Here is a 57,671-nt window from a genome sequence, read left to right on the forward strand (position 1 = left end):
CCTGGGGGCAGAGATAGACGCGGGCGCCGTGTTGGTGCGCTGGCTTTTCCTGGACCCACGTGCGAGGGAACGAATCGTCAACTGGTCCGATTACGCGTCGGCCGCGGTAGGGGCGATGCGCTACGAGGGCGGTCGTCACGTCGCCGACGCCCGATTGACGGTTCTGATCGACGAATTACGTTCGGCAAGTGCAGACTTCGCCCGGTGGTGGGATGATCACGGTGTGGCGGATCGCACGTCCGTCGACAAGAAGATCGCTCACCCCGTGGTCGGCTGTCTCTCGTTCGGCATCGAATCGCTCGTGTCGCCGCACGATCCGGAGCAACGCTTGATCATCTACACCGTCGAGCCCGAGTCGTCTACTGCTCGGGCACTTCCGGTGCTCGCGTCGTGGGGGCCGGTGGACACCGAATTCGCCACGTCACCGCCCCCCGACTAGTCACCGCGGCATCGACCCGAGCCGAACACTCCCGACACCGGATCGGAGTGCATCCGGTAGCGCTCGGTGGCTACGTTCGACTGGCGGTGCACGAACTCCAGATCGGTTGTCTGGTGTTTGCTCGGACGATCCGGAAGGTCCGAGCGTCAACAGTCCTACTACCCACCTGACGGTTTCGCGGGTTCCACGGGGGCGCCTGGGAGTCCGCCCGTCACCGTTTCGCGGGGGATCGAGGAACAACAGCTGGGCCGGCGGCGCACCGAACGCTGCGGAAAGTGCGAGCAGGTCAGCGACGTCGAGTCATGTCCGCAACAGCCCTGGTGAACCCATGCGCTCGGCCTCCGAGCACGCCGACCGCGGTCGCTGACCTGACGACGTGAGATTGATTCCCTCTGCGCCGAGGCGTTGGTCGACGGTTTCTCCCTGTGACCACGTACAAAGGGCCGTTTCGATGCACGCAGAAGAATTGGGCAGTCAGCGTTGCAGCGGGGGTTACGTGCTTGACATCACAGGTACGCGATCGTACCGTCCATACATAAGAACTGCCGTTCGTAATAGCGAACAACGCTACATGACTCTTGACCCGTCCTAGACCCAGGAGCGTATGTGACCGAAACTCGGCAAACACGACCCGCGGATGCAACCGGTATGGCCGTTGATGACACGTCCGGTGTGAAGAGAGCGGCAAAGGCCGGCTTCTTCGGAACGCTACTTGAGTACTACGAGATGTACATCTTCGCTTCGGCATCAGCCCTGATTTTCGGTACAGTATTTTTCCCTAGTACAGATCCCGCACTTGCGACTCTGCTTTCACTGTCCACTTTCGCGGTAGCATTCGTTGTTAGACCGATCGCAGCAGTTGCGTTGGGGCACCTGGGTGATCGCCTCGGTCGCAAACGGATACTCCTGTTTACCTTGTTTCTGATGGGCGCCGCGACGTTCGTCATCGGGTGTATACCCAGCTTCGACCAAATCGGCTATTGGGGCCCCGGTCTTCTCGTGCTAATGCGGGTACTGCAGGGTATATCCGCTGCGGGAGAGCAAGCCGGGTCGAGTACCCTGACCCTTGAACATGCGCCTCCGGGACGACGCGCGTTTTATTCAAGCTGGACGCCATCCGGGTCGATGGCTGGGTTCTGTCTTGCAACATTGGTCTTCCTCTCAGTCGCGGGGCTTCCTGATCACGCGTTGTACTCGTGGGGATGGCGCATTCCATTCTGGGCAAGTGCCGTCGTTGTTGTCATTGCCTATTACTTTCGTCGGAGGCTGGAAGATCCAGAAGCGTATGAATCCGATCGAGACTCCGGGATGATTCCCGATTTTCCAGTCCTGACGCTGATCAAGACGCATCCCGCTGCCCTCGTCAGAGTCATCCTCTGCTCGATAACCTCCTTGGTATCGACAGTTTTCTCAGTGTTTGGTCTTGCCTTCGCGACCAGCGAAGAGGTTGGTGTACCGAGAACCACGATGTTGCTGACGTCTGTAGTCGCGATTTCTGTTGCAGTCGTCATGCCGCCGATCTGGGGAATCCTCGCAGATCGATACGGCCGCAAACCGACATACATCAGTGGGCTCCTTGGCTGCGCTGTCTCGATTTATCTCTACTTTTGGGCGATCAGCACGGCCAATATTGTGTGCATACTTCTCGGGTCCACCCTACTGATGGGTGTGTTCTATGCTTCTGCGAACGGGTTGTTCCCTTCGTTTTACTCGGAAATGTTCCACACCGGAGTCCGCTTTTCAGGAATGGCCGTCGGCACGCAGACCGGGTGGGCGATTGCAGGATTCGCGCCGATGGTTGGGTGGGCCATAATCGGCAACGATGGGACCAATTGGCTTCCGATCGCCTTGATGGTGTCTGTGGTGTGCTTGGTCGGTGCTGCTGTCGCTGCGACCGCCCCAGAAACATATCGAACACCACTGAACCGGCTGGGCAACAAGATCGACTAGGTATCTGTCGAGCGCGGCTGCTCTGCACCCGGCTCGAGGTCGCCCTGACGTTGGTCCATAGAGCGGCGTCGTCATCGCGGTCTATCGCCTCAACCACCCTTGCTGAGTATGTGCCGGCTCATCGCAAGCATGGTTGTCCGGAGCGGAGCTCAAGTCGAGTCACATCACTGCGCCGGGCGCGTCATAGCCGCCGTGCGCCTTCACAGCCGACTCGTCTGACTCGGCGATCGTAGCGTGGACGTGTTCTGAGCCGTGCTGGATTCAAATGGGTTGACCCGAAGAGATGTACGGGAACCCTGCGGGGTCTCTGAGATGTCCTGATGTGACGGTGAGCCGGAGCAACCGCGATTCATCAACGTCATGTTGCAAGAATGCAGGGTTCAGTTGCCGCGCATCCTACTGGCTAACGATGATGGCCATCTTCGTCCACGTCGGCGTCTGATCATGGTGGCAGAATCGAATGTGCGTTTTAGAGAGCCACCTGCAATTCCATCATTGCGAGCCCTTGCCAATGACCTTCACCGTCTCGTGCGGCTTGCAGCTCCCAGTTGGATCAGGGCATGGTGATGGGTCGACATCGACGGAGCCAGGTGTGATTTCGTTGTTTGCATCGCGGGCAGCGTTCGTATGGGCCCTGGGTGTCGAGCCTTCATTCCAGGGCCGCAGCATCAAAGCGTCTGCGGCCGATATTCCCATGGGGGTTCGCCCGCCTTTGATTTCCCACAGCACATCGATCCCAACCGAAGCTGCACTGACCCGTGCGAAGCAACCCAACTCGAACGCGCACCGTCCAGATGCTGTGACCCTTGACACGATCTCATGGGGAGCCGTAGCGTTTGTCCACATGAATAGGTATTCAGAATGACGAACGCGACTCGTGGTGAGCTTCGCTTGCGAGCGCGCGGATGTGCGGTCAAATTTGGGTGGCTGACAGCGGTTTTCCCCCTTGCGATAGCCGTTGGAGCATGCGGGAGCCCACCCGAGGTTGATCCTGCGCACCGCGAGGTGGCGTTTTCCATCCGCACACTCGATGACCGCTCGCAGAGCCTGCAGGCAATACTTCTCGACGAACAAGCTGAGCAGCAGGACGTGAACTTGCTGCCTGTGATAAATGCTAACGGAGACCCTGCCAAGCAGAACCAAGACATCGGGATTGCCCTGGGGCGAGGTGTCGGAGGCCTAATCGTGAACCCGCTCGATGGAGCGGCAATCGTTCCCGCGGTTGAGCAGGCGAACGTCGATGACGTACCAGTGGTCACCATCGACTCCTCCGCAGCCGGCGGCAACGTCGCTATGGCGGTGCAGGCCGACAACCTCGCACTCGGCGCGCAGGCATGCGACGCAATCGGACAAGCTCTCAATGGGCGCGGGTCGGTCCTCAACCTGCAGGGCGATCTGGCAGGCAATGTCGGAGTCGAGCGTAGCGAAGGCTTCACCGACTGCATCAAGAAGGAATTTCCTGGTATCAGTGTCGTTTCGAAACAGATGGAATGGTCTACCGAGAAATGCGCTGAGGTCGCACAAACAGTGCTGTCCACCACGCAGATCGACGCGATCTATTCGGCGTCTGAGATTATTTGTCTGAATCCGGTCGCAAAGGTGTTGCGGTCGCTGAACCGGTCGGCGCCGGTCGGGTCTCCCGGTCACGTGCCCTTCGTCGCCATCGACGGATCGAGCGAAGGACTGCAGGCTGTGCGCGAGGGAGTCCTCGACGGACTCATCTCTCAACCACGCGACAGGTATGCCGAGGCGGCCGTCTACTGGGTCGACCGGGCGATGCAGAAGTTGCCGATCGAGGCTGGCTCGACACCGCACGGTAGCTCCGTCGTCGTCAGTGAGGACGGGCAATACATCGACAATATTCCGGCACCCATGGTGACAAGGGACAACGTTGACGATTCATCGCTGTGGGGCAATAAATGATCCCGGCAGGCCGGGCCACGGATATGTCGATGAAGGGGACAACGACGGTACCGAAAGGTTCAGACCTATGACCACTCCAGCCGTACAGGTTACTGAGGTCTCCAAGTTCTTCGGCGCCACGCGCGCACTGTCGAATGTCTCGCTCGCCGTCGAGAGGGGAACGTCATTGGCCCTCCTCGGGCGCAACGGCGCAGGCAAGTCCACTCTCGTCTCGGTGATCGCAGGACTATCGTCCCCGGACTCGGGTTCCATCCGGTTCGGCGATGGCCGACACGGGTCCGAGCGCGGCGTCGGATGCGTTTATCAGAAGAGCACTCTCATTCCTGGACTGACCGCAGCTGAGAACATCTCGTTGCACAATTACCCCCGCACACGGGCGGGCTCGATCGACTGGCGGCAGGTGCGGCGCAACGGTACGTCACGGCTGAACGAATGGAATTGCGGTCACGTCAGCAACAAACTGGTCGAAGACCTTGAGCCGGTCGAACGAAAAATCGTCGAGATAAGTCGGGTTCTGTCACTCGAGCCTGACGTCCTGCTCCTGGACGAACCGACCGCCGGGCTGGACTACGCCGGTTCCCAGCGATTGTTCAAACATATTCACGAGGCACGGGACCGTGGCGTTTCCATCATCTACGTCTCGCATCACCTCGAAGAAATTTTCGATGTCTGCCAGACGACCACCGTCCTGCGCGACGGAGAGGTTGTCCTCGACTGTAGTCTTGATGGTCTCAATGTCACCCACCTAGTCGATGCCATGGTCGGCGACGATCGAAGCGCCCAGAGGGTGCAGCAGCCGCCGGCCGTCTCTGCGAAAGAGCCGTTGCTGAGGGTGACGGGGTTGACAGGATCGCGCTTCGACGAGGTAAGTTTCGACGTCCGGCCGGGCGAATGCGTGGGTATCACCGGGCTGGACGGATCTGGGCACGTACAGATCGCCGAGGCGCTGTGCGGATTGTCTCGACCCGAAAGCGGCACAGTGTCCCTGTCAGGGACCGTTCTCAAAGCCACAGATGTTCGTGGCTGCATCGCGGCCGGGATCGGGTTCGTTCCGGAGGACCGCAACACGGGCGGTTTTGTGCCGGCCCTTTCGATCGCAGAGAACGCCACGCTTCCAGTTATGCGCCAAATCACCAATGTCCTGCGCGTGATCGATCGGAAGAAACGCGAATCCATTTATCAAGGGTTGGCCGACGATTGGGCAATTAAAGCGTGGGGCCCTGCGCAACCCGTCGGTGAGCTCAGCGGCGGTAACCAACAGAAAGTGGTTTTGGCTCGTGCGGTGTCGTCGGATCCTGACGTGTTGATTTTGATGAACCCCACCGCCGGCGTCGACGTTGCAGCAAAGCAGTCGATCTACGAAAGCGTCCAACATTTGGCTGCGCGGGGCAAATCGATCGTCATCGTCTCATCCGACGACGAGGACTTCTCGATCTGCCATCGTGCCATCGTACTGTTCCAGGGCCGGGTTCATCGAGAACTGATTGCGCCCTTCTCCGACACCGAACTCTCCACATCCATCCAAGGAAACTAAAATGACTCAAGTGTCTACGACAGCCGTGCCCGGCGGATCGGAACCGATCTCGGACTCCGCCAGGACTAGTTTTTCCCTGTCCGGCAAGAATTTGCAAAATATTGCCCTCGTGCCCGTGATAGCCGTGGTCTGTGTTCTCGGTGCGATAGTCAGCCCGCACTTCATGACTTCTACTAACATCATCGACAACGTTCTGGCATTGTCAGCGCCCTTGGCGATCCTCGTCATCGCAGAAAGCATCATCTTGATTGGCGGATTCTTCGATCTGTCGCTGCAGTCGACGGTAAGTTTCTCAGTGATCGTTCTAGCGGTTCTGATCGCGGCGCCCGCCACGGGCACCCGCGGATACGACCTGCCGCTGCCGCTCGCCCTGTTCATCACGTTTGCTGTCGTCCTATTGATTGGGCTGCTCAACGGTTTCCTGGTCTCTGTTCTGAAACTGAACGCCTTCATCGTCACCTTGGCGATGCTCATCCTCATCCAGGGTGTGACGCTGGGCATTTCGAACGGTCAGACCTACACCGAGCTGCCCGACTTCGTGCTGTGGCTCGGAAGCGGCAGCGTTCTGGGTCTGCCCATCCAGGCGGCTATTTTCATCGGAGCTTTCGCGATCGCTGTTGCAGTGATGCGGCTCACCCCAACTGGTCGCGGCATATACGCGATGGGCGGCAGTATCGAAGCCGCTCGAGCTGCCGGTCTGAATATCCGTCGACTGACCGTCGGGCTCTTCGTAGCCGGCAGTCTGTTGGCCCTACTCGCAGGTCTCATGCTCGCCGCCCAAACGTCTGTGGCGACCGGAACACTCGGCGACAACATCATCTTCACCGTCTTTGCCGCCGCCGTCCTCGGTGGTATCGACCTCAACGGCGGCCGGGGCACCCTCATCGGTGCCGCACTCGGTGTACTGCTGTTGAGCATCATTCAGAACATTCTGACCTTGTCCAACGTGCCGTCGTTCTGGATCAATGCTGCTTACGGAGTGATCATCCTGGGCGCCCTGCTGATCGGCCGTGTGTCGTCGATGATTTCGAATCTCCGTCAGTTGTCCAACCGCCGCCGGAGTGAGCATTACTCGGGTTCATCGTAGCTGCGTCTCGGTCCTTGCCTTCGCGGCGGCGGCGCTTGCCGCACCTGGGTCGCCAACTGCTCGACGCGCGGCCGCGGCGTCATTGACGGCGCCTCGCAACGGACCACGCGGTCGTCGCGAGACATATGAGAGGGGATCCGGCCGCGGTCACCGCCGGCATCCGACCGCCTACGTGAGGGAGGGCCCGATCATGCCACCGGAGGGTCCGTCGAGAGGGCGCTAGCCATGAGCATGGCGTTTCCCTCGGCGGCCGCCGGGGATGCGCCGCCACACGCGGTTCCGCCCTGTCGGCTGATTTGCCTCATCGGTGACGAGCAGCGTCACCGCCTAGAGGCCGTCCACGGTGGCATCGCACCTATCCTAACGAAAGTCCCGACCACCCCAGATTGCTTCTTCTGATGAACACGCGGGCAGAACCGCTCCGCGAGCGGCAATCGCTGCTGCGGCGGACCGATCTCCGTCGTACGGGGCTGTCGTCAGGTGCAATGTCACGACAGGTCCAGAAACTGCTGAAGGTAGGGAACACTGGAAACCGGAGTGGCGACAGGACGAGTCCCGGGCTTGCTGCTTGAGATCGATGGTGCTAGCGAGAAGCAACGAGTTCGTCCAGGTCGCAGCGGTGGCGACGCCTTCGGCTTCGAGTAATCGTCTGCTTCCCGGAGCCACGGCTGGCAACATGCCGGCGGATGCGGCCAGGAGGACGCGCCACGTGACGAGACCGGCGATGATCCAGCCGTCGAACAAGCCGATGTCCAGTCCAACCACTGTTGTTGCGGTGGCTGCGGCAGCGCGCTCCGCAAAAGCTGGTCTTACGACGGTGGGAATCAGAACACCAAGGCGATAGCGGAGACAAGTTCGACGACGAAGGAGCTGACCGCGAACGAGGGCAAGGGCCGTGAATTCGATGCTGCCGCCAGCAGCGCAGAGTGCACAGATTGCGCGCTCGCTCACAGACGAGCGTGTGTCGATCGGCCGACGGCACGGGAATGAGATGCCGACCGCGTGGCCGACCAGGCGACCGAGGCTCAGTTCTGCCGGACTCTGCTGTGCGCGGGGATTCTGCGCGTACTTGATCTCGGCCCTTCGTGGGGTCTGCTGATATTAACGGCTGCCCGGATCGGGACAAACGGGGAATCCGGAACTCTGGTAGTTGGTGATACTGGGTTCGTGATTCACCAGAACGCGATCGGACAGCGTGCGGATTTTCTCCAGTGATGCCATTGCATCGAGAGGAGAGACAAAGTTCGCGACATGCATCGGAATGGCAAAGTTGTCCAGTAGGTTCGCCGCATCGCCCGTCACACACAGCACGCCCTCAGCGGTGTTGACCAGAACGGACTGGTGTCCGGGAGTATGTCCCGGTGTTTGAATGACTCGGAGACCGCGGAGGACATCGTAGTCGTCAGAATCGACGATAGTGCAGTTGAGAAAGGTCAAATCGGGACCAGTCCAGTCGAGGTCATAGGTCCAGCACTGGGCATTGCTGGGTGCTGCACCGAACTCCCACTCAGCACGCGAGATGTAGAATTGGGCGTCGGGGAATGCAAGGTTGTTTCCGCTGTGGTCGTAATGCAGATGGGTATTTATGATCAGATCGACGTCGGTGAGCTTCCATCCAATATGAGCAAGCGCACCATCGATCTGTTCCTCAGCAGGCTGTAGATGCTTGTTGGTGACCGACCATTTCTCCGGATTCGACAAGCCGGTGTCGACCAAGATCTTGTGCCCGTTCCCCTCGATGGCGGCGATATACACCGGCAGATCGAGCATGGTCCCCGGTTCCGATCCGTAGACGGATTCACATCGATCGGCGTGGATCATGCCCACCCGGACGGCGTGAACTGTGTAACACGGCAGCATTGAGTCGGCCCTTCATGTCGCGGTCTTCGGATCACGTCGGATTGAACTACTCGCGACTCTGCCACCGAACACGGCGTGTCGACGACGACAGGCGCGCTGACCTCAATCGTCATCAGCCTGATCGCTCGAGTCGCGGCTCTCAGACGGACAGGTCGGTCGTGGGCGGGGTGCGGTAGGACGCGATTACTTCTTTGAGGCCCTCCCTGGAGATCCGAGCCTTTACCGCCTTGACGCTGTCGGTGGTATGGGCGATCGCGTCGTACTCCGGTGGCGTGGACAACGACTGTCGCGCGCCCATCGCATCCATGGAAGTAGTGATCGACGCTTTCTTCAACGCCAAGATGTCCGGCGGAGTCAGTGCAATCCGCTCGGCGAGCGAACGCACCCGGTCAAGCAGTTGATCGGCCGGCACGGCGTGGTTTGCCCACCCCCACTCGACGGCGGTGCGACCGTCGATGCTGTTACCCGGGACGAAAGTGATCTCCTTCGCGCGTTTGGGTCCGACAAGAGTAGCCCAGACCGGGGATACATAGCCCGCACCGACGGGAATTGTCACGAGTCCGATCTTAGCGTCCTCGGTGACGATGGTAATGTCGGTCATCGCGGCGAGTTGGCTGCCACCGGCGATGCAGTAGCCGTGGACCGCACCGATGATCGGTTTGGGATGATCCCACATTGCGATGTACCGATTAAGATTTCGTCGCATTCGGGCTAGGTCGTCCACCACATCGACCGGGGCGTCCGGTGCAACTTGGCCGAGGTCGTATCCGGCGCTGAAGCCTTTGCCCTCACCGCGGATCGCAATGACAGGTTCACCATTGTGTTCGAGCCAGTCGAGCGCCGCGGAGAATTCTTCGAGCATTTCTCTCGATAGAGCATTGGCCTTGTGGGGCCGATCGAGGATGATCCAGGAAATCGGTTTCTCGTGTTCGACACGGATCGTCGTGAATGTCGATGGATCGGATGAAACTTTCATGATTGCTGTCCTAAGAGATGTAATGGCCCGATGTTTGCGGACTGCGTGACGAGTGCACGCACTGTGGATGAACGTCAGCCGTTAAGTCGAGCTCCCGGTTGACGAAGCGACGAGCAGGTCGGGCAGCGTCCGGCCGATCAGAGTTTCTGCCTCTGTGACAATCAGATCGACCACCTCAGCGCAGCTCAGGACCTTCGAGACCAGACCTTGCGACTGACCCGCCCACCACATCCCATCGTCCATGCGACCGTCGGCAAGTACCGACTGCCGGCCACGGGCACCAGAGGCCAGTGCGGCAATGTCGGCGAAGGTGCTGTCAGGGCGGTCTTCGATCTGCCGAATTTCCTCCGAGATCGCGTTGCGGGCTACCCGCGCCGTGTTGCGGAACTTCCGGAACACCAGTGTCGTGTCGCGTTCGGTGTTGGCGACGATCTGGTTCTTCACGTTCGGGTGGACCCCCGCTTCTGTAGTCGCGACGAACCGGGTCCCCATATTGATGGCGTCAGCGCCGAGCGCCAGAGCCGCGGCGAGTCCGGGGCCGGTTGCAAAACCACCCGAAGCAATGATCGGCAGGTCCACTCTTGCCGCCACAGCGGGGATAAGCACCAACCCGGGTACGTCGTCCTCCCCTGGATGCCCTGCGCACTCGAACCCATCCACCGAGATGGCGTCGACCCCGAGGCGCTGCGCCGATTGCGAATGACGTACGGCCACGGCTTTGTGCACTACTTTGACGCCGGCTTTCTTGAGCGCAGGCAGGTGGGCGGACGGGTTCGCTCCCGCGGTCTCGACGATTCGGATCCCATTGTCGATGATGACCTGGCGGTACTCGTCGTAAGGTACTGGCGTGATCGTGGGCAGGATCGTCAGGTTTACCCCGAACGGGCGATCGGTAAGTTTTTGCGTTCGGACGATTTCCTCGTCGAGCAGTGCCGGGGTGGGCTGCGTGAGCGCGGACAGAAATCCAAGTGCTCCCGCATTTGCCACTGCGGCAATCAAGTCGGCTTTGCCGACACCGACCATGCCTCCACAGACGATCGGGTGCTCGATGCCGAACTCACGGGTGAAACGCGTGGTGATCATGTAGGCCGTACCTCCTGTTGCGCCGGTGCGCGGGTCATGTGTTCACGGGGAACTTTCGTGTTCACGGACGCTCAGGCGCGGCGAACACCGCTTCGCGGTCTCGGCCGACAAATGACCACGGCAACCCGACGACGTCGTATTTCCCCATGGCCGAACTGCGAACCGACTGGATCAGACCTGTCGAACGCAGGAATGAATCGGTGGCGAGATCACGCGCGCTCAACACGAGCGCGGCCGGGACGCCGAGGGCACGCAGGCGATCGTCGAGATCGGCAACCGATCCGATGTCATCAGTGGGATCCAGGTCGATTAGCTGACCCCGTCGAGTGATGGCCGGAAGCTGTTCGCCGACGATTGCCTCCAATTGTTCGACATCGGCTCTGTCGCGCAGCGACACAGCGGCAAGATCGTGGCCACCGTCGATACGAACGAAGACGTCGCCCCCGACCGCCGGGGCCCGGTAAGCGTCCTCGACGCTGACACCGTCGAGTTCGATGAGTTGAGCGGCGATCAGTTCCGCCATGGAGATGTCGACAGCAGCACTGGCGTCATGGGTCGGGGCCAGCGCCCAGGCCAGCACCCACGCGTTCAGCGCGACACTGGTCAGTACGTCGGCGACCGGAACGCCCATGTCGGCCATGTCGTTCAGCGGGTTTCGCGTAGACGCGGTGACACCGGAAAACGCATGCACGTTGTGCCCGTAGGCGCGATAGTCGGCCCACGGACCGACGCGCCCGAAGCCACTCGATGTCAGAGAAAGTTTTGGCGTCGGCTCCGCAGTCACTGAGGCAGCGTCGATCCCCACACTACTGGCTCGTCGTTTCGTGACATTTTGAATCACCACGTCGAATTTCGTTAAGTCGAGCGAGCTGCCCTGTTCGTCCACGGTGATGTCCATGCCGGTCTTGCTGTAATTAATGTGGTTGAAATAGCCACTACGGTTCAGGTCGGGTTCACCGGGTGCGAACGGGCCACGACGCCGGTAGACATCGAGTCGTTGAGGATCCTCCATTTTCGTCACTCGGGCGCCCATCGCCCCGAGCCAAGCAGCTCCCAGGGGTACTGCGAGTACGTTGCCGGCATCGAGAACTCGGAGGTCCTTCAGGTCGATGACTGTCTGCATCCGCGGCTCGGAAACCTTCCCCGCCACGTCGGTGACCACCGCGGGTAGTGGAAGCGCCGTGCCGGCATGGAACCCGGAGCACCGGCCGCTGTCGAGGGTGCGATTGATGAATGTCGACACCGAGTTGACCGAGGTGCATGGCACACCCGCACTCTGCAGTATCTTTTCGGCTTCAGCGGCGAGTTTGTCGCGCACCCAGTTCGTCATGGCGGCGTTGACTTCGTCCGGCCGGTCGCGGCCTTCTTCTAGGGTGGGAATGGAGTCGAGTCGCGGCGCGAGGGCGTTGCATAGCCCCTCCCACTGGTGCTGCTCGAGCACGCACACGTACACGTGCCCGTCTTCGCACTGGAAGAAGCCGGTCGGCGCGCCGTACCGAATACTACCGCCGCCGCCGGGGCAGTCGGCCAACACATGCCCCATCTCGAGCGCAAGGCCTGTGGAAACAAGTACGGCTTGAGCTGAGACATCGACATGGAGGGGTTCACGGTCGCGGCGAAAAGTGTGCAGCCCATGTAGTGCTGCCACCGCAAAAGCAATGCCGACCATGCGCAATCCGAGATGGCCAGGAGTCACGGTCGGTGGCAACGCCGCATCGAACCGGGCATGCGCCAGGAAGCCGCCGGATGCCTCGACGGTCAACTCTGAACCGCGGGCATTGCCGCGATCGCCGTCGATCCCGAACGAACTGACGGTAACCCAGACAGAACGGTTCGTGCGCTGCACTCGGGCGAGGTAATCCTCGGCCTGATGCGTGTCGTGTGCGTCCGGCGGGAACAGCCCGGGGATCACTGGTGCAGTCTCGATCCGATCGACCAGGACGATGTCTACGTCCGGCCCCGTCGTCGGGTCCTCGCCTGCTCCCACCGTGGCGCCGAACTGCCGCAGGGTAGCTTCCGCGGCTCGCATTGCCGCCGAGGTTCCGTAGCACTGGACGGTTACTCCGTGGAGCCACGTGATGGTTTCCACCGAGTCGGTCGTTACGGTCGCGGTGCTTGTGCGGACATCCACGTCCCACTCTCCTGACGTTCGTAATTATGAACGGACTTACGTAATGCTAAACCAGGTATAGCCGAGTGTGCTTCACCTTTTCAAGGGGGGTGGAGACGTCGGCGAACTGTCTGGTTGCCGCCCGCGGGCTGTTTGGCCTGCACAGGGGGCGGGTTGACATAGACCGCGTCCGAAAATATTCTTAATTGAGAACAGAGATTCGTAATTATGAACGCATGCACGTGGTCCGCCTTGGGTTCGACTCGCGGCGGCTCGATGCCAGGAGGGCACATGACCAAGACCGACTCGGCAACAAACTTCGGGGGCTCGGGACCACTCTCTGCAGGCGAGATCGGCGTCGCGGTCCAGAGCGCGAACATCCCCCCGCTGGTGATGATCGTCTACCAGTTCACTGGCGACCGGGCGTGGCTCTCCGACCGATATCGGCCGGCACGCATCAGGGGGTTGAACCCCCGAACCGACGGTGGTCTATCACCGGAAGCTCAGGCCGAGGTGCGCGCCGCGGCGGTCCCGGTCATCGTTGCACTCTCGGCCGGCGAAGAACCGGCGATCACTACCGTCGACGGTGACGAGATGGCTGAGCTGATTTCGTTCTTTCTCGGCGAAGACGTCGATTCCAGGTACGGGCCCATGCTCGGAGCGGAGATCGAACGCCGATCGAAGACCCGAGGTGCCCCACTCGCGCCGCCCGTCGAGACACCGGCCGGTCTTCGCGCGGCCGTCATCGGTCTCGGTCTCGCCGGGCTCGCTGCAGTGAACATGCTGCAGACGATGGGTATTGAGGACTACACGGTTTTCGAACGTGGCGACGACGTCGGAGGCGTGTGGAGTGTCAACAAATACCCGGGTGCTGGTGTTGACACTCCGAGTCATCTTTATACGTTCTCGTTCGCGTACCAAGACTGGGCCCGTCATTTCGAGCTTCGTGACGAGCTGCATGCCTACTTTGTCGATGTGTTCGACCGACTGCAGGTGCGCGAACACGTCCGCTTCGGTACCGAGGTCATCCGGCTCGACTACGACGAGAACACCGCCATCTGGACGATCACGGCCAAGGAGCCCTCGGGCGCAACTGAGACCCACACGGCCAACATCGTGCTGAGCACCGTCGGTGCGCTGAACAAGCCGAAGCTGCCACAGCTGCCGGGATTGGACGCCTTCCGTGGTCAGCAATTTCACTCCACTCACTGGCCCGACGACATCGATCTGAGTGACAAGCACGTCGCGATCGTGGGCGCTGGCGCCAGTTCGCAGCAGATCGCGCCAGCCATCTCCTCCCGCGCCGCAAACGTCACCATCTACCAGCGGTCGCCGCAATGGGTCGCCCCCTTCCCTCTATTTCGTCAGGAGATCGGCGAAAGCCAACGACGACTGCTCGCCAGCACACCTCTCTTCCACGCTTGGGCGTGGCTCGAGCAGTTCTGGCAGTTCGGCGACACGGTCATTCACCACTTGCGTATCGATCCCACCTGGCAACACCTCGACCGCTCGGTCAACGAACGCAACGAGGGTCAACGTCGATTCTTCACGCGGTACATAGAGGAAAAACTCGAGAACCGGCCCGATCTCGTGGCGAAGGCCGTTCCCGACTACCCGCCCTTCGGCAAGCGAATTCTGTTGGACAACGGCTGGTACGACACACTCAAGAGGGACAATGTCGAGCTCGTGACCAATAGTGTGACCGAGGTCGATGCCACTGGCATCACCGACTCCCAGGGACAGCACCGCGATGTCGATGTGATCGTGTGGGCCACCGGTTTTCACGCTGACCGATTCCTCGACTCAATCGATGTCTACGGCCGCGGTGGTCGCAGACTGCGAGATACTTGGGGCACCGATGACCCGAGGGCGTACCTGGGCGTGTCGGTACCCCACTTCCCCAATTTCTTCATGCTCGGTGGACCGGGATCATTTCCGGGCAGCGGTTCGGTGATGTATGTAACAGAGGTACAGGCACGCTACGTCCGCGAACTCTTGGGCAAGATGTTCGCCGAAGGCACCACAGCCATTTCTGTGACCGAAGAACTCAATGACCGCTATAACGCGGAAATGGACGAACTCCATGCGAGGACCGTCTGGAGCCACCAGGGTTTCAGTACGTACTACCGCAACTCCAAGGGGCGGGTCGTGTTCATCATGCCATTCACCAATTTGGAGTACTGGGAGCGCGTGCGAGGCGCCAGCCTCGACGATTACGAACGACATGGGGTTGCCTACGTCCCTGCCGCCAACGCTACGGCGTCAGTCTGAACGCGGGGGAGTGCATGAATTTCACGACCCTCGGGTGGGAGGTCGAGGACGGAGTTCTGACGCTGACGCTCGATCGACCCGATCATCTCAACGCCTTCGATCTCACGATGGCAAACGAACTCGTGCGTGCTTTCGAGAGGGTACGAGTCGACAACATGGTGCGCGCGGTTGTGGTCACGGGAGCCGGACGGGCGTTTTGTGCGGGCATGGATCTATCGACCGCAGGGAACGTCTTCGGACTCGACGAGGAGGCCAATCCCACTCCACAAGCACTGCGCAATCATCTCACCGAGGCTCCGTTCCAAGATGGCGTCCGCGATGCCGGTGGAAAAGTGACCTTGGCGATCCACGCGTGTGACAAGCCTGTGATCGCGGCGATTAACGGTGCTGCCGTGGGTGTCGGAGCCACGATGACACTGGCTATGGACGTACGCCTGGTGTCGACCGAAGCCCGTTTCGGGTTGATCTTCGGACGACTCGGCATCGTCCCCGAAGCTGCGTCCTCCTACTTTCTGCCTCGGATCGTCGGTATCTCAAAGGCGTTGGAATTGGTTTACGCAGCAGACATCTTGAGCGGTGACGAGCTTGTCAAAAATGGGCTGGCGCGGTCTGTCCATGAACCCCTGGACCTGGTTTCAGACGCGGTGGCGTTGGCCCACAAATTCATCGACGGTCGGTCGAACGTGGCGTTGGCGCTGTCGCGGCGATTGCTGTACGCAGGTGCCGGGTCGACCGATCCGTTGCAGGCCCACCGACGTGACAGTCTCGCTATGTGGCATACGTCTAGGGGGGACGGCAAAGAGGGGGTGGCGGCCTTCCTGGAGAAGCGGGCACCCGTCTTCACCCGCACCGCAGCCGATATACCCGAACTCGACGAATGAATGGCGAACGCGTGGAATGTTCTGTCATGAGCAATGAACTGCTGTACTCGGTCGAAGGCCACGTCGCGTACCTAACCCTCAATCGTCCCCGCAAGCTCAACGCGATCGACGCTGCACTCGACGAGCAGCTCGCGGCGCGTTGGGACGAGGTCGATGGCGATCCGGACATCTGGGTCGCTGTGCTGCGGGGAGCCGGTGACCGGGCATTCTGTGCCGGCGGCGACATCAGTGGCAGCACCGATACATTGCCGGCGCGTATCGCCCTGGGTGGAGGTCTGACCGGCATCGGCGGACCCCTAAGGCACCTTCGCCCACCCCTGGTCGCCGCCGTCCATGGTCATGTCCTCGGCGGCGGATTCGAACTGGCGATGTGCGCCGACATCATCGTGGCGGCCGACGACAGCCAGTTCGGACTACCCGAAGTGCGGGCGGGAATCATCGGCGAGGCGGGCGTGGTACACCGGGCGGTCCGGCAACTGCCACATCGAGTTGCGATGGCGATGATTCTGACCGGTGAGACGTTGTCGGCGCACGATGCGCTGCACTTCGGACTCGTCAACGAGGTCGTACCCCGCGCTCAGCTTGCCCAAGCCGAGAAAAGATGGGTCGACAGACTGACCGCGTCTTCGCCGTTGGCGCAGCAGGCGGCAAAGCAAGCAGTCCTCGCGCGCGCAAATCACCCTCTCGAGACGGCCCTTTCGACAAAGTTCGAGGCGATCGAGGCCTACGCCGCATCCGATGATGTCCTTGAGGGTCGACTTGCCCGCGCGGAAAAACGTGTGCCGAGGTGGACCGGCCGTTAGCACGTGACGCTTGCTTCACAGGTACAGGCACCGCGAATGCTTGTACGATATATTGAATGCTGGCGGGCGTCGCAACGGAGGAAGCATGCAAAGTGGAGCGGTTGCGTCGATCGCGGCCGAACATCGAACGGTGTCACGCGTGATGGGCATTATCGAGGCGGTGGCGGCAGCCGAGCCTCGCGGCCTTAAACTCGGTGAGCTGGCTGAGATGCTGGGGGCACCCAAGTCGTCGGTGCATGGGCTCGCAAAGGGTTTGGTGGCCTTGGGGTACCTGCGTGAGAACGAGATTCGTTATCAGACAGGGCCCGCTCTCCCGCTCTTGATGCCCACTGATACCGAGGCATGGAGACTACGTGTTGTCGTCGAGCAGCTGACCATCCTGCGCGACAAGTGGGGCGAGACCGCGATGGCCGGCATTCTCGTCGGAGAATCGGTGGTCTACGTTCAGTCGGTCGAGTCTCCGCAAACCCTCCGCGCATCGGTGCCGCTGAACACTCGGGTTCAGCTGTGGCCAGCTAGCAGCGGCAAGTGTCTCCTGTCGGCGATGCCGCAGAAGCGCCTCGAGAACTACCTTGATCGAATTGGGCTGGCTGGTGAGGAGCGGGCTGATGCTATCGACGAGTTGGCGCAGGTGAGAAAGCAAGGTTTTGCCCTGAACCTGGGCGGCACTGCCGTCGGTATGTTCGGAGTGGCCAGCCCGATCAAGCTGCCTGCGAAGCCTGTCACTCAGACGATTGCCGTGACTGGACCGGAGGCGCGGTTGGCGGGGCAGTTGGAGTCCCTTGCTCTCGACGTCAAGGCCGCGGCGCAATCCATCGCACGCGCTGGCTGAAACTGAGACCGACCGGAGCCCGACGGTCCGGCAATCTTTGCGTCTTACCTTCTTCGCGCCCGGCGGCCGTTCGATCGTGGCGAGTCGAGCTATTGGCATTTCATCAGAAGCGTCACAGCGGGATACAGCAAATTCTCTCCGAAGATGCGCGTTATGTTGTGCCCGTCCTTATTTCGACGTTGGGTCGAGTTGCCGACGTAAAATCTTCCACCGCGATGTGGCGTGGTGTGCGGCCGGATCCACGTTCAGCTCGAGGACACGCTCAATAGGGACTTCCACGTCGGAGAATCCAGGCGACCGGCTCGGCAAGTCGTCCTGCATCGACTACTGAGCTTCACATCGTGATGGTTCCGCACGGCTATGCGCCTGTGCTCAAGACCAGGGTGCTGAGTCGGTACCGAGCTGTCAGCCGGCTGAGCGCGCACCCGCCAGTCTGCAATTGCTGGTGTCAGCGATACGTCAGTCGGAACGGCGATAAACGATCCGCCAAGTGCACTCCGATGCGTTGATCTACACCGTCAAACCGATACGGTTCCCCCGGAGTCGGACGAAGGCAGAGGCGCGAACAGCAGATCATGCTCGTCGCGGCGCGCCAGTGCCCACGATGGATCAATCTCAAGGAAATCGGCCGTGTTCTGCCGGCGCATCCAGTCGAAGACGCAGTCTCGTCGCATGATTCGCCACCCACCGTGATCCCGGAATGAGAAGGTGTCGACGTATCGGCTCATCACTGTCATGAACACCGGCTCGTCCCCGACTCCGGCAAACGGGTCACCGCTCGACGGATCGACGAGTTGCATGCTCATGCAGTAACTTTCCACACGCGCGAACCGATGATCGTCACTGAAGACTACTGACACATTCGTCACCACGTGTGTCGAAGACAGTACGTGTTCGTGCCGTCTGCTCAGCCAGGCGATCAATCCCTCTGCGTCACCAACGTACGCTCCGTGCGCGTCGACCGCGCCCACGTGGTAACAGTCGCGGATCTGATCCCACGCTCGCCGGTCCACACCCTGGCAGTAACGCAACAACACCTTGGTGATCGCACGCTCGGCCAACAGTTCCTGTAATTCGATGTTCGAGTCGGTCATCGCAGAACTCCACTCACCGGCGAAGCTGGAGCCGTCACAGGATCGAGGCCCGCTGCGGCTCGATTGAGATTGATGGTGCGCAACAGACCCGTCTCCAGGTTGTATCGGCTCGTGTACCCGATCTCGTTCGCCGCCCGCGTGCCGTCGTATCGACGCGTCCACGCATACGACGAACCGGGCGGCAGCGGGGCATCATCCATGACCAATTCGAGTGGAGCATCCGGGAAAAGCGTGGCAACGAAATCAAATGCGTCGGAAACTTTTCGAAAGTCACCGCGGGTGATGTAGTTGGTCGAACCGGGGTCGGTGTAATCAAGCGCTCTGACGAACGCCCTTGATGCATCCTCAAGATAGAGGAAATCCATCGGACGTGCTCCGAAGGGCACCAAAACCTCTCGGCCGCTGCCGATCGCGGGTTCGAGCAGCATGCCCGACATCCAGGAACTCCCGCCACCGCGACCTGCTTTGATGTGCTCACCGTAGCCGTATGCTCGGGTCAGCCGTAAGCCGGTCAAGCTCAGACCTGTGTTCTCGGCATAGCGCCACGCCAGTTGTTCCCCGAACACCTTCGTGGCTCCGTAAATGAACGGGGGGTCGTAGGGTGAGTCGTCTCGTATGAATCCGTCGGCGCCGCCTGACTTGTCACCGAAGACATCGACACTACTGGCCCACACAACCTTCGACAGACCATGCAGTGCCGAAGCCTCGAGGATGTTTGCCATTCCGACAAGGTTCACACTGGCGGCCAGCGGGGGATTGGCTTCGACGCCTGCCGAGAGCAGTGACGCGAGGTGAATCACTTTCGTCACGCCATAACGCTCCATTGTGTCGCGGATCGCCGCCAAGTCGACGACGTCGCCGACGACGATATCCACCTTGTCGCGCAGGCCCCCTCCAACGAGGTCGTCCACGAACTGTAAATCGGGTGGGAAGAGGTCCGACGGGTCGCCTACCCCGCCGAAGAACCCGTACAGGACGACCCGCTCGCCTGCGTCGAGGAGGTCGCGGACGATATATCCCCCTACGTGGCCGATACCGGTCAGCATGATTGTCATGTGATCGTCTCCATTCTCCCCGCGGGGTGATCCAGGTCGTACGCATATGAGCATAGGCGTTCATAAGTACGAATGACGATACGAGTGCGATCGGCTGCCGTCAAGACCAACTGGAGTCGCCACACCCGCGCGGCTGTCGAGGTCGGGGTTCGCGACTTCTGGTTCGTACGGCTCGATCTCGATGACCACACCGATGTACTCGTCGGCGATGCGGATGCGCACAAATGAGTTTGAGAAGAAAAGTCAGGGCAAGCTGCGGGATTGGGCGAGCAGGAGGTGTTGGCGACGTCGGCTGGACCCGGTCGGTCCGCTCGTCGACGTCGATGTGGTCGGACCTGATCGGAACCCGTCCTGGGGTCGACCACGGTCACCAGTCTCCGCGGTTGTCGCCCACGCACAAAGCCCATCGGGGCACGTGTGGAGTCAGGGATTCGCGGAGCTTTCCGGGCCGTGACGGCAAACCCTGCATGATGAAGTGGCGGTCCACGGCCGTTGAGACGCAGACGTCTTCTGTTTGGTAGAGCCTCCCCGACGAGCCGGCCGGAGCGTTCTCGCAAGTGCCACCCAGCCGCCGGTCGGCTCGAGCGAGATGTTCGAGTCAGCGTCGCGCTCTGTCGGTACTCATCGACCGAGCGAATTCTGTTGCGATAGTGCAAGGGGGAGCAGCGATGGTTCGGCAACGCCGTGAACCCTGTACGAGTGTCCGGCCGCCTTCACCACGGCGGCGGACCGACGGTGGGCGACTTCGTGAACCCATGTACCACCGAGTCGAATTACCGAGCGAGACGGGATGCGCTGAATACGGGTCCTCAATCGAACGCACCGTGTTCGGGCTCGCTTGACGTACGGGTCGGGATTGCTGTCGTCCCTTGGTGCGGAAAGTCATCGAGCCCGGGTCGACGTGCTGCCGACATGAAACAGGCCCCCGGCGCCGGCGATCTTCTCGACCTCATGCTGAGCACCGCGGAACCGGCAGCCGGGTAGTCCGACGAAAGCGCACCGCGCTGTGGTCGAATCGCGATGTCCAATTCGAACACGCGGGCAAACTGCGAGGCCTACAGCGCATGGTCGACGAGACGTTGCTCCTGCGGCCGGCGGCGCCCGGTGACGACCGGAATCCTCGCCGACCCGATACCCGATGGCGGATGAACACCCCTTCGAGAATGGCGAGCGGGCATGTGTAGTGCCGATTCGGCTCCTTCGCAATACGGCGTGGAGTGATGATCCGGCATGTACCGACCCGGATTGTGAGGAGCGCAGTCGCATGTCGGCAACGTTCGTTGATCGGTGCAAGCAAGCGCAACTGGGCACCGCGCCCGCTTCGGTCAGTCCGTCTGGCACGGGGTCTTCGACGAGACATTGACCCGGAGTCCGTGGCATTCGTCCGCGCGGAACCACCGTCGGTCCGATCAGACTGCGTGGCTCCGACTGCGACGGCCTTCGGCAGGAGCGCACCGTGTTCTTGTTTGAAGTCACGTGATCAACCGTTGTATTGCCCGTGGGTACGACGGCCACCGACCACTTCGCCGCACGTACGACGCCAAGACATGAACCGGAAGCGCCATCCGCGCGTGCGTCCCAGGCCTGCGGCCTGCGGCCTGCGGCCACAGTCGACTGCACCAGCCGACTGTGGCCGACGTCATTCCTCGCCGGAGACCCGACGACCGAGTCCCATCGATCCAACCGGTACGTCGTTGGATGTCGTCGGGCCCGGGCCAGTGTCTTGACCGTCGCCGGACCGAGACTCCTCGGAGATCTTGCGGAGAGCCTCCCTCGACGTGTCGACGCGGGCAACGACGTAGAGCAACGTGGCCATCACGTACATGCCGGAGAGAGCAAGGATCACCCCGATGATGCCGGCAAGGTTGTACAGCCACAGAACGATGAAAGGCGAGAAGATCAAGGCGACACGACCGACGGTCTGAGTGAGTCCGCCGCCGCGGAATCGGAAAGCGGTGGGAAAGAATTCGGGCACCGTTCCGAGGCACATCGTCAAGAACGATGCAGCCATTGCCACCAGGACGAAACCGATGACGACGATCAGCACCGGCTGCTGCATGAAGGGGTAGATTCCGGCGAAGATCGCGGCGAGCGTTCCGAAGATCACGATGCTCTCGCGTCTACCGATGCGGTCTGCGATCAGCACGCACAGAAGCGGCCCGACGACGTACCCGGACATGATCGCAGCGTTGAAGCCCAGAGATCGGGACACCGTGAGCCCCTGGTCGACGAAGAAGGTGGGCATCCACCCAGTGATCACGTTGGAACCGAATAGACAGATGACGGTGAGGAACAGGGCCATCGCCGTCCGGGCAATCACGGGGCGGGAGAACAGCACTGTGATCGGCACCCAGTCCGCATTCTCGTCGACGGAGGTCGACGTCGCGTCAGAACTCGACTGTGTCTGCGTCACAGTGTTCGGCGTCCCGTTCTGCCGTTCGATTTCGCGCATGACCGCTTCGGCTTCCTCGTACCGCCCGCGTGACTGCAACCATCGCGGCGACTCGGGCATCGAACGGCGCAACCACCATGCGACGAGCGCGCCGACACCCCCGATCACGAACATCGCGCGCCACGAGAAGGCGGGGATCACGAGCCATCCCGACACAGCGGACACCGTCACCCCGAGGCCACCGAAGAAGCCGAGAATTCCGAGGTAGCGACCGCGACGAGCACGAGGAATGAATTCGGTGATCATGCCGTAGCAGATGACGTACTCGGCGCCCATTCCGATGCTCATGAGGAACCGCAGGGCAATGAGTATCTCCATGTTGGGCGCCAGCGCGGCGCACAGTGCAAGCACCGCGAACAAACCCAAGTTGAACTGGAAGGCGAAACCGCGACCGACACGGTCGCTGAGCCAACCCGCGAAAGCGGCTCCGATCGCCAGCCCAGCGAAGGTGAACGACAGAAACAGGGAATTCAGTTCCAGTGTCGAGAAACCCGAGGGAAGCATGGATGCCAGAACCGCAGCTGAGAGCTTGTTGTCGAAAGCATCCCAGAACATCCCCAGTCCGACGAGAATGATCAGTCGTCGATGGAACTTACCCAGCGGGAGGTTGTCGAGCCTGCTCCCCGCGTCGATGTGTGTATCCACTGCCAGGATCCTTTCGTCGTCGAGCTGAACGCGGGACGCATACCATCGCGGATTGTCGACGGCAGACGGCTATGGAGCGTGTGTGCAGCTCGTTCGTCAGGTTTGCTTTTCTCGGGTCGGTTTCGTGTCCAGGGAGGACCACGAAGAGTGGGGTGGAGTCATCCGACTGACTCGGTAATCCCGCGGATCACGCGCGCCCGTCGGCCGCGATGTGGGTCATGCTCAGTTACACAGTCGGCCCGCGATGTAGTCCGGATCACTCTGCGCCATTCGTCCATTAATTCGTCTCACGCCTTCGATGTCCAATAGCGTCAGTCGATCGCGGTTATGGATTCGGCTGATCGATGACGTCGACCAGCAGATTCGCGATGCTCCGTCATCGGGCGACGCAGGTAGGGTAAGAAAATAGTCGACAGGCGTTCCTTGGTTCACGAATCCAGTCGTCATGATTCCGGCGACTCAGTGGTTCGTGCGCCTCGCCTCGCCTCGGGGAGTCGCCGAAGCTGCCGGTTGATCGTCCGAGTCCGTGTCGGGGCCAGACACGGTGAACTGCGTTCCCGAGCTGAGGTTCTGAGGCTGGCGGCAGGGCTGGTTCACGAGGCGCTCGGTTCGATGGAACGGCGACCCTCAGTGGTTCAGTGTGTCCAGGGTCGCGGAAGCGAATTCACGCACAACACGGTCCCATCGCCCGAGCAGACCGAGCAGGTTCTCCCCGTCCGTGCGGTACGACGGCAGCTCACGCTCGACGAGGTCCAGAACACTCGTCCGCAACTCGGTGTTGATGTTGATCTTGCCGACGCCCATCCTCGTCGCTCTGACGAGGTCTGGGGTCGGTATTCCGGAAGCCCCGTGGAGCACGAGTGGGACGGAGGTATGGGTGCCGATGTCGCGGAGCAGATCCCATTGCAACTGCGGCTCGCCGCTGTAGGTTCCGTGAACATTGCCGATCGCCACGGCGAGCAGGCCGATTCCGGTTCGAGAAACGAAGTCTGTGACCGACGACGGATCGGTGAGGCCCGTACCGGGTTCGATGACGGGGGACGCCGCGAGAGCACGGTCCTCGTCGCCCGGAAGGCCCCCCAACTCCGCTTCCAACACGATGTCCGGTCCGACGATCTCGCGTGCCGCGCGTACCAGCGCGATGTTGTTCTCGTAGGAGAGTGACGAGCCGTCCACGAGTACCGAATCAGCTCCTGCAGCAACGGCTGTGGCGATCACATCGAGGTTGGCGGCATGGTCGAGTTGTACGGTGACCGGGATGTCGGCGTCGTCGGCGAGACCACGCAGAGCCGTGATGAAGCGGGCACCGTGCTGGGCCGCGGCTGTCTTGGGGGCGATCAGCAACGTGGTGCCGCGACGGGAGGTCTCTGCGGCCGCCACGACGCCCATCGCTGTGGTGAAGTCGTAGCAGGTGAACGCAGGGACGGCTGATCCCCGCCTCAGTGCGTCCGCGACCAGATCATCGAGTCGGGCGCGCATCAGGGGGTACCTCGACGAACCCGAGCGGAGGATCCGCGATGTCGGCTCATGCTGGTCCGCTGACGGCGTGGTCGAATGTGTTGCTCAGCTTCCTGGTGACATCGACCAGTGACTGATCGTCGCCGACGTTTCCGGGAAAAACGACGTACGGGATCCCTCGGCCTGGACCCGCTGTCGGCTCCCACAAGGAGACAATTCCGGGCAGCATCGGTCCTCGGACGATCGCGTGTCGAATCTCCATGCCGTACGTCGCGACGTCCGAGGACGTTATTCCGCCCTTGGCGATGACGAATCGGGGGGGAAAGGCCGCAAGGGTGCGCTTCACCACGTCCACGACCGCGGCCGACACGGTGCGCGCAATCTCCAGGCTCGAGGTTGCGTCGTCGGTCCTGACAAGCTTTCGGCAGGTATGGACGATGACATCGCCACGGTGCAGGCCGTCGATGACATCCGCGACGATGCCGTCGACATAGGGGTTGTCCGTTGCGGTGTGGCCGGCAATGAGTAACTTCTCGACGTCGATCTCGATGACGCGCGCCGACTGATGGACCGATGTGAGGGCATGGAGTTGGCGGGTGGTGACGGCGACGTGAGAGCCCACCACGATCAGTCCGCCGGTCTCGGTGGGAGCGGAGGGGCCGAACACATCGTCCGAGACGAGTGCGGCGCGGACTTCCTGGCCGATGCGGGCACGGACGAACGGCGGACCGACTCTGTAGAGCAACTTTTTTCCGCGGCGTTCGGCTTCCTGCAGTCCCAACGCAAGTGCGCGAAGATCGTTCTCGGTGACGACGTCCGCGACGATCGGCGTGGAGTCGGTCGCAGGCGCGATCGCGTCGGCGATCGCGTCAGCCGAGACGAGTGGATCCCGCGCCGCGGAACCCGCTCGAATGATGTGGAGATCCAGAACGATCACGGACTCGGCGAGATAACGACCTTCGGACTTCTCCTCTATGTACTCGGGCAAGGACGAGGAAACGAAGCTGAAACTCGCATCGTCCGCGAATTCGGTGTCCCCGACGGGAATCAGGCTTCCCGCATCGGTGCCGGTACCCCGCATGTAGTGCACCGCGCCGATGGTGATCCGACCTGCTTCCGGAAACGCGGGGACGATCACTACGCCGTCGGTACCGTCGCCGGTCACGGTCTCCACGGTGGCGGCGATGACATCGGGTTCGAGCGGATAGTGTCCGCGAAGGGTCGAGTCACCGCGGCTGACGAACGACAGGGTCACGCCGCCGTCGACAGTGGCGGCTGCTGCCAGCGCGTTTCGGACTATCTCCTCGTTTCGGGTGGCTGCTTCGGCGGGGCTCACGCTACGTGTGTTGGTCAGGACATAGACAGCGGGCTTGCTGCCTTCATCGCGAATGTGGCCGAACGCCCACTCGAAATCATCTGTCTCCCAACGTGTGAGTACCGGTACATCCCACACGGACTGGGTGCCGGTGGGATCGTCGTCGAGGACGACCAACACACGGGCACTGACGCAGTCTGGCGTGTTGCTCTCTGATACCGCCGAGGCGGAGACCACGACCTCGTCGGGATAAGCGGACAACACTTCATGTTCGAGCAACACTGCGTACTCCATGGGGACAGATGATTCGGTTCCTCGGTTACGAGGCAGGACAACTCTGATCTGTTAGACGGTCAACTGCGACACGCGTTGCGCGAGGTAGTCGACACCCATACGAGGGCTGGACAACACGGGCACGCCTGTCTTTTCCTGCAGGACCGGGGCGAGGCGATTCATCGAGGCTTGTGCGAGGACGATCAAGTCGACTCTGTCGGCCAGGTTCGTCGCCTGCTCTACGATCAGGGCGTCGTGCTTCTCACGGTCGCCTGCCATCAGAACCGCGAAAGCACCCTCGCAGAGTTGTTGTTCGATCTCCACGGCGCGGCCCAGCGTCGCGGCGCTGTCTGCGATGAGGTCCGACGTCGGTCCGAGCGTCGTCGGCACCGTTGCCAGCACCCCGATTCGTCTGCCCTCGGTGGCTGCCCGCAGTGCCATTGCCTCGTCGATCTTGACGACAGGTGTCGCGACATTCTGTGCAGCCACATCGAGAGCCGGGCCGAGGGACGAGCACGCGGAGAAGATGATGTCGGCGCCTGCTGCCTCCGCGGCCTGGGCGAGATGTGTCATCCGCAGCTCACTGGTGGTCGAGATCCCCTGCTCGCGTACGACCGTGGCCAGAACGTCGGAATCCACGAAGTGCATGACTTCTGCGTCGGGTATCAGTTCTGCGATCAGATCGTTGATGACAGGCTCCACAGAGACGAACACGAAGCTGGTGTGAAGAATTGCGATTTTCTTGGTCACGTTGTCTTCTTTCGCGATGGTGGTGTCGGCTCGAGATCAACGCTGCGTCGTGTGTGATGGTTCGGTGAACCCGTTCCATTCCGCACTGCACAGGTCACGAAACCGAGGTCGTGACTCAGCCGACCTGAGCGAGACAGGGACGTCGACCGGTCACGACGTTCGGATCGCCCGAATCGTCCGAGAGCGATGGCACAGGTCCCTTTCGTCCCGGATGTGCGGTCGGCCGACACTCATTAACCGCCATCATCGTGTCGAGTGTCCAATATCGGTATGTGATGGGCCTTATAGCTTGACTGGATCTACATCGGTCCGAGCCGCGCTGCGTCGACGACGCGGGCTGCGTCTCGACGTACCTCCCGACCACCGGTGTATCGACAGGCCCGACAGTCGATGCCTGAGGGGTGCCTTGCCGGAGCCCTCACTGTCAGGGTCTTCCTCATCGCGCGCGAACGTGGTCACCTGTGTGTGCAGCTCCTGCTGGTGGACGGTTTGAGAAAGACTCCCCCGGAACCGGTCGGTGCTCGAATGAGTTCGCCGGCCCCGAAAACCGCCGATCACAACGCGAAACATATATCGAAGGGATCCAGCTGATGGTCAGCACACGAGCATTCGCCGACAAGGTCGTGTTCATCACCGGTGCCGGAGCCGGCATCGGAAGAGCCGTGGCAGAGGCATTCTCGGTCCAGGGAGCTGACGTGGCCGTTACCGGCCTTGATGAGGACTCTCTCCGCGGAACCGCCGAGATCGTCCGCTCCCACGGCCGTCGTGCGCATGTGGAGGTGTGCGACGTGTCGGATGGCGCGCAGGTTGCTGCCGCAGTCGCCTCGACGGTCCAGGCGCTGGGCGGACTCGACATCGCGGTCAACAACGCGGGCGTGGAACAACCGACCACGCCGCTACACGAGACCGACGAGGAGGACTTCGATCGCATCATGAGCGTCGATCTCCGCGGAGTCTTCCTGTCGATGAAGTACGAGCTTCCCATGATGCTGGACAAGGGCGGTTCGATCGTCAACTTCTCCTCCGGTGCGGGCGTGGTGGGAATCCGCGAGCAGGCGACCTACGCCGCAGCCAAGCATGGCGTGATCGGTATGACGAAGTCCGCTGCGCTCGAATACGCGGATCGGGGCATCCGTATCAACGCGATCTGTCCCGGAATCATCGAGACTCCCATGATGGGCCGATTCTCCGGCGGCACACCCGAAGGTCGCGCTCGAGTCATCGCGCAGGAACCCGTCGGACGGATGGGCAGGCCCGAGGAGATCGCGTCAGCAGTGTTGTGGTTGTGTTCGGATCTGGGCGGATTCACCATCGGTCACGCTCTGGTCGTCGACGGTGGGCAAACAGTGGGCATCGGTTGATGGACACTCGGCGGCGACCGCCAGTACGCGAAGGTGTAGAGCGGCCTTCGAGGGACCTACGCTCGTCACGTCGAAACCCGTGCCCCCACGCGAGCTGTCCGGTCACGAGCGAGCGCACAGCGTTGTCGCCGGGTGGCCGCGTGCCTGTTCGATGAGTGCCGAGAGGTCCGCAGCGCCGTGGCTCGTCCCGTTGTGTGCGTCCGCGAGTCTTCTCCAGTCGGTGTACGTTGCCGTCCGAGTTCTGTTGTCCTATCGCGTGCTCGAGCTCGACGGCGGTGGCGCAGCGGTCGGCGCTTTGACCGCCGCGTATTCCCTCGCGCCCCTCCTCATAGCCATTCCTGTGGGTCGAGTCGTGGACGGGCGTTTCCTGTCCGTCACTCTCCGGGCCGGCGCGATCGTCAGCGTCGTAGCAGTGCTCGTCATCGCTGTGGCCGACAGCATCCCTGCGCTCGCGGTCGGCAGCGTCGTGCTCGGCGTGGGGAATCTACTGACGATGGTGGCGTCGCAGTCATACATTCCGCACCACGGAGACGACGCGCGATTCGACCGTCGGTTCGGGACGTTCTCACTGTGGGTGTCGGTCGGTCAGACGGGTGGCTTACCCGTGGCAGGATCGGTCGCGTCCACGAGCGTGGGAACTACGGGCGCGTTGGTGGTCATGGCCGCGATCGCGGGCCTCGCCTCCGCGGTCACGTTCATTCCCGGGCTCGACACGCCCGCGTCGACCGTTCCGACATCGTCAGCGGTGCGTCAGAGCACGACCTCCATGCTCGCGGATCGCGGAATGCGCGCTGCAATCTTCAGCAGTCTCATCGTCTTGTCCTCCATCGACCTCTTGGCCGCGTACCTGCCTCTTCTCGGTGATGCACTGGGGTGGTCGGTCCTCACAGTGACCGTCGTGCTCACGGCACGATCTGTCGCCTCGATCGTCTCGCGTGTCCTTCTTCCGCGGTTGCTCGATCGAGTGCCTCGGCGCGCGCTTCTCATCGCAGGCACGGCTGCCACCGCCGTACCCGTCGCCGTCCTTCCCCTTGCAGAGCATCCCGCGTTCGCCGCCGTGTCGATGTCGATCGCAGGGTTCTTCTGGGGAATAGCTCAGCCCTTGACCATGACGTGGGTTGCCAGTTCGACGCTGCCGTCGAGCCGCGGCGCGGCATTGTCACTGAGGATGACCGGCAACAGGTTGGGTCAGGTTCTCATCCCGGCCGCTGCCGGACTGCTGGTGTCTGCCACTGGGATCGGCGCCGTCTTCATCGTCACCGGTGCACTTCTGTCCTTGGCTGGAGTCTCTACATGGCGCAACACGAGCAACGGTCGTTGACGCCGCAGTCTTTTCCGTACCGCAACGTGCGCCCCCCGGCGGGGCGCGCCTCCACAGGCATTCCCGCACCAGAATTGGGGTGTGCGATGGTCGCCGTGGTTCGCGAGGGGTTCCCCGACAGGGACTCCCATCACTGTGCTCGCGTGCATACCGTCAGAGCCCACGACGACACGTGCGGCGAAGGCGCCTGTCGAGAACGGAGACACGATGCGCATCGGCATACGGGTGGGCGAACGAACGGTGAGCGGAACGACAGCGAAGCCAGCAGTGATCTCGCTGCACAACTACCGTTGACTCTGAACTAGTCCGATCACGGTTCCGTGGAGAAGACCGGACCTCTTCCCGTGGGATTGTCGACCGATGGCTCTCCTTGTGCGGCATACCCGACCCCGGCGATATCGGGTTCGCCGTCCGACGACTTCGTTCCGTACTACGGCGACCTCGGCGTTCCCCGGCATCGTGATCCCCGGTAGGATGGACGACACCGGGTCGAGCACGATCGGGTCCATTGACGGCGACGTGACGGTGACGGTCTCACGCGCCGACTGAGTGGTCGACTTGGTGCTCGGGCCAGGCGCGGACGTCGTGCTCTTAGTTCGTCACGGAGCTTCGGCGAGGTGCTACTGCAACGTCGGTGTTCGCGAGCGCCGTTCTGAGGTCGGTGTTGCTGGTCTCCGGCGTCATGACGATTCCGAGGGCTCCCAGGGTGAGAATCAGGGCGATGGCGTAGAAGGCCGGCGCGACCGGGCTGTTGAAGTAGCTGACCAGTGCTGTCGCGACCAGGGGAGTGGTACCGCCGAAGATGGCGGCGGACAGGTTGAACGAGAAGCCGTGCCCTGTCCCACGAACAGCCGTCGGGAACAGTTCCACGGCGACGACGAAGTATCCGGCTGCGAAGATGGCGACACCCATCGCGAGCAGACTCTGCCCTGCGATGGCGCCGAGCAACGTGCCGGACGATGCCAACGAGAAGGCCGGGTAGGCGGTGACGGCCAGCCAGGACGCGCCGCCGATGAGGAGCGGCTTTCGTCCGATTCGATCGCCGAGCGCACCGAGAACGGTGACCCCGACTGCCAACACCAGGATGGCAGCGGCATTCGACAACAGGGCCGGCTTCTCGGCAAGACCTCCGGTCTTCACGACGAACGTGAACATGTAGCCGACGAGAAGATAGGCGCCCACGGCCTGCGGCACCTGCAGGAGAATGACACGGACCATCGACATGCGGGCGGCGGCGACGTCGCGAATGGTGCTACGTGCGTCACCCTGATTCTTCACCGCGCTGGTGTACTCCTCCGGGTCGTCGAGGGTCCGTCGAATCCAGAAACCCGCCACGGCGATGAGGCCACCGGCGATGAAGGGAATCCGCCAACCCCACTCGAGGTAGGCCTCGCTGCCCAGCAACGCCTGTACTCCCAGAACGAACACTGCCGCGAGCGACGTCGGAACGTAGATGAAACACACCGCATACCCGATCCATCGACCGCGTTGTCCATCCGGAGCCGATTCGACGACGAAGCTGTAGCCGCCGGTCGATTCGCCGCCCATCGACAGTCCCTGAACCAGTCGGCAGACGACCAACAGTGCCGGTGCGGCCAGACCTATCGCATCGTATGTCGGGAGAAGGCCGGTCACGACCGTGCCGCCGCCCATCAGGAGAATTGTCAGCGACAGAATTCTGAGGCGGCCCACGCGGTCGGCGAGGAACCCGAAGAACACACCACCCAAGGGGCGTGCGAAGAACGCGAGGGCGTAGATCGCGAAAGTGCCGAGAAGTGCGGCGGTCTGATTCTCCTGCGAGAAGAAGTGAACGGCGAGTGCCGGTGCTGCGAGAGCGTAAATCGAATAGTCGAACACCTCGCATACGTTCCCGATGCACCCGCCGATGAGGCGACGCCGAGGGCTGGAATCAGTCATGATCGAATCTCTTTCGTCACCTTGCGTTGAGTTGTCATGCTTCGTCGAACACGAAGACGCCTTTGCCTGCGTTCTGTTTGTCGAACTCGTCGTAGGCCTCCACCGCCTGGCTCAGGGTCCATCGGTGGCTGAAGAGCTCGTCGATCGGAATGTTGTGGCGGACGATGAACTCGGCGCACTGTCGCTGCTGCACGATGGACATAGTCCAGGACGTCATGACGGTCACCTGGCTGCGATAGAAGTCGGTGACGCGGAAGCGTGCCTCGCCGCCGCCCAGTCCGACAAGGCAGATCTTGCCCCACGGCGCCAAGGAATCCATGCCTGCCGATATCGCGGCCGAAGCGCCCGACGTCTCGAGTACCAGTGGCACTCCTTCACCTTCGGTGAGCTCTCGCACTGCCTCCGATGCGCTGCCGATCGTCGGATCGACTGTGGCCATTGCCCCGAATCGTTCTGCTTGGGCACGTCGATTCGGTTCGGGGTCGACCGCGATGACGCGTGCGCCGCGAGCCGTCGCCAACATGGTCGCCGACAGGCCCACGGGGCCCTGACCGACTACGGCGATCGTCGAGCCGCCGACGTCCCCCAGACGCTCCAGAGCGCCCCACGCGGTGCCGGTGCCGCACCCGATGGTGGCTCCGGCCTCGAAGCTCAAGGCATCGTCGAGAGGCACGAGCGTCGCGGCGGGCACCACGATGTACGGAGCGTGTCCTCCGTGTTCCTGCGTACCGAATGCTCGGAAAGGCGCCCTGGTGCACATCTGCGGCCACCCCGACCGACACCGGTCGCACGTCGTGCATCCGATGTAGTGATGGATCATGACGCGATCACCCACCGCCGCGACATCATTGCTCACGCCCGGTCCGACGCTGTGAACGACGCCGGCGGGTTCGTGTCCGGCGATCCGCATGTCCGCGGTGGTGGGGTAGTTCGCTTCGGCACGATAGACGTGCAGGTCGCTGCCGCACATTCCGGACGCGCGCACGGCGACGACCACCTCGCCCGCCGCGGGCTCGCGGAGCGGGAAGTCGCGAAGCTCGACCTTGCGGTCGCCGAGAAAGATTGCGCCCTTCATGGTGCCTTTCCTGCGTAGATCGAGAAAAGAGTGACGACACCGTCGACGGCATTTGATCGTTGGAAGTCAGTCGGTGGCGAGAGTCATCGTGAGGTTGATGAGTCGTGTGCGTCACACATTGTGCGAGAGCCATTTAGCCGTCATCACCATCTCGGTGTCCAATACCGATAACTGCACACGTTTATAGGTTCGGCCTATGACCACAGCCGGTGGTAGGTGGCAGACATGAAGACGCCCGTGACCGATGCGGTCACGGGCGCGTGGGGAACCGTGGGGGGTGACGACCCGACTGGATCGGTCAGGGGCGGGACTCGGTAGGGCTGTGGCTGTGCTCGGCCGCCCAGGAGCCCAGCAGGCGCAGACGCTCCGCGCTCGGCGAGCCTGGTTCGGCGGTGTAGACCATCAGAATCGAGCCGGGGTCCGCCGTCACCACCAATTCCTCGTAGGCGAGGTGGACCTCACCGACGACAGGATGATTGAAACGCTTCTTTCCCGCCCCGTGCGTACGTACGTTGTGCGCACCCCACAGCTTTCGGAAGGTCTCGTCTCGCGTGGACAACTCGCCGACGAGGTCCTGTAGTCCCTTGTCGTGAGGGTCACGACCCGCTTCCGCGCGCATGATCGACACGCACATCTCGGCAAACGTGTCCCAGTCCGGATAGAACTCGTGTGACAGCGGGTCGAGAAACTGGAAGCGCGCGAGATTCGGAAGCCGCCCGCCGTCCCCGATGATCGGCGCGTAGAACGCCTTGCCCAATTCGTTGACCGCCAACAGATCCTGGCGTTGGTTGCGCACGAAAGCGATGCCGTCGGTGATCGAGTCCAATGCCCATTGCAGGCTGATTCTGGGCGCCGTGGACCGAGTTGCCTTGCGACGTGGGCGTCCGGACGTGGGCACACCGTCTGCCGCGCGCGCAAGGTCGAGCAGGTGTGCGTGCTCGGTATCGTCCAATTTCAACGCGCGCGAGAGTGCGTCGAGCACGGACGACGATGCCCCCCCGATGGCGCCCCGCTCTATCCGGGCGTAGTACTCGACGGAAAGGCCGGCGAGAGCGGCCACCTCGCTCCTACGGAGCCCGGCCACTCTGCGGTTTCCGCCCCCCGTGATCCCGGCCTCCTCCGGAGTGAGCCTGGCTCGGCGGGTCGTGAGGAACTCGCGTACCTCGGCTTTGTTGTCCATGAGGACGAGCCTAGGACCCCACGCGCGGTTGAACGACACCCTGCTGATACACCCTTCGCGGCTGAGGCCGAGGAGTCCCGCGGTGTTCCGTCACGCTCAGGTCGTCCCGGAGGGGGTATCCGGAACCACGACCGCTTCCGCGGTATCCGTGCGATCGACATCGCTTTCGCCGTCGGAATACGACATGACGAATGCGAGGAGCCCGGCCACACCTGCAGCGCTGTAGACGAACGGGCTGAGTGTCGCCGGTACCTGACTGACGATGGATCCGTTGCCCAGGAGGAGTCCCACACCCTGCCCCGCGACGATGACCAGCCCGCCGAGGAGGAACGCGAGGGTGCAGAGCCGAAAGAGAGCGGACACGAACGTATGGAACATGGGGTGTGGTCCTGTCAGACGGGGAGGAGGCCGAGAGCGATCAGCACGCCGATGGCGAGGATTGGGAGACAGTAGTACTTCAACAGCGGCACGAAAATTTTCGACGGGTCGATTCTCGCGATGCCGGAGGCGATGTAGATCGGAGCGCCGGAAGGCGGGGATGCGCCCTCCGTCGAGGCGAAGACCAACACGGCCGCCGCAGCAACGGGGGCGGCCACGCCGGCTCCGACCAGAGCGGCGACCGCGACGGGTCCTACGGTCGCGACGGTGGCAGATGCGGTCAGAGGAATCGCGATGACGACGATGATGATTCCCACCAGGATCGCCATGAGCCACTTCGGTGCGGCCAACGATTCCAGTGTCGACGTCAACTGTTCCGGCAATCCCAGCTGGCCGAGGACGGCCGATGCGGAGAATGCCGCAACGAGTGTGGTGCCGATGATGCCGAACTGGGGTGCCGAGTCGCCGAGAATCTTCCACCAGCCTCCCCTGTCCCGCGGTAGGTGGCGGCGGCCCAAGAACAGCACCAGCAGGATCATGAGAACGGGAATCCACGTGATGATGCTGATCGCTCTCGACATGACCAGATCGGTGTAGCGTCCCAGTGCACCGGCGAGTGGACCCTGGGTGAGGAACAAGGGGACCAGCAGCGGTACGAGAAGCAGACCGGACGTCCACCCGGCACGCAGGCTGCGGCGCGCGGGGATTCTGTCCTCGATCGCGATGGGCTCGAGCCCGTTCTTGCGAATCAGGTAGAAGTTGAGCAGTAGGCGGTAGCCGAGGCACCACACGCCGGCGACGGCGAGCGGAACGATGATGTCGTCAGCGTCCATCAATCCGCTGACCGTGGTCGATCCGACGAGGATGAACATGGTGGCACTGAAGGGAAAGGTCAGACCCATCCCGGCTGATCCTGCGACAACCGTGGCCGAAAGTTCGCCGCTCACACCGGAGCGTTTCATCCACGGCACTGTCACCGAGCCGACCACTGCGGCCATGGAGGCGCCGACATGGGCCACGGCGCCGAAGATGGCGCCCGCGAGGGTCGTCGTGTAGACCGGCCCCCCTCGAATCCTGCCGAGGAACGAGTTCAGGATGTCGATGAGCCTGTCGAGCACTGGAGTCTTCGCGAGAATGAAGCTCATGAAGATGAAAGCCAGAGCGGCGAAGGTGATCTCGGCCTGAATCGCTTCGACGAAACCGCTCAGCATGTACCGCGGCGCATCGCGACCGGCGAACAAGCCGACCACGATGAACCCGACCACCATGGCTTCACCGATAGTGCGTTTCAGCACCGCGTTCCATGTGACGATGGTGCAGATGAAGGCCACCAGAGCCCAGATCGCGATCATGACCGGATCCCACTGTCCGAGTCGACCGGAACGGGCTCTTTGTCGACGACGGTCAGCATTCGAAGCAAGGCCGTCGCATCGTTCATGGACTCCAGATCACGAACGGAGAGCACGACCAGTTCGAGGCTCTCCGCCGTGTGATCGGACACCGCGACACTTGCGCAATCGACGAATTTCTCGGCAAGATCGTCCCAGTTCAGTGGTGCATCTTCGTTTCCCGGTACCCCGGTCCCGATTCTCTCGAATTTTCTACCGTCGTGAGCGATGATCTCGACCCGTCCCGCGGGCAGCTCCAGCGTCCAGTCGAGGTCGGGGTCGCTGACCGGGGTGATCTTCCGTGCCGCCGCTAGAACGGCGTCGTCCGCGAGCGATTCCTCGGTGAAATGCGAAATCTTCAGGCTCTTGTGGACAGCGCCCAGCGCCACAAGGAACGGGAGGCTGAATTTCGCATCGACCAGTGTCGCGGGCGCCTGCCGGGCTTCCAGGGGTCGGCACATGAGGTCGTGGTAGTCGCCGACGAACACTCGAATCTCGCTGAGATCGTCTACGACGAGATCATTGTCCTCGAGAAGCCCGATGATCGCGTGAACGTGGCTGTGGGCGGTGCCGACAGCAGGCCACTTCTTGTAGAGAGTTCCCGCGCCGAGATACTCGATCCCCAGCCCGCGCAGTATGGCGTCGCGTTCGTACTCGCCGTCGAAATACGTTCGAAACACGCCGTACTCGCCCTCGAACAAGGTGTCGACTCCTGTCATGCCCTTTTCCGCCAGAAGTACAGCCGTGACCGCTCCGCGCGCCGAGAATGCGGCATAGATACCGCGCAGATCGCTACCGGTGCCGCACACCAGCTCCATCACACCGCTCGACTGCATGCTTGCGATACCGAGTGCATGACCGAGCTGAACGGAGGAGAGGCCGAGTACCCGCCCAGCGGCCGCCGTCGCCGCATAGACACCGATCACCGTCGATAGGTTCCAGTCCTTGCGCCACCCAACGTTGCATCGAAGGCGTGCGAAGAGATCTTGCCCCACCGCCACCGCGGCGATGAGATCCTTTCCGGTCACTCCGCCTCGGCGTTCCGCGACGGCGAACACTGCGGGGACGATCGAACTCGAGGCGTGCTGACCCCACGGGGTCTGGTCGTCGTAGTCGAGGCAATGAGCGAGGGCGCCGTTCGCGAACGCGGCACCGATGGCGGATGAGCGCCGGCCGTACGCCAGTACCGTGGCCTCCGGTCTGTCGCCGGATTCCAGAACGACGTCGATGGCGGCGCGTACTGCCGGTTCCACGCCGCTGGCGGCCAGGATCACCCCGAGCGTATCCAGGATACTTTTCTTGGCAGCCTCCACAGCGCCCGCAGGAAGCGTGTCGAAGGTTGTGTTCGCGGCGGTGTGGGCGAAATGATGAACGACGTCGTCGGCATCGTCGGGCATGCGTCGAACTCCAATGCAAATATTTGAGCTGTTGTCCGAATCACAATCGGAATAGATCCATTAATCCGTCACGGGCCGGGTCTTGTCCAATACCGAGAACAGATGCCTCTTATAGTCTCTCCCTATGGGCGCGACTGGCCGGGGCGAGCAGGTCCTACGTACACTCGGGTCTGTCCGGGTCCGGGCGCCATCTTGTCGAAAGGCTGCATTCGTGCCCGATTTCGGAATACTTCTCGCGTGCCTGGCCGGAGTGTGCGGGCCGTATCTCCTCGGGGCAGCCGGGATCATTCTGCTCGCGGAGTCGGCGTTGCTCGTCGGGCTCGTTCTACCCGGCACCAGTACAGTTCTGATCGTCGGTTCAGTCGTCGGGCTGGGGCGTGTGGACCCGGTGCTCGCCGCCGTCGTGATGGTCACGGCGTCCTCAGGTGGGGCTCAGACTGCATTCCTTCTGCGCCGACGCCACGGCGGTTCTCCTGTCCAGACGTGTGAGCCCCGCGCCGCAGCGTCGTCGAGACTCGTCGGCCGGATACAGAAGATCTTCGACCGGAACACCACCATCGCGTCGGTCGCCAGTCATCTCATGGGAGGCACGCGAACCGTGGGGCCCCGGTTGGCTGCGGCGTCGTCCATGTCGTTCCGAAGCTTCGCCGTCTGCAACGTCATCGCCGCTGTCCTGTGGGTGTCCGTTCTCCTGATCGTCGGAAGCACTGTGGGCGCGAACCCTGATGTCGCGCCGTACTTCATCACCGCAGGCGTAGCGCTGATGGTCGCTACCTACGGTGTGAACGTCGCCAGGCGCCGAGCGCGAGATCGGGCCGCCGCGGTGGTCCTGCGAGGACCTACCGCGGGCACGGTCGCGGCGGCATGATCTTCCGGCACGGCTCGGTATCCCACTCGAGGGCCTCACGTGCTGCGACGAACCTCGGCGGCGTACTTTCTCGCCTCGTCCATGAGCATGCGCGCGGGGGGAGTCACGTGCGTGCGTCGGCACACCGCGGCCACCCGAAGGAACGACTCCGGGACGATGCAGCGGATCTCCGCACCTGCTTGCTTTGCGAGTGTCGCCCATGACGACGGCACGACGGCGTGGCCGAATCCGCTGATCACCAATGGCAGGATCGATGTGCGGTGAGCCACCTCGGCTGCGACGGTGAGGTCCACGCCGCTGGCGAGCACATCGTCGACCAACGATCGCATCAGCGAACCCTGTTGAGAGGCGATCAATCTCAGTCCGGACAGTTCGGATCGCTGGATCTCCCGGTTGTCCGGCAGTGTGGTCCCGGGACTCGACAGCAGAATCAGCGGTTGGCTCTCGAGCGCGACCACGTCGAGATCCGGAGCTCGTACTTCATCCGGGGAACCCAATATGCCGATCTCGCAGACACCCGTACGGACCGCACGGAGTACGTCGTCGGGAGTGAACGCTGCCTCGGCGTTGATCGTCACCGCTGGGAACGACCGAGCGAATGCGGTCAGGATGGTGGTCAGAGGTTCTATCCCCGGCGAGGGCATGGTGATCAGGTCGACGCGTCCGCTCCGCAGCCCTTTGAGGGCGTGGACTGCGGCGACCGCATCGTCGAGGTCACGCAACACCACGCGAGCCGGCCCGACCAGTGTCGCTCCGGCGTCGCTGAGGACGAGACGGCGGCCGACACGATGGAACAGGGGGACGCCGAGCTCGCGCTCCAGACCGGCGATGGCCTGAGAGAGCGTGGGTTGGGCGATCAGCAACGTCTCCGCGGCCTTGTTCAGACTGCCCTCGTCGATGACCGCCAGAAAGTACTTCAGTTTTCGTGCATCCACGCGACGCGGTCTCCTACCAGTGCGGCCAGTGTCCCCCAGTCTAGTGCAGTGCCACGCATTCATAGCCCGAAGCTATGACTCCGATCGCATCTGAGTATTGGACGTGAGGCCACTCTTACGGCGTTAATGGGGCAGGGCATGTGTGAGCCTCGACGACAACCTAGGTCGTCGTGCCGTCGACACACGTAGCTCTGTCGGTCGCGTCATCCGCGCCCCACCTACCCCGGTCGGCTCGGTAAGACCCCTGCCGAGCCGACCGGCTCCACTCACACGACTCGGAGGCGATGACATGCAGGCCGTGGTCTTCATGGGCGAGAACAGGATCGAGATACGTCGATACCCCGACCCGGTGCCGGCGCCGGACGAGGTCGTCGTCCGCATCAAAGCGTCCGGCATGTGCGGCAGCGATCTACATCATCTTCACAGCGACGCGCGCAGCGAGGCCGAGTTGGTCATCGAAGGGCACGAACCGTGCGGGATCGTCGAGCTCGTCGGCGACACCGTGAAACCAGGGCAGGCCCGCGTCGGGGACCGCGTCATGGTGCACCATTACGACGGGTGTCGTACCTGCGAATTCTGTCGCTCGGGTCGGACGCAGTACTGCGCGAACGGAAAGGTCGTGTTCGGCGGTCTGAACGGCGACGGAGCACATGCTGATCTGATGAAGGTCCCGGCTCACACGCTGATTCGACTACCGGATTCGTTGTCCTTCAAGACGGGGGCGGCGGTGTCCTGCGGAACCGGTACGGCATTCGCCGCGATCGAGAGGGTGGGTCTGACGGCCGAGGACACCGTGGCGATCTTCGGGCAGGGCCCTGTCGGACTGAGCGCAACGATGCTGGCGAAAGCATTCGGAGCACGGGTCATCGCGCTCGATGTCGACGCCGCCCGGCTGGAGTCGGCCGCACGCTTCGGCGCCGACCACGTGATCGATTCTTCGGTCGAGGACCCGGTGGCGGCCGTTCGTGCGCTGACGCGTCGTGGACTCGGTGCAGACAAGTCTCTGGAATGCAGCTCCGTCACCAGCGTTCGCGAACATGCTGTACAGGCGATCAGGCCATGGGGGACTGCGTGCATGGTGGGTGTGTTCGGACCACTGCAGATCAGTAGCGACGAACTCATTCACCATCACAAGACCATCGTGGGCTCGTTGACGTTCAGCAAGAATCAGCAGGAAGCATGCGCGTTGTTCGTCGCGGAACGCGGCCTCGATGTGGAATCGTTGTTCACGAACGAATTCGGGCTCGACGAGGCCGAACAGGCTTATCGACTTTTCGACCGGCGCCAGATCGGAAAGGGCGTCTTCGTTTTCGACTGATGCAGCAGCATCGGTCAGTTTCGAGAGGGAACAAGTGAGTACAGCTCAACATGACTTCGCGCTAATGGATCCGGCTCGTGCATTTCTGGCACGAGACGTCCATCATCCGTTCGTCGACGGTCGACGGGTCCCGGCCGATTCGGGAGACGTTCTCTCGACTGTGAATCCCTCGACGGGTGAGGTCTTCGCCCATATCGGGGCCGGCGGGGAGTCCGACATCGATCGCGCGGTCGTGGCGGCCCGGCGGGCGTTCCAGGGTGAATGGAGCTCCTGGACTCCGTACGACCGCCAGGCTCTGTTGACGCGCGTCGCTCATGCCATGGACGAGAACTTCGACGAGCTGGTCCAGATCGAGGCGCTCGACATGGGCGCTCCGGTCACGAGATTGCGCAATTCGAAGTCCGCGATGATGAAGATGTTGGCATTCTTCTCGACGCAGGCGGGCGCGATCTCCGGCGACACCTTGATGAACGGCATCCCCGGCGACATCGCCACGATGACGCTGAAGGCTCCGGTCGGCGTCATCGGCGGGATCATTCCATGGAACGGCCCGTTGGGCGGTCAGTTCTGGATCGTTGGGGCTGTCCTCGCCAGTGGATGCACCACCGTGCTCAAGCCGTCGGAGGACGCATCGCTGTCGGTCCTCCGGACGGCGGAGATCTTGCACGAAGTGGGTGTGCCCGCGGGGGTCGTCAACGTGGTCACCGGGTTGGGGAAGAGCGCCGGTCACGCGCTGGCCAGCCACCCCGATGTGGACCGCATCGCCTTCACGGGATCCACGGAGACCGGCCGGAGCATCATCAAGGCGTCGACGGTCAACATCAAGGGTCTGCAGCTGGAGTTGGGCGGCAAGTCGGCCGACATCGTGTGCGCGGATGCAGATCTCGACAAGGCAGTTCCCGGGGCGGCGATGGGCGTGTTCGCGAACTCCGGCCAGATCTGCTTCGCGGGAACCCGTGTACTGGTGCAGCGCCCGATCGTCGACGAGTTCACCGATCGACTGCTGAAGTACATGGACGAGATTCGAGTCGGACACAGCCTCGACGACGCGTCCACCCTCGGTCCCGTCATTTCGGAGCCTCAGTTGGAGAAGGTGTTGGCGTACACCGACATCGGTCGGCAGGAGGGTGCTGAACTTCTTCGAGGAGGAGAACGGTTGGGCGGCGATTTCAGCAACGGATACTTCATGCAGCCCACCGTCTTCGGCGGCGTGTCCAATGACATGCGTATCGCTCGCGAGGAGATCTTCGGACCCGTCCTTTCCATCCTGCCGTTCGACGACGTGGACGAGGCCATTCACATCGCCAACGACAGTGACTACGGCCTCGGAGGTGCTGTGTGGTCTCGAGGGCTGTCGACCGCCATGAAGGTGGTCCGTGGGGTGCACACGGGCACGATGTGGGTGAACTGCTACGGGTACATCGATCCGATGGTGGGATTCGGCGGCACGAAGTTGAGTGGATACGGCGCCAAGGGCAACGCTGCCCACATGGACAACTACCTGTACTCGAAATGCGTGTACATGGAACTGTGAGGTGACGTCGCGGACCGGAGCGAAGCGGGCCCGTTCGGCGCCCGGTCGCCTCTTCGGAGGTGACCGGAGCCGACGGGCCCGGTTTCGTCTTTCCGTCAGTGTCGCGACGCTGACGCGCGTCGGTATGCGAGCAGCCCTATCAGGACCACGGCGGCGCTCAGGACGATGAACAGCCCGGTTCGGTGCAGACCCGCATCGTCCATCACGGGACCGGCGGTCACCTGCAGCACCACCACGGCGAGGTTCGCGCCGACGAAGGCGATCGTCCGGTACATCCCGATGGCCGTGCCGACGTCGTCGACGGACGTCGTCGCGTTGATCAGACTCTGATTGCCGATGTTGTGAAACCCGTTCGGGATGCCGAGCACCGCGGCCACCAACAGCAGAACGTATATCGGGGCGGCGCTGTCCTCCACTGTGGCGATCAACGTGCCGCCGACGAGCATCATCACTGTGCCGGCGATGAGGGTCCGACGTGCGCCGAACCGTCCGTAGACCCGCGCTCCGACAACGGTGGACAGCACGGTGACTCCGGCGACGGGGAGCATGGTCAGTCCGGTCTCGATCGGGGACATGCCCCGTGACGCCTGCAGCCACTGCGGGATTCCGAAGAACACGCAGTAGAAGCTTGTGTACGTGATCAACGCCCCTGTCAACGTGGCGGCGAGGGCCCGGTTGTGCGCGAGCGCTCGCACGTCGAAGAACGGCTGCGGCACTCGTAGTTCTTGGCCGACGAACAGAGCGAAGCTGGTGATCGACACCGGCAGGATCCACCAACGGGCCCCGTCGGACATGGACACCAGAAACACCATCAGACTGGTCACGCCGGCAACGAAGAACGCGATTCCGCCACCGTCCATGGAACCCAGGGCTTCACGCAGCGACACGGTGGGTCGACCCCGGTCCCCGACGTCCACGCTCAGGACAGCCACCGCACTGAGTGCGACGACCGGGATGTTCACCCAGAGGATCGACTGCCACCCGAAGGTACCGACCAGCAGGCCGCCGACTGTGGGTCCGAGCGCAGCGACCGACTGACCGCACATCACGATGGTCGTCAGTGCAGTTCGTGTCTGCTGGCCGTGCAGTTCGCCGTAGGCCCTCACCATCGTCATGGCGTTGGGCATGTGCGCCGAGATACCCACGCCCAGAATGATGTAAGAGCCGATCAGCCACCCGATGCCCGGTGCGAAGGCGCCGGAGATCGATCCCGCGGCCACGAAAGCGAGTCCTGCCAGAAAGACCCGCCGCGCGCCCAGCATCGACCCCAGCCGACCCGCCATGGGTGCACACACGGCTGTCGTGATGTACATGGCGGAGATGACCCACGACACCCCGGCGCCGTGTCCGAACTGGGCGGCGATGCCGACGATGGCGACCGCGATCATCGACGAGTTGAGCGGTTGGAGGACTGTTCCCGTAGCGGCTGCTCCGCGAACACGGAAGGGGATCGTCGACCGCGCGATTTTTCCGGTCGTCTCCACCGTCATGTGCGCACACCCTTCGCTCCGTCCGCCGTCGGTGTCACGGATGCGTCGGTGGGGACTGGGGCGGTCGACAGGCGACGAAGAAGCGCACCTGCGGCGAACAACACGTCGCGTTCCACGTCGCTGCAGTGTTCACTCAGCACGCCGGCCAGCCACTCGTCCCGCTTCTCACGGTCTGCCCGGAGCTTGGCCCGGCCGTTGTCGGTGATCGAGATGATCTGCGCGCGACCGTCGTTCGGGTCCTGGATGCGAGCGACGAGCGCGTGTTCTTCCAGCAGTGAGATCGTTCGGGCCACTGTCTGAGGCGTCACGCGCTCCACGGTCGCAAGCGCGCGCGCGCTCATCGCGCCCAGGCGGTCGAGATGTCCGAGCGCTTGGAGCTGAGTGGGTGTCAACATGTGGCCTGCGTCGTTCTGCCGAATCGCTCGGTTGAAGAGAACGATGTCTTCTCTGAGGCGGTCGACTTTCCTGTTCACGGGATCCTCCGATATTAGCCAGCTATGCTTACCAATATAGCGGCAGGATGCAGGCAAAGTCCACGCTGAGAGCGAACAGTAGTAAGCATCACTGTCTAACCGGCGGTCGAAGGGTTCAGCGATTCGCAATCCATCGACACGCGGCCACTATCATCAGGGCAGCCGGCATGGCGTATCACGTTGTCCGGCAGGGCAGGTGATCGGTCCGCCAGCAGACGATCGAGAGAGGTTCGAACTCACATGGATCGGGCAGACACAGGCGTCCCGGCGGACGTCGAAGCGTGGACGGGGCCTGCTGTATCGACCGACGACGCGGCGGGCGCCCCCGACGCGGCGAACAGTCTCGGCAAGATGCTGCACATCCTGGAACTGTTCAGCGAGTCGCAGCCGACGTGGTCCACTGCGGCGATCCTCGAGGTTCTGGACACGTCCCGATCCACTGGGTACCGGTACATCAAGTCGCTGCACGATGCCGGATTGATAGCGTCCGTTCGAAACGGTCAGTACTCGCTCGGCCCGCGCATCATCGAGATGGACCTGCAGATCCGACAGACGGATCCCCTGCTGCTGGCGAGCCGTGGTGTGCTCGAGGATCTCGTGGACACCATCGGCCATTCGGCATTGTTGTGTCGGCCGTTCGGAGACTCCGTCCTGTGTGTCGGGGAGTACCGAGCGCCATTGAGCCCGGCGAATCGTTTCAGTCGTGGCGAACGCCGCCCGTTGTTTCACGGCGCTGTCTCGAAGGTGATCCTCGCGCACCTCCCGCATCACCGGCTCAAGGCCCTGTACCCGCGGCAACGCGAGGAGATCGAGCGTGCGGGTCTCGGAGACTCGTGGAGCACGTTCCGTACGACACTGGGTGCGTTCAAGAAGGATGGCTACGTGGTGACCGTGGGCGAGTTCAACCCGGGGGTCTGCGGCGTCGCTGCGCCGGTTCTCACCGAACGAAGAACCGCTCTGGGCAGCGTGGGAGTGGCCTGGGACGTGAACGAACGGCGCGATGTGGACGTGGAACGTGCTGTCTTTGCCGTCCGACGCGCTGCCACCACGATCTCGGACGGTGTGACAGCGATCGAGCGTGACGCGAGTACGAACGAGTCCAGTTAGATCCGGGCAGGGCTGCGGACTGCGCAGAGCGGGCGGACGGGTCGCAACGGCGAGTGCCGCCCGACTGCGCGCGTGGCGCTGTCGGGCGGCATTCGTGGGGGAGTCGGTCGGGTGTCAGATGCCGACGGTCTGGCCTCCGTCGATGACCATGGCATGTCCGGTCGCGAAACTGCCGAGATCGGAGGACAACCACAGAACTGCAGAGGCGATCTCCTCGGGTGTTCCCATACGTCCCACCGGCTCCTGGCCGATGACTCGGGCTCGACCTTCCGGCGTTCCGCCCGAGAACCGGTCCATCATGGGTGTCTCGATGATGCCGGGGCACACTGCGTTGACGCGAATACCCTCAGCAGCGTAGTCGAGCGCTGCTGACTTGGTGAGCCCGATCAATCCGTGCTTGGCGGCGACGTACGCTGCCTGCCCGCGGATGCCGACGACGCCTGCTCCCGACGATGTGTTGACGATCGAACCGCCGCCGGTGGCGAGCATGGCGGGGATCTCGTACTTCATGCAGAGGAAGGCGCTACGGAGATCGATGTCGATGATTCGGGACCACTGGTCGTCCTCGATATCCACCAACGGGGCGGCAGGTTGCTCGATCCCCGCGTTGTTGAACGCCACGTCGAGGCGTCCGAAAGCGTCGACAGTCTTGTCGATCGCGGTGCGGATGTCGTCCGCCTTGGACACGTCGCACGTCACGGGTACGAGTCGGCCGCCGTGGTCGGCAGCGAGACGAGCAGTTTCCTCGTTACCTGCGGAGTCGATGTCGGCTAGTACCACGTCGGCACCTTCGCGTGCGAAAGCGAGCACCGCGGCGCGGCCTATGCCGCTGCCGGCTCCGGTGACGAAGACGGCTTTCCCGTCGAATCTGCGTTCAGTCATCGATCGATCACATTTCTGTAGGGGTGAGGTCAGAGACGGGCAGTCGTGCTGCCAGGATCAAGGGTGAACCACTGCGGTCCCACGAGCGCGCATGTCGACTTCCACCTCCTCGAGTGTTCGGCCCTTCGTCTCGGGAATGAATTTGAACGCGAAGAGGGCGGCCAGCACGTTGAGCACCATGAACCCACCGAACACCACCACCGATCCGTACCGCTCGGCGAGAATCGGGAAGAGGAACGAGATGAGCGAGTTGGCGATCCACAGTCCACCGAGCGAGGCGCCCATCGCGAATCCGCGAATCGGTAGCGGGAAGAGTTCGGAGAGGACGAGGAAGCCGGTCGTTCCCAGGAAGGTGACCATGAAGCCCGTGACCGCAAGCATGAACAGCAGGATGAGGTACGAGCGCAAGGTGGTTTCCGGGAGCAAATAGGTCATGAGAAGGCCCAGGTGCGAAGCAGCGACGCCGACGAACCCGAACAACATCATCTTTCGACGTCCCATGACGCCCAGGATCCACATGCCGATGATGGTGAAGATGATCATCGCGATGCCCACGGTGACGGAGGCGAGCAGTGCGGCGGATCGGGTCAGGCCGGAACTCTCGAGAACGGTCGGGGCGTAGTACATGACGACATTGATGCCGGTCGTCTGCTGTGCGACTGCCAGGACGATGCCCACCAGGATCAGCTTCTTCATCCACGGTTCGTTGCGGAGCACAGTCAGTACCGACAGCTTGCCCTTGATTTGATCGGACTCGACGATCGAGGAAATCTGTGCGTACTCGGCTTCGACTCGATCTGCCATGTGAGCGCGACGCAGAACGTCCTTCGCCTCGGTCCAGCGCTGTTTGCTCGCGTACCAACGCGGTGTGTCGGGAAGCGCGCTCATTCCGAAGAACAGGGCGAGCGCGGGAATCGCGGCGATGCCGATCATGTAGCGCCACACGACCGAGCTGTCGATGAGGTTCGCCAGTAGTGCGTTCATGACGAACGCGAGGAAGAGTCCGACGGTGATCATCAGCTGGTTCATGGTGACGATCCGCCCGCGTTGCGATGCCGGCGCCATCTCTGCGAGGTAGAGCGGGACGACGACGGAGGCGACTCCCACGGCGTAGCCGAGGGCGACCCGGCCGGCGACCAGGATGGCGACGGTGGGGGCCAGTGCGCAGACGATGGTGCTGACGATGAAGATCAGACCCGCGATGACAAGTGACTTCCTACGACCCACTCGATCTGCGATGGGGCCGCCGAGAAGCGCTCCCACGGTCGCGCCCGGGAACAACAGCGAGGTGACCACCAGGCCTTCGCTGACGGCGGTCAGATTGAAGTCGTCCCGTAGGTAGACGAGCGCTCCCGCGATAACTCCGGTGTCCAGACCGAAGAGGAGACCCCCGATGCTGGCGATCAGCGTCAGACGGAAGAGGAACGATCTCGGGTCTTCGTGACCGCTCTGATCGGTTCGGACTCGCGGAGAGTCCAACTTTTCGGACACAGGTACTCCTTAGTGGATGAACGGGCTGAGGCCGCGTCCGCGCATGTCATGCGTTCGAGCTTGGGCGACAGCTGGTGCTTGAGACAGTGAAGGAGCGCAGCCCGCCAGGGGAGCGCAGCGAAAGACGATGGACGAGGCGGTGAAATCAGAGAGGGCGGAGGAGCGCGCAGACGTGGGGACGTCGCCCACCCTCCGCGGCCACAGTGACTGCGCTCACAGATTCACGATATCCTGCACTGTGGGAATTAGTCAATAACCTCACGGTGCCTTGCTGACGGGGATCTTCACTGGGCGCCGATCAACCCGGACACGACGAATCCGGTGTCGGTGAGCTGCCACCGGCACCGGATTCGTCGAGGTGTCGTTCAGCGAGTTGCGCTGATGTGTACTGCGGACACCACACAGGGTTCGTTCGTACGGTTCCGCCAGGCGTGCTTGGTTCCACGCTGAACGATGGTGTCGCCCGGTCGCATGACCGTCTCGCCCGTATCGAGGATCACCCGCGCTTCTCCGAAGATGATCGTGACGATGTCGATCGTGTCCGTCGTGTGCATTCCCGGGGCGTCGTCGGGGTCGACCGAGTCGCCCGCGCCCGATTCGGCCAGAATCCGTGCGTAGCCGCCCTCGTAGTCCCACTGCTCGTCCGGAGCGAAAGCAGTGATCACGTAGTTGTAGCCGGTCGGCGGCGGCGGGATGATCGATGCGTCACCCGGTCCGCTCGGGGCGGTGACCGGGGTGGGTACCTCGGTCGCCTGCCACAGATGATTGCGTGTGTAGCCGTCTGCGACGAGGCGGTCGGTCGTCGGCCCGTCGCTCACGATCGTGGACCTCCCCGCGTCGTCGAGCCCGGTGACGATGAGGCGCGACTGAAATTCACGGTGCTCTCCAGCCATCGATCGGTGTCCTTTCTCGGGATGTGTTGTCGGGCGAATGATCACGCGCGTTCACGTTCCAGTGCTGCGTCGACCGGGGCGTTGTCGACGTAGATGCGCTGATCGACGAACTTCCCATCGACGATGGTGATCTTCGAGGCGGCCTTGATCTCCACGATCTCTCCGTTGCGTAATGTCCAGCGTCCGAGCGATTCGAAGAAGACGACGCCGCCGTCCTCCTCCCACACCTCCACGAGTTCGTGGCCCAGCGACTCGACGTGATCGAGTTTGCTGCTGAACGCAGCTACGATGTCTTCGCGCCCGACGATCTGAGGACTGTTGCCGAAGGTCAGTGTCATGTCGTCGGCGTAATACGCGCTGAACCGGGCAGGGTCGTTCGCTTCCATTGCCGAGTAGTAGTCGGTGAGAAGGCCGGTAGTGTGAGAGGTGGCGCGCATCGAAACAGTGTTCTCCGTGTTGTTGTGTGGGCTGCACCGGGACCGCCGGAGTGACCCGGGCGGCTCGGGGCGAGTGGTGGGTGCTGGGAACGCCGACGACGGGGGTTGTCGGGCAGATCACACGAGCGTCTCCCATTAACGTCTCGCGAGTGCGCCCGCGTCCAATACCGAGAACCGAATGTGCGCATAGCCCTCGGCTATATGCGCAACGAACGAGACGACCTGGGTAAGTGGTCAGCGGTTCACCACGCCGTTCGAGTCGGCATAGAGACCGGCAGCACGCGCGCGTCGGGTGACCAGGGCGATGACGAACGACAACGTGGGTGTCGGCACCTGTGCCAGGTCGGCGAGGTCGAGAGGAACCCTGAAAAGGGCGTCGATCTCCATCGGCCTCCCGGCCTGAAGGTCCTGGACAACGCTCTGCAGATGTGTCGACGAATGCTGTTTGCGCAGCACCTCCGCCGGGTCACCACCGTCGCACCCCAGAGCGCGAGCGATGGCGCTGCTCTCTGTCACCATGGCCATTGCGACAGTCGCGACAGCGGGTTCCCCGAGAACATCCTTCATTACGGAACACGTGAGAACCCCGAGCAGGCCACCGATGAGATTCATCGACAACTTGGCCCAGACAGCGTCCCGGATCGTGGGTGTCACCGCTACCTCCAGGCCACTGGATTCGAACAGGGCGGTGAAAGCGTCCAGGCGACCGTCCGGACGGCCGTCGGGTCGGCCCACGATGAGCCTGTTGCGTGGGTTCACCGCACTGATCACGCCCGGCTCGACGACGGTCCCCGCGGTGTAGGCCACGGCGCCCACCGCACGCTCACCCCCGATGTGCGACTGGAGTTCGAGCGTCGGGTCCAGCCGGCGCAGAGGTGTGCCGTCCAGCGGTCCGCCGTGAGAGTGGAAGTACCACCAGGGAATCCCGTTGGTGACGAACAGGACGAGGCTGTCCTCGTGCAACAGCGATGCCACGTCTGCTGCGATCGACGGCAAGGTGGGCGCTTTGACCGCGACGATCACGATGTCCTGGGGCGGAAGGTCTGCGGGACGATCAGTGGCGAACGGACGTGACCGCAGCTCGCCGTCGTGGGTTCTCAGGAGCAATCCGTCAGCGCGCATCGCTGCAAGATGTGCGCCGCGCGCGATGACGGAGACTTCTGTGTCACCGGTCCCGGCTGCGAGGCGCCCGGCGATGTGTCCGCCCACAGCTCCGGCTCCATAGACGCAGATTCTCATGACGTCGTTCCCCACGTCAGGTGAACTGCTGGCGCTTCTGCGCCGCGGCCGCGGAAAGGAACGAGATGTCGTTGCCGGTGGAGACGTAGCGGGCACCCATGTCGAGGTACTGGCGGATCAAGTCGGGGCGACCACCCATCCCTCCGATTCCGACAGTCTTCCCGCCGGCCTTGCATGCTTCGATGACCCGTAGGTATGCCTGGTGGATGTCAGGATGATCGACCTGCCCGGCCACACCGAGCTCGACGCTCAGATCATTGGCGCCCACGAGGACGACGTCGACGCCGTCGACGGAAGCGATGTCCTCCGCGGCGTCGAGACCTGCCTGCGATTCGATCATGACGACCACCAGAGACGATCGGTCCAGCTCGCGCACCACTCGGTCTGCGGGCAGTGTGCGGTACAGCAATTGTGGAGCCGCCCCCGCAAGTGAGCGCTCACCCAGTGGAGCGTGCTTCACGGCGCGAACCACAGCGCGGGCTTCGTCGCCGGATGACACACCCGGGACGACGATTCCCATTGCGCCGGAGTCCATCACGCGCGCAATCAGTGCGGGGTCCAGATCGGGTACGCGAACCAGCGGAGTGACGCCGAGGTGATTACAGGCCATACAGATCTGACCGGTGTCCTGCAGTGAGAAACTGCTGTGTTCGAGGTCGATGTACACGGTGTCGAAACCCGCGGTGTGGGCGATGGATGCGATGTCGATGGTTCGAACGAGACGGACGGTCATCGAATAGACCGGCTCACCCCTCGCCATCTTCTCCTTGGCGAGATTGTGAAGCAGAACGGGCGCGTCGTCACTCATGTGTTGTGGTCTCCTGACCGGTCATCGATGTCGTCGTACGGGCGTGGTGGTTCAGCTGAACAGAACGGGCAGGTCGTTCGCCTCGTCCTCGAATCCGTAGACGGACTTGACCTCGAGGTACTCCTCGAATCCGAGCCTGCCCATCGACCGCCCGATTCCGGACTGCTTGTATCCGCCCATCGGAGTGTGTGAATCTGTGGCGGCGCCGTTGACGCTGATGCGCCCCGCCCGGAGGCGGTCGGCCACGCTTCTGGTGTTGTCCCGATCCGTCCCGAACACGTATCCGCCGAGACCGTAGGGTGAGTCGTTCGCGATACGCACGGCTTCGTCCTGGTCGCGGTAGGAGAGAACGACGAGCACGGGGCCGAACACCTCTTCACGAGCGATGGTCATCTTCGGCGTCACCTCGGTCAACACGGTCGGTTGCACGAAGAATCCCCGCTCGAATCCCTCCGGGCGTCCTGCACCGCCCGTCGCGAGAACAGCACCCTCGTCGAGGGCAGTGCGGATCAGATTCTGGATCGACTCGAACTGCGAGGCGCTGACGACGGGGCCCATCGTGGTCGAGGGGTCCAGTGGGTCGCCGAGCCGGAAACGGTGCGCCTCGTCCACGAGGTACCCTGTCACCTCGTCGATCTGGCTCTCGTGCACCAGCATTCGGCTCGGTGCATGGCACGACTGTCCCGTATTGACGAAGCAGCGCTGGATGTTCCATCGTGCGGCCCTCTCCAGGTCGGCGTCGGGCAGAACAATGTTCGCCGACTTGCCGCCGAGCTCGAGGCACACGCGCTTGACCGAGCTGCCGGCAGCGGCAGCGCCCACGAGCTTCCCGGCACCGGTGGACCCGGTGAAGGAAATCATGTCGACGTCCGGATGGTGGGAGAGCCTGTCACCCACTTCGCGACCGGTACCGCTGACGAGGTTGAACACCCCTGCGGGAACTCCCGCCTCGTGGAGCACCTCGGCCAGGAGCACGCCACTCGCCGCAGACTCGATACTCGGCTTCGCGACGACGGTGCACCCCGCAGCGACGGCGTAGATGAGCTTGATGACTCCGGTCTGAACTGGCCAGTTCCACGGCGAGATCAGTGCGCACACACCGATCGGCTCGCGGCGCACGATGGCTCCACCCACACTGGACTCGAATGGATAGGTACGCAGGACGTCCCGCGCGACGCGCATGTGTCCGGCGGGCCCCGTGACCTGGGCACGGTTGGACACGGGGATGCCCACCTCGTGCGCGATGAGCTCGGAGAAGTCGTCGATGTACGTCTCGTACACGTCGATGATGCGTTCGATAAGGGTGATTCGATTTTCCACAGGCATGACCGAGAAGGTCTCGAACGCCCGTCGAGCGGCCGCGACAGCCAGGTCGGCGTCCGCCACCCCACCGAGAGCTACGGACGCGAAGGGCTCCTCGCGGGTGGGGTCGACGAGTTCTACCTGACGAGGCGCGATGGGCTCGACCCATCGTCCGTCGATGTACAAGTGGGGGAAGTGCCTCATGAAGTCGGTTCTCCTCGCCCGTCGGGGCTGTCGTGATTCGGTGGTCGTGGGCGTGGGTCCTCGTAGATCAGCTGCTGTGCGTGTAACCGCCGTCGCACGCGATCGTCTGACCCGTGACGAAGGCCGAGGCCGGTGTCGCAAGGAAGAACATGATGCCCACGAGGTCGGTCGGAACCATTCCGCGTGGGATGCACTGCAAGGACTGTGCTCGCTGGCGCACCTCGGGAGTGGGATTGATGACTCGTTCCACCTCGGTGGCGACCGAGCCCGGCCGGACGCAGTTGACCGTGATCCCGTGGGGGCCGAGCTCACGTGCCAACGAGTTCGTCATCCCGATGAGGGCGGACTTGGAAGTGACGTAGTGCAGGTAGTTGACGGTTCCGCGCGTGACGGCGTCGGAGGAGATGTTGACGATGCGACCGAACCCTGCCGCACGCATATGGGACGCCACGGCCCGTACACACAGGTAGGTGCCGGTGATGTTGACACGGAGCACGTGCTCCCACTGCGCGACAGGGATTTCGTCGAACGGGCCCTTCTCGATGGTCGCGAAGACGGACGCATTGTTGATCAGTACGTCGATCCGCCCCCAAGTGGCGACGACGGTGTCCACCATGGCACCCACGGCCTGCTCGTCCCCGACGTCGACTCGTACGGCCAGTGCAGTTCCGCCGGCGCTCTCGATCTCGTCGACGACTGATGCAGCCCGGGCGACGTCGAGATCGGCGACGACGGCCAACGCACCTGCAGCGGCGAACTGACGAGCGATCTCACGACCGATGCCCTGGCCGGCGCCGGTGACGATCACCACCCTGTCCTCGACACTGAAATCCCGGGCCGATGCCGGGACCCCCGAATCCTGCGGGGCGTGGGTGAGTGCTGTCGTCATGTCGGTCCTCGATGTCGCGGTACGTGGATGTCGGCGTTCAGCCAAAGTGTGATCTGCGTCAAACCGTTGCTGGACAATATCCCGAACTATGGGATATTGTCAACGAAGTCGGACCGACCGAACAGACGTGACGAAGGAGTAGAAGATGCGAGTGAGCAGGGCATCCGAGACCGGTGAAGAAGCCGTCGGAACTATGCGTGAGGGAAAGCTCGAACAGAAGCACCTGCTGTTCGGGGTGGACGGCTCGCCCAACAACTACGACCTCAACACCGGTTACACCGGCAGTGGGGGTTGGCGCACCCCACGCCACCGGCACGATTTCGATCAGATCCGCTACGTCGTCGAGGGGCGCCTGCCCTACTCCGAGACCGACTATCTGGAACAGGGCTGGGTCGGTTATTTCCCGGAGAGCGTCCACTACGGACCCCAGGAGCGCGAAGAAGGCCTCCGCACGCTCGTCCTGCAGGCGGGTGGAGCCAGCGGTAACGGTTACCTCTCGGTCGCACAGCGCGAAGCAACCAATGCGGAACTGAACAAGACCGGCGTGTTCAAGAAGGGCATGTACCACTACACCGATTCCGATGGTGTCGAGAGGACCACCGACGGTTCTCAGGCCATCTTCGAGCATGCGACCGGCCGCGAGTTGGAGTTCGCGACGCCTCGTTACACCGACGTGATCGCGATGAATCCCGCGGCCTTCGACTGGATCCAGGACGGCGACACCGGAGTCTGGAACAAGTGGCTCGGCAATTTCACCGAGCGTGATCTTCGCATCGGTTTCGTGAAGCTCGACCCGGGCGCCGTGTACGGCGCAGGTCAGTTCTCGTCGATCGAAATACTCTTCCAGCTGAACGGTAACGTTCTCGTGGACGGTGAGAAGTACGGTGCTGAGACGGGTTTCGAGTTCCTGGCGAACGAAGGCCCGGTATCGATCGAGGCAGTCGAACCCACCGAGTTCTTCCGTGCGGTTCTCCACACCTTCTGAGCATCACGGCGAACGCGGGGTCCACCGTGGACGAAGCCGTGCGAGCGCAGCCCGGGGCATGGTCGGGTGCTGCACCGATCACAAGCGGGCAAGTGTCGCATCACCGAAAGAGGCTCGAGACCTGATGACCACCGCAGTCGACGACCAGTGCACGAACTCCCGCGTGCGCGATGTGATCGCCACTGTGTCCACCGGTGTGTTCATCGACGGTGAGTGGTGCGAGTCTGCGTCCGGCAAGCGTTTCGACGTCGTCGATCCGGCCACGGAGACGGTCATCGCCTCGGTCGCGGACGGGGGCGCAGAGGACGCGTTGCGTGCCATCGGTGCGGCCGGCCGGGCGCAGAAGGAGTGGGCCAGGACATCGCCGCGCGAGCGTAGTGACATTCTCCGTCGCGCTCACGACTCGATGATGGAGAAGCAGGAGGATCTCGCCGTCATCATCACGAGGGAGATGGGCAAGCCCATCGGCGAGGCCCGCGGTGAGGTGGCCTACGCGGCAGAGTTCTTGCGCTGGTTCTCGGAAGAAGCCGTTCGTGTCGTCGGCGACGTGACGCTGACCGGCGACGGCTCGAATCGCATCATCGTCTCGCGGGAGCCGGTCGGTCCGTGCGTGCTGGTCACGCCATGGAACTTTCCGCTCGCGATGGGCGCGCGAAAGATCGGACCTGCAATCGCGGCCGGTTGCACGGTGGTGTTCAAGCCTGCGCACCTGGCACCGCTCTCATCCCTGGCGCTGGTGGACATACTCGTCGAGGCCGGACTACCCAAGGGGGTGGTGAACGTCGTGTGCACGTCCGACGCCTCCGCCGTCGTCTCGCCGTGGATGGCCAGCGGAATCGCCCGCAAGATCAGCTTCACCGGATCGACAGCCGTCGGTGTCAGGTTGCTGGAGCAAGCGTCCGCGCATGTCATGCGTTCGTCGATGGAGCTCGGTGGGAACGCACCCTTGATCGTGTTCGAGGACGCGGACCTCGACCGTGCCGTGGAGGGTGCTTTCGCGGCCAAGATGCGGAACATGGGGGAGGCGTGCACAGCTGCCAATCGAATACTCGTACACCGATCGGTGGCAGACGAGTTCGCGAAGCGGCTCGCTGCACGCTTCGATTCATTGTTCGTCGGTGACGGTCTGGACGAGAGCACCACGGTAGGTCCCCTCGTCGAAGCGAAAGCCCTTGCGAAGGTTCGAGCCCTGGTGGGAGACGCCGTTCAGAAAGGCGCGACGGTGGTCTGTGGTGGAACCAGCCCGGACCGTGCGGGGTTCTTCTTCCTACCCACCGTTCTTTCGAACGTCTCCGCAGATGCGGACCTTCTGTCCGAGGAGATATTCGGGCCCGTTGCTCCCATCGTCTCTTTCGACACCGAGGAGGAGGCCGTGCGGATGGCAAATGACACCCCGTGGGGGCTTGCGGCGTACTTGTTCACGCAGGACGTGGACCGCAGCTTCCGTGTCGGCGACGCACTCGAGGTGGGCATGGTCGGTCTGAACACCGGAATCGTGTCCAATCCTGTCGCCCCTTTCGGTGGAGTCAAGGCATCGGGGTTGGGGCGTGAAGGTGGCCGGGTGGGCATGGACGAGTACCTCGAGTTCAAATACATGGCAATGCCCAAGGCGTGATGCGGCCACCTTGCGTGGTCGGTCGCTGAGAGCGTGGCGCACAGCACGTGATCGATCGACGGGGTGAAGTAACCGAGTAGTGGCGGAGACGCCGAGGCGTCGACTCCGAGTGGTCCGACCGACGGCTCTCCGGGTTCGCTCGTGACTCCGATGACAATGACTGCGCTATCGAGATCGGAGGAAACGAACCGTGACCCGTGTGATCGAAACTATCACCGTCGCGATCCGCACAGTGCTGACAACAATCGTGTTCACCGTGATGATCGCCGCGATCGTCACAGGCTGGGCGTTGTCGGAACTGGCAGCGGCCGCTGTTCGGATCGTCGAGGAATGAGCGGCTCCGCCGGTGATGATCGCGAGAATTCTCGCTGGATAGCTGAATTCCAGACGGCGGTTGAATCATTGAGTGGTGAATCCATAGACCGACTTCACTTCGAGGTATTCGTCGAGTCCGTACTCACCCATCGACCTGCCGATGCCCGACTGCTTGTAACCGCCCATGGGCGTCAGGGAGTTTGTGTTCGCGCCATTGAAAGACACCCGCCCGGCGCGGAGACCGCACGCGAATTCCCAACCACGGTCGCGATTTTCACTGAACACGTAGCCACCGAGACCGAAGATCGAATCGTTGGCGATCTCGAGCGCTTGTTCTTCGGTACGGTATGGCATCACGACGAGTACGGGACCGAAGATCTCCTCTCGGGCGAGGGTCATCTCACGATCGACGTCCGCGAGGACGGTGGGTTGGCAGAAGAATCCCCGATCGAAACCGTCTGGCCGGCCCCCACCACCGGTGACGAGGGTGCCGCCCTCCCTGATGCCGACCTCGATGTGATTCTGCACGCTCTCGTACTGCTGCGCGTGCACGAGCGGACCGTGCGTCGTCGAAGGGTCGCGAGGGTCACCGAGTCGCATTCTCCCGATCTCGTCGGTGATGAACGGAAGTATGTCCGTGACCTGCGACTCGTGCACCAGCATTCGGCTGGGTGCGTGGCAGGACTGGCCGGTGTTGGAGAACCCGCGCTGCACATTCCAGCGCGCTGCCTTCTCCAGGTCGGCGTCGGTGAGAACGATGTTCGCCGATTTACCGCCGAGCTCGAGACACACGCGTTTGACGGTCTGTGCTGCAGCCTCGCCCACCTTGACTCCAGCGCCGGTGGAGCCGGTGAACGAGACCATGTCCACATCGGGATGGCGCGAGAGTGCATCGCCCACGACGCTTCCTCGCCCGATGACCAGATTGAACACACCAGGCGGGGTCCCGGCCTCGTGCATGACCTCGGCGAGCGCCACACCCGATGCGGGGGAGGCGTCGGACGGCTTCAACACCACCGTGCAGCCGGCGGCGATACCGTAGATCACCTTGATGACGGACGTCTGGATGGGCCAGTTCCAGGGCGAGATCAGTGCGCAGACGCCGATCGCCTCGCGGCGCACGAGCGTGTCGGCCAACTCGCGCTGGAACTCGTAGGTGCGGATGAGGTCACGCGCTACCTTCATGTGGCCGGCCGGCCCGCTCACCTGAGCCGTGAAGGAGACCGGAACGCCGACCTCGCGGGCGATCAGTCGAGCAAGCATGGGTTCGCGGCGTTCGTATTCGGCGATGATGCGATCGATCAACTCGATCCGGTCGGCAACTGTCGTCCGCGAAAAACTGGCGAATGCGCGCCGCGCCTCCGACACCGCATGGTCGACATCGGCGGTGCCGCCCCCGGACGCCACTGTGGCCCAGGGCTCCTCGGACGCCGGATCGATCAGCGTGCGTGTTCCGTCGCCACTGGGCGCGACCCATCGACCGCCGATGTAGTGCTGTGCGAAATGCTCCACTGCGAACCTCCGTGCTCGAGGATGTCAAGGCCTCACGGCAAAAGTATGACTTAAGTCGTGGTGTAGTTCATGCCGAACTCTACGCCGACGTAGGCGTTCCTTGACCTACTTCAAACAGTCTGACATTATACAGATCAGATCCACGGCGGTGGAGAACTCTCAGCCCTTCGCCGGGAGCGGAACGAGATGAAGGAAGATCTGTGGGTTCACTGACAGGCAAGAACGTCTTGATCACCGGTGCGCTCGGCACCATCGGCCAGGCCCTGGTCGGCCGGTACGTCGAGGAAGGTGCCAACGTCATCGCGTTGGATCGTCCCGGTGCGCCCGACGCGGAAAAGACGCTCGACGGCATCGGCAAGGGAATCCGATTCTTCGAGTGCGACTTGAACGACCTGGCCGGCATCGAGACGTCGGTGAGGGCCCTGGGGGACGAGATCGGCGGGGTCGACGTACTGGTCAACAACGCCGCTCTGGTCATCTTCAAACCGCACGCAGAGTTCACCATCGCCGAGTACGAGGACCAGGTCCGCGTCAATTCGTCAGCGGTGTTCGTGTTGTCGCGCGTG

General features: G+C 62.7%; 48 protein-coding genes (1 of these 48 cut by a window edge). 19 read left to right on the plus strand and 29 right to left on the minus strand.

All coding sequences use genetic code 11. The features are described from left to right. The 5 genes from ASG69_RS22810 to ASG69_RS21350 form a co-directional block, all read left to right on the plus strand. On the plus strand, positions 1-439 hold a 439-nt coding region (locus tag ASG69_RS22810), incomplete at its 5' end, for an MmyB family transcriptional regulator (RefSeq protein WP_442971106.1). 648 nt (positions 440-1,087) lie between these two features. Continuing rightward, entirely contained in the window at positions 1,088-2,389 is a 1,302-nt protein-coding gene (locus ASG69_RS21335) for an MFS transporter (RefSeq protein ID WP_056442861.1), read from the plus strand. Between the two features lie 1,005 nt (positions 2,390-3,394). Continuing rightward, a complete protein-coding gene (locus tag ASG69_RS21340) occupies positions 3,395-4,312 on the plus strand; it encodes a sugar ABC transporter substrate-binding protein (RefSeq protein ID WP_056442859.1) in 918 nt (305 codons plus the stop codon). 67 nt (positions 4,313-4,379) lie between these two features. Beyond that, the gene (locus ASG69_RS21345; RefSeq protein ID WP_056442856.1) at positions 4,380-5,846 is read left to right on the plus strand and encodes a sugar ABC transporter ATP-binding protein; all 1,467 of its coding nucleotides are present in this window, start codon (positions 4,380-4,382) and stop codon (positions 5,844-5,846) included. Positions 5,847-5,856: 10 nt separating this feature from the next. Next, positions 5,857-6,933 (plus strand): ABC transporter permease, encoded by a 1,077-nt coding sequence (locus ASG69_RS21350; protein WP_162246753.1) that lies wholly within the window; start codon positions 5,857-5,859, stop codon positions 6,931-6,933. 1,101 nt (positions 6,934-8,034) lie between these two features. On the opposite strand, the gene ASG69_RS21355 is transcribed toward ASG69_RS21350, so the two are convergent. The 4 genes from ASG69_RS21355 to ASG69_RS21370 all read right to left on the minus strand — a co-directional run bounded on the left by ASG69_RS21355 (position 8,035) and on the right by ASG69_RS21370 (position 12,983). Beyond that, a complete protein-coding gene (locus tag ASG69_RS21355; protein ID WP_162246752.1) occupies positions 8,035-8,754 on the minus strand; it encodes an N-acyl homoserine lactonase family protein in 720 nt (239 codons plus the stop codon). A 178-nt stretch (positions 8,755-8,932) separates the two neighbouring features. Next, a complete protein-coding gene (locus ASG69_RS21360) occupies positions 8,933-9,769 on the minus strand; it encodes an enoyl-CoA hydratase/isomerase family protein (protein WP_056442848.1) in 837 nt (278 codons plus the stop codon). A gap of 81 nt (positions 9,770-9,850) precedes the next feature. Beyond that, positions 9,851-10,852 (minus strand): NAD(P)H-dependent flavin oxidoreductase, encoded by a 1,002-nt coding sequence (locus tag ASG69_RS21365; RefSeq protein ID WP_056442844.1) that lies wholly within the window; start codon positions 10,850-10,852, stop codon positions 9,851-9,853. Positions 10,853-10,913: 61 nt separating this feature from the next. Beyond that, positions 10,914-12,983, minus strand: coding sequence for a CoA transferase (locus tag ASG69_RS21370; protein WP_056442841.1), 2,070 nt, complete (start codon positions 12,981-12,983; stop codon positions 10,914-10,916). Positions 12,984-13,253: 270 nt separating this feature from the next. Here ASG69_RS21370 and ASG69_RS21375 point away from each other — a divergent pair, with 270 nt between their 5' ends. The 4 genes from ASG69_RS21375 to ASG69_RS21390 all read left to right on the plus strand — a co-directional run bounded on the left by ASG69_RS21375 (position 13,254) and on the right by ASG69_RS21390 (position 17,749). After that, entirely contained in the window at positions 13,254-15,233 is a 1,980-nt protein-coding gene (locus ASG69_RS21375; protein ID WP_056442838.1) for a flavin-containing monooxygenase, read from the plus strand. A 14-nt stretch (positions 15,234-15,247) separates the two neighbouring features. Next, on the plus strand, positions 15,248-16,114 hold the full coding sequence (locus tag ASG69_RS21380; RefSeq protein ID WP_056442835.1) for a crotonase/enoyl-CoA hydratase family protein: 867 nt from the start codon (positions 15,248-15,250) through the stop codon (positions 16,112-16,114). Positions 16,115-16,140: 26 nt separating this feature from the next. Beyond that, positions 16,141-16,917: an enoyl-CoA hydratase-related protein gene (locus ASG69_RS21385; protein WP_056442831.1), complete on the plus strand. Its 777-nt coding sequence runs from the start codon at positions 16,141-16,143 to the stop codon at positions 16,915-16,917. A 139-nt stretch (positions 16,918-17,056) separates the two neighbouring features. Next, complete coding sequence (locus tag ASG69_RS21390; RefSeq protein ID WP_056442828.1) at positions 17,057-17,749, plus strand: IclR family transcriptional regulator; 693 nt, start codon at positions 17,057-17,059, stop codon at positions 17,747-17,749. Between the two features lie 518 nt (positions 17,750-18,267). On the opposite strand, the gene ASG69_RS21395 is transcribed toward ASG69_RS21390, so the two are convergent. The 7 genes from ASG69_RS21395 to ASG69_RS21420 form a co-directional block, all read right to left on the minus strand. Further along, on the minus strand, positions 18,268-18,843 hold the full coding sequence (locus ASG69_RS21395) for a nuclear transport factor 2 family protein (RefSeq protein ID WP_056442826.1): 576 nt from the start codon (positions 18,841-18,843) through the stop codon (positions 18,268-18,270). Further along, a complete protein-coding gene (locus ASG69_RS21400; protein WP_056442822.1) occupies positions 18,840-19,898 on the minus strand; it encodes an NAD-dependent epimerase/dehydratase family protein in 1,059 nt (352 codons plus the stop codon). The genes ASG69_RS21395 and ASG69_RS21400 overlap by 4 nt, the downstream gene beginning before the upstream one ends. A 60-nt stretch (positions 19,899-19,958) precedes the next feature. Further along, on the minus strand, positions 19,959-20,120 hold the full coding sequence (locus ASG69_RS22815; protein WP_162247040.1) for a hypothetical protein: 162 nt from the start codon (positions 20,118-20,120) through the stop codon (positions 19,959-19,961). Positions 20,121-21,537: 1,417 nt separating this feature from the next. Next, positions 21,538-22,995 carry an MFS transporter gene (locus ASG69_RS21405; protein ID WP_082544368.1) on the minus strand — a complete coding sequence of 486 codons (1,458 nt, stop codon included), beginning with the start codon at positions 22,993-22,995 and terminating at the stop codon, positions 21,538-21,540. A 627-nt stretch (positions 22,996-23,622) separates the two neighbouring features. Then, positions 23,623-24,474, minus strand: coding sequence for a class II fructose-bisphosphate aldolase (locus ASG69_RS21410; protein ID WP_056442820.1), 852 nt, complete (start codon positions 24,472-24,474; stop codon positions 23,623-23,625). A 46-nt stretch (positions 24,475-24,520) separates the two neighbouring features. Further along, positions 24,521-26,062, minus strand: coding sequence for a four-carbon acid sugar kinase family protein (locus ASG69_RS21415; protein WP_414891332.1), 1,542 nt, complete (start codon positions 26,060-26,062; stop codon positions 24,521-24,523). 51 nt (positions 26,063-26,113) lie between these two features. Next, complete coding sequence (locus ASG69_RS21420) at positions 26,114-26,791, minus strand: aspartate/glutamate racemase family protein (RefSeq protein ID WP_056442818.1); 678 nt, start codon at positions 26,789-26,791, stop codon at positions 26,114-26,116. 590 nt (positions 26,792-27,381) lie between these two features. Here ASG69_RS21420 and ASG69_RS21425 point away from each other — a divergent pair. Together ASG69_RS21425 and ASG69_RS21430 are read left to right on the plus strand one after the other, a co-directional pair. Beyond that, positions 27,382-28,152, plus strand: coding sequence for an SDR family NAD(P)-dependent oxidoreductase (locus tag ASG69_RS21425; protein ID WP_056442816.1), 771 nt, complete (start codon positions 27,382-27,384; stop codon positions 28,150-28,152). 151 nt (positions 28,153-28,303) lie between these two features. Continuing rightward, complete coding sequence (locus ASG69_RS21430) at positions 28,304-29,473, plus strand: MFS transporter (protein ID WP_056442813.1); 1,170 nt, start codon at positions 28,304-28,306, stop codon at positions 29,471-29,473. A gap of 591 nt (positions 29,474-30,064) precedes the next feature. Here the strand turns inward: ASG69_RS21430 and ASG69_RS21435 are convergent. From ASG69_RS21435 to ASG69_RS21460, 6 genes are all read right to left on the minus strand, one after another. Then, positions 30,065-31,390, minus strand: coding sequence for an MFS transporter (locus ASG69_RS21435; protein ID WP_056442811.1), 1,326 nt, complete (start codon positions 31,388-31,390; stop codon positions 30,065-30,067). Between the two features lie 34 nt (positions 31,391-31,424). Next, positions 31,425-32,465, minus strand: a complete 1,041-nt coding sequence (locus tag ASG69_RS21440) for a zinc-dependent alcohol dehydrogenase family protein (RefSeq protein ID WP_056442809.1) — start codon at positions 32,463-32,465, stop codon at positions 31,425-31,427. 298 nt (positions 32,466-32,763) lie between these two features. Then, entirely contained in the window at positions 32,764-33,645 is an 882-nt protein-coding gene (locus ASG69_RS21445; protein WP_056442806.1) for a helix-turn-helix transcriptional regulator, read from the minus strand. A gap of 96 nt (positions 33,646-33,741) precedes the next feature. Beyond that, the gene (locus ASG69_RS21450) at positions 33,742-34,023 is read right to left on the minus strand and encodes a hypothetical protein (RefSeq protein ID WP_056442805.1); all 282 of its coding nucleotides are present in this window, start codon (positions 34,021-34,023) and stop codon (positions 33,742-33,744) included. A gap of 14 nt (positions 34,024-34,037) precedes the next feature. After that, complete coding sequence (locus ASG69_RS21455; RefSeq protein WP_056442803.1) at positions 34,038-35,375, minus strand: TRAP transporter large permease subunit; 1,338 nt, start codon at positions 35,373-35,375, stop codon at positions 34,038-34,040. After that, positions 35,372-36,808 carry an MmgE/PrpD family protein gene (locus ASG69_RS21460; protein ID WP_056442801.1) on the minus strand — a complete coding sequence of 479 codons (1,437 nt, stop codon included), beginning with the start codon at positions 36,806-36,808 and terminating at the stop codon, positions 35,372-35,374. Before ASG69_RS21460 ends, ASG69_RS21455 begins: the two co-directional genes overlap by 4 nt. A 211-nt stretch (positions 36,809-37,019) precedes the next feature. Between ASG69_RS21460 and ASG69_RS21465 the strand changes: the two genes are divergently transcribed. Next, positions 37,020-37,676: a DedA family protein gene (locus ASG69_RS21465; RefSeq protein WP_056442799.1), complete on the plus strand. Its 657-nt coding sequence runs from the start codon at positions 37,020-37,022 to the stop codon at positions 37,674-37,676. Positions 37,677-37,711: 35 nt separating this feature from the next. Here the strand turns inward: ASG69_RS21465 and ASG69_RS21470 are convergent, their stop codons facing one another. Next, complete coding sequence (locus tag ASG69_RS21470; RefSeq protein WP_056442796.1) at positions 37,712-38,611, minus strand: LysR family transcriptional regulator; 900 nt, start codon at positions 38,609-38,611, stop codon at positions 37,712-37,714. Positions 38,612-38,918: 307 nt separating this feature from the next. Here ASG69_RS21470 and ASG69_RS23390 point away from each other — a divergent pair, with 307 nt between their 5' ends. Together ASG69_RS23390 and ASG69_RS21480 are read left to right on the plus strand one after the other, a co-directional pair. Then, positions 38,919-39,929, plus strand: a complete 1,011-nt coding sequence (locus ASG69_RS23390; protein WP_442971108.1) for a zinc-dependent alcohol dehydrogenase family protein — start codon at positions 38,919-38,921, stop codon at positions 39,927-39,929. 64 nt (positions 39,930-39,993) lie between these two features. Then, positions 39,994-41,463, plus strand: a complete 1,470-nt coding sequence (locus ASG69_RS21480) for an aldehyde dehydrogenase family protein (protein WP_056442791.1) — start codon at positions 39,994-39,996, stop codon at positions 41,461-41,463. 95 nt (positions 41,464-41,558) lie between these two features. On the opposite strand, the gene ASG69_RS21485 is transcribed toward ASG69_RS21480, so the two are convergent. Together ASG69_RS21485 and ASG69_RS21490 are read right to left on the minus strand one after the other, a co-directional pair. Further along, entirely contained in the window at positions 41,559-42,953 is a 1,395-nt protein-coding gene (locus ASG69_RS21485; RefSeq protein ID WP_056442788.1) for an MFS transporter, read from the minus strand. After that, the gene (locus ASG69_RS21490) at positions 42,950-43,348 is read right to left on the minus strand and encodes a MarR family winged helix-turn-helix transcriptional regulator (protein ID WP_235579036.1); all 399 of its coding nucleotides are present in this window, start codon (positions 43,346-43,348) and stop codon (positions 42,950-42,952) included. Before ASG69_RS21490 ends, ASG69_RS21485 begins: the two co-directional genes overlap by 4 nt. Before the next feature lie 318 nt (positions 43,349-43,666). Between ASG69_RS21490 and ASG69_RS21495 the strand changes: the two genes are divergently transcribed. After that, positions 43,667-44,533: an IclR family transcriptional regulator gene (locus tag ASG69_RS21495; protein WP_056442783.1), complete on the plus strand. Its 867-nt coding sequence runs from the start codon at positions 43,667-43,669 to the stop codon at positions 44,531-44,533. Positions 44,534-44,647: 114 nt separating this feature from the next. Here the strand turns inward: ASG69_RS21495 and ASG69_RS21500 are convergent, their stop codons facing one another. The 8 genes from ASG69_RS21500 to ASG69_RS21535 all read right to left on the minus strand — a co-directional run bounded on the left by ASG69_RS21500 (position 44,648) and on the right by ASG69_RS21535 (position 52,678). Continuing rightward, entirely contained in the window at positions 44,648-45,415 is a 768-nt protein-coding gene (locus tag ASG69_RS21500; protein ID WP_056442778.1) for an SDR family oxidoreductase, read from the minus strand. Between the two features lie 57 nt (positions 45,416-45,472). Then, the gene (locus ASG69_RS21505; RefSeq protein WP_235579037.1) at positions 45,473-46,906 is read right to left on the minus strand and encodes a sugar porter family MFS transporter; all 1,434 of its coding nucleotides are present in this window, start codon (positions 46,904-46,906) and stop codon (positions 45,473-45,475) included. A gap of 365 nt (positions 46,907-47,271) precedes the next feature. Continuing rightward, the gene (locus ASG69_RS21510) at positions 47,272-47,799 is read right to left on the minus strand and encodes a cupin domain-containing protein (RefSeq protein WP_056442775.1); all 528 of its coding nucleotides are present in this window, start codon (positions 47,797-47,799) and stop codon (positions 47,272-47,274) included. 41 nt (positions 47,800-47,840) lie between these two features. Then, on the minus strand, positions 47,841-48,236 hold the full coding sequence (locus ASG69_RS21515; RefSeq protein WP_082544366.1) for a nuclear transport factor 2 family protein: 396 nt from the start codon (positions 48,234-48,236) through the stop codon (positions 47,841-47,843). 234 nt (positions 48,237-48,470) lie between these two features. Continuing rightward, positions 48,471-49,475 (minus strand): ketopantoate reductase family protein, encoded by a 1,005-nt coding sequence (locus ASG69_RS21520; protein ID WP_082544365.1) that lies wholly within the window; start codon positions 49,473-49,475, stop codon positions 48,471-48,473. Positions 49,476-49,491: 16 nt separating this feature from the next. After that, positions 49,492-50,283, minus strand: coding sequence for an HpcH/HpaI aldolase family protein (locus ASG69_RS21525; RefSeq protein ID WP_056442764.1), 792 nt, complete (start codon positions 50,281-50,283; stop codon positions 49,492-49,494). Between the two features lie 51 nt (positions 50,284-50,334). Then, positions 50,335-51,789 carry an aldehyde dehydrogenase family protein gene (locus tag ASG69_RS21530; protein WP_056442761.1) on the minus strand — a complete coding sequence of 485 codons (1,455 nt, stop codon included), beginning with the start codon at positions 51,787-51,789 and terminating at the stop codon, positions 50,335-50,337. A gap of 67 nt (positions 51,790-51,856) precedes the next feature. Next, positions 51,857-52,678 carry an SDR family NAD(P)-dependent oxidoreductase gene (locus ASG69_RS21535; protein ID WP_056442750.1) on the minus strand — a complete coding sequence of 274 codons (822 nt, stop codon included), beginning with the start codon at positions 52,676-52,678 and terminating at the stop codon, positions 51,857-51,859. A 151-nt stretch (positions 52,679-52,829) separates the two neighbouring features. Here ASG69_RS21535 and ASG69_RS21540 point away from each other — a divergent pair, with 151 nt between their 5' ends. From ASG69_RS21540 to ASG69_RS22695, 3 genes are all read left to right on the plus strand, one after another. Beyond that, a complete protein-coding gene (locus ASG69_RS21540) occupies positions 52,830-53,663 on the plus strand; it encodes a hypothetical protein (RefSeq protein ID WP_200933865.1) in 834 nt (277 codons plus the stop codon). 124 nt (positions 53,664-53,787) lie between these two features. Further along, a complete protein-coding gene (locus ASG69_RS21545) occupies positions 53,788-55,278 on the plus strand; it encodes an NAD-dependent succinate-semialdehyde dehydrogenase (protein ID WP_056442744.1) in 1,491 nt (496 codons plus the stop codon). A 190-nt stretch (positions 55,279-55,468) separates the two neighbouring features. Beyond that, a complete protein-coding gene (locus tag ASG69_RS22695) occupies positions 55,469-55,612 on the plus strand; it encodes a hypothetical protein (protein WP_156380633.1) in 144 nt (47 codons plus the stop codon). A 65-nt stretch (positions 55,613-55,677) separates the two neighbouring features. Here ASG69_RS22695 and ASG69_RS21550 read toward each other — a convergent pair whose 3' ends face one another. Further along, complete coding sequence (locus tag ASG69_RS21550) at positions 55,678-57,105, minus strand: aldehyde dehydrogenase family protein (protein ID WP_056442741.1); 1,428 nt, start codon at positions 57,103-57,105, stop codon at positions 55,678-55,680. Between the two features lie 200 nt (positions 57,106-57,305). Here ASG69_RS21550 and ASG69_RS21555 point away from each other — a divergent pair, with 200 nt between their 5' ends. After that, positions 57,306-57,671 carry the start of an SDR family oxidoreductase gene (locus ASG69_RS21555; RefSeq protein ID WP_056442738.1) on the plus strand. The gene runs 378 nt beyond the window's last position, so the window shows 366 of its 744 coding nt (coding positions 1-366); it begins with the start codon at positions 57,306-57,308; its stop codon lies off the right edge, out of view.

The organism is Rhodococcus sp. Leaf225 (genome assembly GCF_001426145.1).
Classification (GTDB): domain Bacteria; phylum Actinomycetota; class Actinomycetes; order Mycobacteriales; family Mycobacteriaceae; genus Rhodococcoides.

Coding starts and splice junctions, on each gene's coding strand:
- ASG69_RS21415 (WP_414891332.1), bottom strand. CDS start 26,062: ATGGAGTACGCAGTGTTGCTCGAACATGAAGTGTTGTCCGCTTATCCC.
- ASG69_RS21425 (WP_056442816.1), top strand. CDS start 27,382: ATGGTCAGCACACGAGCATTCGCCGACAAGGTCGTGTTCATCACCGGT.
- ASG69_RS21335 (WP_056442861.1), top strand. CDS start 1,088: ATGGCCGTTGATGACACGTCCGGTGTGAAGAGAGCGGCAAAGGCCGGC.
- ASG69_RS21495 (WP_056442783.1), top strand. CDS start 43,667: ATGGATCGGGCAGACACAGGCGTCCCGGCGGACGTCGAAGCGTGGACG.
- ASG69_RS21345 (WP_056442856.1), top strand. CDS start 4,380: ATGACCACTCCAGCCGTACAGGTTACTGAGGTCTCCAAGTTCTTCGGC.
- ASG69_RS21380 (WP_056442835.1), top strand. CDS start 15,248: ATGAATTTCACGACCCTCGGGTGGGAGGTCGAGGACGGAGTTCTGACG.
- ASG69_RS21430 (WP_056442813.1), top strand. CDS start 28,304: ATGAGTGCCGAGAGGTCCGCAGCGCCGTGGCTCGTCCCGTTGTGTGCG.
- ASG69_RS21545 (WP_056442744.1), top strand. CDS start 53,788: ATGACCACCGCAGTCGACGACCAGTGCACGAACTCCCGCGTGCGCGAT.
- ASG69_RS21520 (WP_082544365.1), bottom strand. CDS start 49,475: ATGAGAATCTGCGTCTATGGAGCCGGAGCTGTGGGCGGACACATCGCC.
- ASG69_RS21385 (WP_056442831.1), top strand. CDS start 16,141: ATGAGCAATGAACTGCTGTACTCGGTCGAAGGCCACGTCGCGTACCTA.
- ASG69_RS21360 (WP_056442848.1), bottom strand. CDS start 9,769: ATGAAAGTTTCATCCGATCCATCGACATTCACGACGATCCGTGTCGAA.
- ASG69_RS21460 (WP_056442801.1), bottom strand. CDS start 36,808: ATGCCCGACGATGCCGACGACGTCGTTCATCATTTCGCCCACACCGCC.
- ASG69_RS21435 (WP_056442811.1), bottom strand. CDS start 31,390: ATGACTGATTCCAGCCCTCGGCGTCGCCTCATCGGCGGGTGCATCGGG.
- ASG69_RS21365 (WP_056442844.1), bottom strand. CDS start 10,852: ATGATCACCACGCGTTTCACCCGTGAGTTCGGCATCGAGCACCCGATC.
- ASG69_RS21445 (WP_056442806.1), bottom strand. CDS start 33,645: ATGGACAACAAAGCCGAGGTACGCGAGTTCCTCACGACCCGCCGAGCC.
- ASG69_RS21440 (WP_056442809.1), bottom strand. CDS start 32,465: ATGAAGGGCGCAATCTTTCTCGGCGACCGCAAGGTCGAGCTTCGCGAC.
- ASG69_RS21400 (WP_056442822.1), bottom strand. CDS start 19,898: ATGACAATCATGCTGACCGGTATCGGCCACGTAGGGGGATATATCGTC.
- ASG69_RS21455 (WP_056442803.1), bottom strand. CDS start 35,375: ATGATCGCGATCTGGGCTCTGGTGGCCTTCATCTGCACCATCGTCACA.
- ASG69_RS21525 (WP_056442764.1), bottom strand. CDS start 50,283: ATGAGTGACGACGCGCCCGTTCTGCTTCACAATCTCGCCAAGGAGAAG.
- ASG69_RS21490 (WP_235579036.1), bottom strand. CDS start 43,348: ATGTTGACACCCACTCAGCTCCAAGCGCTCGGACATCTCGACCGCCTG.
- ASG69_RS21500 (WP_056442778.1), bottom strand. CDS start 45,415: ATGACTGAACGCAGATTCGACGGGAAAGCCGTCTTCGTCACCGGAGCC.
- ASG69_RS21515 (WP_082544366.1), bottom strand. CDS start 48,236: ATGCGCGCCACCTCTCACACTACCGGCCTTCTCACCGACTACTACTCG.
- ASG69_RS21530 (WP_056442761.1), bottom strand. CDS start 51,789: ATGAGGCACTTCCCCCACTTGTACATCGACGGACGATGGGTCGAGCCC.
- ASG69_RS21410 (WP_056442820.1), bottom strand. CDS start 24,474: ATGCGCGCCCGACTCGATGATCTGGTCGCGGACGCACTGAGGCGGGGA.
- ASG69_RS21355 (WP_162246752.1), bottom strand. CDS start 8,754: ATGATCCACGCCGATCGATGTGAATCCGTCTACGGATCGGAACCGGGG.
- ASG69_RS21395 (WP_056442826.1), bottom strand. CDS start 18,843: ATGACCGACTCGAACATCGAATTACAGGAACTGTTGGCCGAGCGTGCG.
- ASG69_RS21375 (WP_056442838.1), top strand. CDS start 13,254: ATGACCAAGACCGACTCGGCAACAAACTTCGGGGGCTCGGGACCACTC.
- ASG69_RS21510 (WP_056442775.1), bottom strand. CDS start 47,799: ATGGCTGGAGAGCACCGTGAATTTCAGTCGCGCCTCATCGTCACCGGG.
- ASG69_RS21535 (WP_056442750.1), bottom strand. CDS start 52,678: ATGACGACAGCACTCACCCACGCCCCGCAGGATTCGGGGGTCCCGGCA.
- ASG69_RS21450 (WP_056442805.1), bottom strand. CDS start 34,023: ATGTTCCATACGTTCGTGTCCGCTCTCTTTCGGCTCTGCACCCTCGCG.
- ASG69_RS21480 (WP_056442791.1), top strand. CDS start 39,994: ATGGATCCGGCTCGTGCATTTCTGGCACGAGACGTCCATCATCCGTTC.
- ASG69_RS23390 (WP_442971108.1), top strand. CDS start 38,919: ATGGGCGAGAACAGGATCGAGATACGTCGATACCCCGACCCGGTGCCG.
- ASG69_RS21485 (WP_056442788.1), bottom strand. CDS start 42,953: ATGACGGTGGAGACGACCGGAAAAATCGCGCGGTCGACGATCCCCTTC.